Raw genomic sequence first — 46,740 nt, forward strand, 5'->3', positions numbered from 1 at the left:
GGGCTGGCGGAGACCATCACCGACGGCGAGACCGGCTTCCTGTTCTCGCAGCCCTCATATGAGTCCTTCCTCGGCGGCGTCCGCCGGGCATTCTCGACGTTCATGACGCAGGACCGCCTCGACTCCATGCGCCGCAGCGCGATGGCGCGGTCGTTCTCCTGGAGCATCTCGGCCGGCAGCTACAGCGCGCTGTATCGGAAGCTGGCGTCGGCGTGAGGCGCGCGAGGCGCTTCCACATTTTCCGTCATTGCGAGCGCCGCGAAGCAATCCAGACTGTCTCCGCGGAAAGATTCTGGATTGCTTCGCGGCGCTCGCAATGACGGTGTTTGTGGCACCGACGGAGGACCTCACCCCCTGCCGCGCTCATCCATTTGCGGTCGGCCGATCCAGGCGCGATTGAGACAGCGGGTCATCCAATCGGGCTCCGTCCTGCCATTCAGCCGCGCCTGCGCTTCCTGATAGGGACCGACATAGCGCAGCCGATCGGGCAATCTCGGGTAGACGCGCCGTATCCACCGCAGCGCGTTGTCTGCGGCTCTGGCGTCCCGCTCGTCGAGCGCAAAGCCGAAGCCCGCGCGCAATCGCTCCGGCAGCATGCCCGCAGTGAGCGCGCGATACCATCGCGGCGGCCGCAGCCACGGACGCGCGCCGCCGAGAATCTGCGTCGCGACCTCGCGCGCCGCCGCGCTGACAGTCAGCGTGTCCGACTGCGCCATCGCTTCGCAATACGCTGCGAAGCCGGACCAGTCCGCCGGGAGATCATCCGGCGTCAGCCCAAACAGAGCGCCGTACATCCTGCTCTCGGTCCAGTAACGCTCGCGCTCCTCCATCGAGAGCGGCGGCAGAACCAGATCGTGCGCCATCAGCGCGGTCTCGGTAAGCGTCGCATGAACCCAGCGCAGCGCTGGAACGTCGTTGGCGCAGTACTTCGAGCCCGCCGCGAATGGACCGACCGCATCGGGCATGTGTCCAACGATCATGGTATGGCGCCGATGCAGTTGCCGCGCCGACAGAAGCGCCCTGTCGAGCGAGCCGAACACCATGGCGAACATGATGTCGAACGTGCGATGGAAGCGGCCGATCGGATCGACTAGGGTCCGGGAGTGCTCGGCGATGGCGGCCGCGACCCAGGGATGCGCCAGCTGAAGCAGCAGTGCGCGGCCGGCGCCGAGAAAAATCACGGCTTCCCGATCGATCCGCCAGCTTACCGAGGCTGGACCAAAAACGCCCGCGATCGGTCCCGCGGCATCAGCCCGGACGAGATTGAGCGCAGCCTCCAGATCTTTTTCACCGACCAATCGCAAAACCCTTCAACGCAGACGCCCCATAATAGCCGAGACCCGTGGACTCGCGAAATCGTCATTACGTGAAGCGGCGAATGATCCGGCGATCACTCCGCGGCGATCGGCATTTCCTCCATGTGCTCGTGCAGTACCACGCCTGACAGCGGGTCGAATTCTCCAACCCAGGGCGCGCGCGCAAGCACTGAGCTCGTGTGCGCATAACCGGCATCCCAGCGCCGCATGATGCCTGACGGGCTGAAGTCGATATCCTTGGTATGCGTCTCGTGATCGAGCTGCGGCGTCAGTAGGCGCACCACGTGCATGCGCGTCGGACAGCCATAGCTCACCAGCTCACGCACGGCCGGATCGTTGCGCTCGCTCTCCGGCAGTCGCGCTGCGAGCTGGTTGATGACGTGGCGCAGACGATGTGCCTGCTGCTGGCGGGCAATCTGGCTGGCGATCCGGCTGGAGTACTGTACGTCCTTGTGCCGGTTCAGCACCTCCGCCATCGTCGTCGGCTCGGCGCCGACGGGATTCCACAGATGGACGGCGAAGATCAGCGAGTCCTTGCGCGGGTTGTCGTCGAACACGGCCTCGGTCGGCGTGTTCGAGAGAATACCGCCGTCCCAATAGAGCTCGCCGTCGATGCGTATCGCCGGAAAGGCGGGCGGCAACGCGCCTGAGGCCATGACATGCTTCACCGTCAGTTCGCCGTCGCGGCTGTCGAAATAACGCATCCGGCTGGTCCGGACGTGAGCTGCGCCGACCGTGAGACGCGGTGCGCAGCCATTGACCCGGCTGAAATCGACGAGCTCGAGAAGCGTCTTTTCCAGCGGCGCGGTCGAATAGAAGCCGGCGTGATCCGCCCCGAGCGGAAAGGAGTCACCCGCATGCGCCAGCGGATTGGGCCGGAAGAAGCCAGGAATGCCGTTGGTGATCGTCGACCAATAGGCAAGTTTCTCGTTGAAACCGGGGAACGCCGTCCGCAGATTCCAGATCGGATTCTGCTCCATCCGCTTCCAGAACTCCTTCAGCCGCGCCAGCCGGTCCTGCGGCTCGTTGCCGGCGATCAGGCTGGCGTTGATCGCTCCGATCGAGGTGCCGATGATCCAGTCCGGCTCGATGCCGGCCTCGTGCAGCGCCTGGTAGACGCCAGCCTGATAGGAGCCGAGTGCACCGCCGCCCTGGAGCACAAGCACGACCTGGCCCGGCAGGGCCTTTGACCCTATGCGCTGAATGGTGCTCTGCATATATCGCCTCCGTCAGGCTCGACGCCGCTTGAAATACGCCGGAGCAGCGCCATTGTTACGCCTGCCATTCTGCAGAACGCACGGGCACTCAGCAAATGCCCGTTGGCTTCCGAAACCATGCGCGGACGCTATTGCCGCGAGGGTGTCATTCCCTACCCCAATCGGTTAGATTCCGGGTCGGTTTTGCTGGGAGCCGATCCATGGAAATGCATCAGGTCCGCTATTTCCTCGCGGTGGCGCAGCTATTGAATTTCACGCGCGCGGCCGAAGAATGCAACGTGACGCAGCCTTCGCTGACGCGCGCGATCAAGCAGCTCGAGGCCGAGCTTGGCGGCGACCTGTTCCGCCGCGAACGGCCGGCAGCACAACTCACCGAGCTCGGCCAGCGAATGCACCCGCTTCTGAAGCAGTGCTTTGATGCCGCCGTTGGCGCACGCTCGCTCGCCTCCTCGTTCAAGAGCGGGGAGATCGGCGCGCTGCGCATCGCGCTGACGCATTCGGTCGATCTCGCTTTGCTCATTCCGCATCTCAGAGAGATCAAGCGGCAGTTCAACCGGCTCGAACTCCGCTTCCTGCGGGGCTCGAGCCGCGAGGTCGGCGAATTCCTGAAGAAGGGCGAAGCCGAGCTCGGCATCGCCGCCGATATCGACGAGGCCTGGGAGCGGCTCGACGTCTGGCCATTGTTCACCGAGACATTCGAGCTCGTCGTCAGCAGGGAGCATCGACTGGCCGATCGCAGCATGATCGAACTGGATGACCTGCGCTCGGAGCAATTGCTGAGCCGAACCTTCTGCGAGCACTCCCGGCGCATCTTGGCCAGCCTGCGCGAGCACGGGATCGACGTCGATCATGGCCACGAGATTGCGAGCGAGCACGATCTGATCGAGCTGGTGGAAGCCGATATCGGCATCGCCATGGTGCCGCGCACGTCGCTTGTGCCGGAGACGTTGAAGCGGACCGCGATTGCAGGACTGGACGCCCGCCGCACTGTCAGCCTCTATGGGGTCGCCGGCCGTCAGCGCACGGCGGTGGCCAACGCCGTCATGCGCATGTTGCGCGGCGCGGACTGGCGGGAGATTGCGGGGTAGCTCTCCCGACGCAAAGTCGGTGTCTACGCTCCCTCGCCCCGCTTTCGGGAAGAGGTGAAGTTCAGTGTTCCCGGCTCGCACCTTCCAGCGCCTTGAGCAAATCATCGATCTCCATGCGCTTGCGGAAATCAGGATCGACGAAGCGAGCCCTCACAATTCCGTCGCGGCCGACGACGAACACCGCCGGAATCGGCAGCATCCAGCCATCGTTGCCGTGGAACTTCGCCATGTCCTGATAGGACAACAGCTCCTGAATCTCGGCCCCGAGCCAGATCGCGAGGTTGAGCGACAGCGCATAGCCGTTGTCCAGATCAGTCAGCACCGGAAACGGCGCCCCGGACTCGGCCTTGAACTTTCCGGTGAACTCCTGGGTCTCCGGCATGATTGCGATGGTCTGCGCCCCCAACGCCTTGATGCGGTCCTGCGCCTGGGTCACTGCGCCGACATTGAGCCGGCAAAAGGGACACCAATGGCCGCGAAAGAACATCACCGCGACCGGACCGCTCACGAGCAGCGCGGGCAGCGTGACGAGACGTCCGCTCTCGTCAGGCAGCATGAACGGCGGCATCGCATCACCCGGACGTGGCGCGCTCTCTCCGCCGCCGTTCCCGTTCAATCTTACCACCAGGCGATCGACCGCGTCGCCATAGGCCGGGAACACTTCGCGGCTGGCGTCGGCATAGGCGCGGAGCTGTTCGCTCAGCGTGCCCTCCATATCGCGGCACCGCTGGAAGGCAAGCCTGAGCCGCTCGGCATCGGCTGGTGAGAGAGACGTCATCTTCCGCTCCGGCGTTCCCTGAGGCGAATATTAGTTTCGTGGTCCGGCCGCCCGCAAGGGCGGCCGTTACGCGAGTGGCGGCTCAATTCACGTAGAAATTGCCGGTCGGATCGAGCCGACCCGGCGTGTAGTACAGCGTGCCGTTGTCCATGAAGAAGACGGTGTTTTCGGGCACTTGCTTCGCGTTCTTCATCATCGCGTCGTGGTTCTTCTCGGCCGGCGCCATGGCCATCGCCGACATCTTGCCCGGCCCGCCATAGACATAGGCCATTCCGGCCTTGAGATCCCAGGCGGCCTCCGAGAAGGCCGATGTGGCGATCACCGCGAAGGCGGCGGTGGCGATCAGGGTCTTGGATACTTTCGTCATAGAATGCTCCTCCGGATTGACGTGAACGCCCGCCAATCGGGCGCCCTGCCATGGAACGCTGGAAGCCGCGCAAGCGAAAATGCCGATCGCCGATCGGTTCGATAGCCACCGCGTATCAAGATAGCGCCGGGCTATCGCAGCGAGAGCGAGACGGCATTTCCGCAGAGGCGCGACTTTGACGAAGCTGATGCCATTGCCGGCGACCGATGAACCCCGGCGAGCAACAAGGGAGACTATCCATGTTCACGCATCTCACATCGTCGCGCGCGGTCTGGGCAGGTCTTGCTATCGCCGGCGCACTCGCGGTCTTGGCGCAGCCAGCTCTCGCCGGCGAATGCCCGGCCGACAAGATCAAGCCGAATGCACGCCAGATGGTCGACTACAAGCCCGTCGGCGTCACCGACGTGACGCTCGGCTCGATTGACCTCGGCAAGCAGCCCGCCAACATCAGGGATCGCGAGCTGCGCTTCCGCAAGCTGACCATCGAGCCCGGCGGCATCGTGCCCTGGCACAGCCATGACGACCGCCCTGCCCTGATCTTCGTGCAGCAGGGCGAGATCGTCGAATACGCCTCCAACTGCGTCGATCCGATCGTGCACAAGGCCGGCGATCTCCGTCCCGAGGTCTACGGCACCTCGCACTGGTGGAAGAACCTCGGCAAGGAGACCGTCGTCCTCTACGTGGGCGACGTCCACAAGGATCCGCACGACCACAACATGTGACGAGCCACTGCTGTCCCGTCATACCGGGGCGCGGAGCGAACTATGGTGCGCAATTGCGCACCTGAGAATCCTTGGATTCCGGGTCTGGTGCTTGCGCACCAGCCCGGAATGACAACAGCCGTTTCAGGGATGTCGCATCATGACCGATCTGTCTGCACGCATAAGCCCCGCTGCAATGGGGATGGGCGAGCACTCGCGCGGTGTCGTCCTCCGCTCTCTCGTGATCGGCCTCACCGCATTCCTCACCGTGGTCGACCTGTTCGCCACGCAGGCGATCCTCCCCTCCCTGACGCGGCACTACGGCGTAACGCCGGCGGCAATGGGCTTTGCCGTCAATGCCAGCACCTCTGGCATGGCCGTCGCCAGCCTCGTGGTCGGCGTCTTCAGCCCGCGCATCGACCGAAGGCGCGGCATCCTCCTGAGCCTGACCTTGCTCGCCATTCCCACCAGCCTGCTCGCGTGGGCACCGAATCTCGCTGTCTTCACCGCTTTGCGCGTCATCCAGGGCCTCTGCATGGCCTCCGCCTTCGCGCTGACGCTCGCCTATCTCGGCGAGCAGTGCAGCGCAATGGACGCCGGCGGCGCGTTCGCCGCCTACATCACCGGCAATGTCGCCAGCAACCTCGTCGGCCGGCTGATCTCCGCCGCAGTCGCCGACAGCCTTGGCCTCGCCTGGAACTTCTACCTCTTCGCCGCGCTCAACCTCGCCGGCGCGGTTCTGGTCTACTTCACCATCGCGCGCGTTGAGCCGATGCAGGCCATGACGCTGACGGCATCCCCTCTCGAGGCCGTATCAGCGCATTGGCGCAATCCGCGGCTGCGCGCGGCCTATGGGCTCGGCTTCTGCATCCTGTTCGCCTTTATCGGCACCTTCACCTTCGTCAATTTCGTGCTGGTGCGGCCGCCATTGTCGCTGGGCGTGATGGATTTGGGCCTGGTCTATCTGGTGTTCCTGCCATCGATCGTCACCACCCTATTTTCCGGCCGCGCCGTCGCACGGATCGGAACGCGCCCGACCATCTGGGTTGCGCTCGGCGTTGCCGCGATCGGCCTGCCCCTGATGCTGACGGCGCATCTTGCCGCTGTCCTCGCGGGCATGGTGCTAATTGGTGTCGGCACTTTCTTTGCGCAGGCCGCCGCAACTGGTTTCGTTGGACAGGCAGCCACTGACAACCGCGGCGTCGCCAGCGGGACCTATCTCGCCTGCTACTTTTGCGGCGGGCTCGCCGGCACCGCCGTGCTCGGCCGGCTGTTCGATTCCTTGGGATGGCCGGCCTGCGTTGCCGGTGTCGGGGCGGCACTCGCGATTGCAGCGTTCCTGACGTCTGCGCTCAGGAGCGACTCCTAGCGCTTCGCCTGCGCCTCCTGCGGTGGATCATCATCGGCAACCGCGCGCCAGGCAGCGCCGTCGAGATCGTCGTACTGGCCGCTCTTCAGCGACCAGAGGAAGGCGGCGAGGCCTGCAAGTCCGAGGGACAACGCCAGCGGGACCAGGATGACGAGAACCTCCATCACGCGATCTCCCGCGAGGCGCTGCGGGCCCGCAGCGAATTCAGCATGACCAGGATTGATGATCCGCTCATCGCGGCGGCGGCGATCAGGGGCGTTACGACGCCGCTGATTGCGATGGGCACCGCCAGGACATTGTAGCCGATTGCAAGCCAGAGATTTTGCCGCATCAGATGCAGCGCCTTGCGCGAAAAATCAAACGCGGCGACCACGGGCGCCAGCGGCTTGCCGAGGAAGACGAGATCGGCGGTCGACTGGCTGAGATGGGCGGCCGAGATCGGCGACATCGAAACATGGGCTGCCGCCAGCGAGGGCGCATCGTTCATGCCGTCGCCGACCATCAGCCCCTTCGCACCGCGCCGCTTCAATTCCTCGATCCGCGCGATCTTGTCGGCCGGCGTGACGCCGGCGCGCCATTCAGCGATGCCCAGCGCTTGAGCCGCTGCTATCACCGCCGGCTCGCGGTCGCCGGAGAGGATCTCGATGCCGACATTGCGCGCCTTCAGCGCCGCAATGACACCTTGCGCGTCTGGACGCAGGCCCTGACGCACCGCGAGGATGAACTTCTCGCGGCCCTTGCCGAACGCCACCACGGACGCCTCGGCTTCGAGATTGCCGCCAGCCCCAAGCAGCGCCTCAGCGCCGCAGAACGACGGACGGCCCAGCCGGAGTTCGATGCCGTCCACGATCGCGCGCACGCCCTGCCCGGCCTCCTCGACAGCGCCGATGATCGGCGACCTGGCGCCGGCCGCCTGCGCGACCGCAGCGGCGACCGGATGATGGCTCGAGAGCGCGAGCCGGCCGGCGAGCTCGAAGATATCAGCAGGAATATCGGCTGCATTGGTGACTTCAAGATCGGGCAGCGTCAGCGTTCCGGTCTTGTCGAAGATGACATGATCGGCTTCGGCCATGCGCTCGATGGCATCGCCCGAATTGAGCAGCACGCCGGATTTGAACATCGCGCCCGAGGCCACCGTCTGCACGGTCGGGATCGCCAGGCCCAGCGCGCAGGGACAGGTGATGATCAGCACGGCGACACCGGTGACGATCGCATCATGCCAACCAGCGCCGGCAATGACCCAGCCGATGATGGTGAGGAGCGCGGTCGCATGCACCACCGGCGCGTAGAGCCGCGAGGCGCGGTCAGCGAGCCGCATGTAGCGCGAGCGCGCCTGCAGCGCGTTGTCGAGCAGCCGCGTGATCTCCGCGAGCAGCGTCGCCTCGGACGCCGCCGAGACCCGCACCCGCAGCGTGCCGGAGATGTTCATCGAGCCGGCATAGACCGGCGTGCCGTGCTCTGCCGTGACGTAGAGCGTCTCGCCGGTGATCAGGCTCTGGTCGATCTCGGAACGTCCCTCGATCACGGTGCCGTCGACCGCGCAGCGCTCGCCGGGCCGCAGCAGCACGATGTCGCCGGGATGGATCGCCGCCACCGGCACCTGCGAGATCTCGTCGGGACCGACGAACTTCGCGGCGGTTTCCGCCTTCAGCGCGGCGAGATTGCCGGCGACCGCGCGAGTCCGCCGCCGCATGTTCTGGTCGAGGAAGCGGCCGACCAGCAGGAAGGTGAGCAGCATGATCGCCGCGTCGAAATAGGCGTGCTCGGCGTGATGGACGGTCTCGACCACGGACATGCCGAGCGCGAGGATCACGCCGATCGAGATCGGCACGTCCATATTGGTGGTCTTCGCCGCCAGCGCGCGCCAGGCCGAGCGGAAGAACGGCTGCCCGGCATAGGCCGCTGCCGGCAGCGCGATCAGCGCCGACAGCCAGTGGAAGAAATCGCGCTGCTCGGGCAGCATGTCCGAGACGCTGCCGGACCACACCGGGATCGACAGCATCATCACGTTCATGGTGGCAAACGCCGCGACGCCGAGGCAGCGCAGCAGGAAGCGCGATTCCGCGACTTCCGTCGCCTCCGCGCTCTCGGTCTCATAGGGGTAAGCCTTGTAGCCGAGCTCCTCGAGACGATCGATGAAGCGTCCCGGATCGAGCGTACCCTCTTTCCATTCCAGCGCGACGCGGCGGTCGGTGAGGTTCACCCGCGCCAGCGTGACGTCCGGAATGGCCGACAGTCCGCGTTCGATCTTGGCCATGCATCCGGCGCAGTGCACGCCCTCGACCGCGAGATCGATGTGATGGAGCCCCTGCCCCGCGGCCCGGACATAGTGCGAAAAATCTCGCGTCACCTGCATGGCGCGCCCCTTCAGTTCAGGATCACACGGTTGCGCGAGAGAAACACGCGCTCGCCGCGGGCCTCGCCTTCGATCACGAGATCCCACTGACCCGGCGCAACGGACGCGGCAGTGCCGCGATAGATGCCGATGCCTGCCTCGGAGAGCTCGACCGCGAGGTCGGCACGTTTGTCGGTCGGCCGCTCCAGACGGCCGCCGAATTTCAATCCGCTCATCAGCTGACCTGCGGCATCGCGGGCCTCGACCTGAAGAACGGCGCCCCCATCAGTGCGGCGTTCGATATGCGCGTTGACCTGCCATTTGCGCGCCGCCTGGTGCTGCGCCGCGGAGATCTCCTTGTCGTAGGCGAGCCCCGCCGCATAGGGACTGTCGACGTCGGTGCCGGGCAACGTCGCGATGGCGAGCTTCATCATGGTGACGTTGACCCCGATCACGATGCCGAAGAAGGCGACCAGCATCAGGAAGACCTTGGTTCCGGTCAGTGGCTTGGATGCCATGGCAGTCTCCTGGCCCTAAGGCGAGACGAAATTGTCGGTGGTCGAGGCGACCTCGCCGAGCCCGATATCGGTGACGTGGAAGCGGACTGGAATCGACTTCTCCGGATTGCTCTCGGCCGGCGCGGTGACGAGCAGCCGCAACTCGCTGGTGGAGTCGCGCGGGATCACGACCATCGGTCGGTCCGGCGTCACCGAATCGACGCCGACGACATGGATCGTCAAATTGGCCGGGCCGTCCGCATCGATCGCGACGACGCGGTCGTAGCCGCTCTTGTTCAGAAGCCGGACCGTATAGGCGTTGCGGATCGAGCCGTCGCTGAGCTTGACCGCGATCGGATTGCGGTCGTGCAGCACGTTGACATCGAGCAGGCTGCGGGTCGCCAGCGTATAGAGCATGATGCCACCGACGACCGCGATGATCGCGCTGTAGACGACGGTGCGAGCCCGGACGATGCGATAGACCGGCGCCTTGCCTTCCTGGCGGCGCTGGATGTTGATGTCGTTGTCGTAGCCGATCAGGCGGGTCGGCCGGCCAATCTTTTTCATCACGTTGTCGCAGGCGTCGATGCAGAGCCCGCACTGGATGCATTCGAGCTGCGGCCCGTTGCGGATGTCGATTCCGGTCGGGCAGACGGCGACGCATTGAAAGCAGTCGACGCAGTCGCCGACCTGTTCGCCCAGCGCGCGCAGCTCGATGGCCTTCTTGACCGAGGTCCGCTTCTCGCCGCGATCGTAGCGGTAGGTGACGTTGAGCGCCCATTCGTCGGTGAGCGCTGCCTGGATACGCGGCCACGGGCACATGTAGGTGCAGACCTGCTCGCGCATGAAGCCGGCCAGCACATAGGTCGTCGCGGTGAGAATGCCGATCCAGATATAGGCGATCATCGGCGCCTGGAAGGTGACGAGCTCCTTCACCAGCGTCGGCGCGTCGTTGAAATAGAGCACCCAGGCGCCGCCGGTCCACCAGGCAATCAGCAGCCAGATCGAATGCTTGAGCACGATCTCGGAGATGCGCTCGAGCTTCATCGGATCGGACGACTTGTCCTTCTTCATGCGCTCGCGCCGGTCGCCTTCGATCAGGCGCTCGACGGCATAGAACAGGTCGGTCCAGACCGTCTGCGGGCAGAGATAACCGCACCAGATGCGGCCGCCGATCGAATTCATGAGGAACAGCGCCACTGCGGCAACGATCAACAGGCCGGTGAAGTAGTAGACCTCCTGCGGCCACAGCTCGATGAAGAAGAAATAGAAGCGGCTGTTCGGAAGATCGATCAGCACCGCCTGGCTCGGCGCACCGAGGCCGCGATTCCAGCGCACGAATGGCAGAAAGTAATAGACGCCGAGGCAGAACGCCATCAGGCCCCATTTGATCCGGCGGAAGGTGCCGGAGACGCTCTGGGGATAGACCTTCTTGCGGGCGGCGTAGAGTGGCCCGTAATCGTCGTCCGATGTGAGCTCGTTCGGGTTCACGGTCTTGTTCATCGCTGAGAGCTTCTAATGAGGTGCGATCGAACCTAGACCGTGGGCCGGCGCGTCAATTGATTCAGCGCAAAACGGGAGCGATTTTCTTCGCCCCCGTCCGCCGCTGGCCTGCTATTTTCCACCGCCCAGCGAATGGACATAGACCGCCATCGCCTTGATAGTGGCGGGATCGAGCCGCCCGTCCCATGCCGGCATCACGCCGGCGCGGCCCTGGCTGATGGTCTCGATCAGCGTCGCCTCGTCCGAGCCGTAGAGCCAGATCTTGTCGGTCAGGTTCGGCGCGCCGAGCTCCTGGTTGCCCTTGCCGCCATCGCCATGGCACGCGACGCAATTCTCGGCGAATATCTTCTCGCCCTTGGCGGCGTCATATTCCTTGCGGGTCGAAAGGCCCGACAGCGAACGCACGTAATTCGCCACCGTGACGATCTCGTCCGGCTTCAGCACGCCGTCCTTGCCGAAGGCGAGCATCTGGCCCTCATGCGTCTTGGCGTGCCCCGAGCGCGCGCCGTACTGGATGGTCTGCATGATCTGCTCGAGCGTGCCGCCCCACAGCCAGTCGTCGTCGTTCAGGTTCGGGAATCCCTTCGCGCCGGAGGCGCCGCTGCCGTGGCACGGTGCGCAATTGTCGCCGAACACGGTCCTGCCCTTGGCCCGCGCCAGGGCAAGCAACGCCGGATCCTTCTCGATATCGGCGAGCGGGGCGGCGGCCAGCGCCGCCATCTTCTCGCCGCGGGCCACCTCGAGATTGGCGAGCTCCACCGCGAGGTTGGCGCGCGTCGAATAGCCGAGCAGGCCGGTGGTATGGCTCGAGATCAGCGGCCAGGCCGGATAGACGATCCAGTAGCCGATCGCCCAGATGATGGTGAGATAGAAGGAGATCACCCACCAGCGCGGCAGCGGCGTGTTGAGCTCCTTGATGCCATCCCATTCATGCCCCGTGGTTGACTTGCCGGAGACGGCATCGATGTCGCCATGATGATCGGTCATGATCTCTCACTCCTCCCGCAACGGCAGCCGTGCCGCTTCGTCGAAGACGGCCTTGTTGCGAGGCCAGAACGCGTAGGCGATGATCGCGAGAAAGATCGCGACGAAGGCCGGTGTCCAGATCGTCGTCACGAGCTCGGACGCAAGGTTATGGACTGTCAGAATCGCTTTCATCGGTGGTGCCTTCTCAGCGAAGATTGGCTTTCTCGTTGTAGAGCTTGAAGTCGACCAGCGTGCCGAGCATCTGCAGATAGGCGATCAGCGCGTCCATCTCGGTCGGCGTGCCGGCCTTGCCGTCGAAATTACGCACCACGGCCTTGGCGTAGCGCTTGCCGAAGGCATCGCTGCCGGCATTGTCCGGATCAGCCTGGGCTTTGAGGTCGGCTGCGGCATTCGCGATCTGGTCGTCGGTGTAGGGCACGCCGACCGTTCTCAAGGTGCGCATGTGGTCGGCGATCGATTCGGGATCGACCTCGGTCTGCGCCAGGAACGGATAGCCCGGCATCACCGACTGCGGCACGATCGCGCGCGGATTGGTCAGATGGGTGACGTGCCAGTCGTCGGAATATTTGGCGCCGACGCGGGCGAGATCAGGACCGGTGCGCTTCGAGCCCCACTGGAACGGGTGATCGAACATGCTCTCGGCGGCGAGCGAGAAGTGGCCGTAGCGCTCGACCTCGTCGCGCAGGGGCCGGATCATCTGCGAGTGGCAGAGATAGCAGCCTTCGCGGACATAGATGTTGCGGCCGGCAAGCTCGAGCGGCGTATAGGGCCTGACCCCGTCGACCACCTCGATCGTGCTCTTGAGGTAGAACAGCGGCGTGATCTCGACGAGACCGCCGATCGCGATCACGACGAGGATGCCGACGACCAGGATGATCGAGTTCTTTTCGAAGATTTGGTGGCGTGTCCAGAACGACATGGTCAGCTCCTCATTCCGCCGGCTGAAGAGCGACGGGCATCTGGACTTCCGCTTCACCGACGCGGACCGTCATCCAGAGATTGTAGGCCATGATCAGCGAGCCGATCAGGAACAGCGCGCCGCCGGCTGCACGGATGATGTAGAAGGGATGCATGGCCTCGACGGTCTCGATGAAGGAGTATTCGAGGAAGCCGAGCGAGGTGTAGGCGCGCCACATCAGGCCCTGCAGGATGCCGGACACCCACATCGCCGAGATGTAGAGAACGATGCCGAGCGTGGCGATCCAGAAGTGCCAGTTGACGAGCTTGAGGCTGTACAGCCCCTTGCGGTTCCAGGCCCACGGCACCATGCAGTAGAGCGCGCCGAAGGAGACGAAGCCGACCCAGCCGAGTGCGCCGGAATGCACGTGGCCGATGGTCCAGTCGGTGTAGTGGCTGAGCGAGTTGACGACCTTGATCGACATCATCGGGCCTTCGAAGGTGGACATGCCGTAGAAGGCGACGGAGACGACGAGCATGCGCAGCACGGGATCGGTGCGCAGCTTGTCCCAGGCGCCTGACAGCGTCATCAGGCCGTTGATCATGCCGCCCCAGGAGGGCATCCACAGCATCACCGAGAAGGTCATGCCCAGCGTCTGCGTCCAGTCGGGCAGCGCCGTATAGTGCAGATGGTGCGGGCCGGCCCAGATGTAGAGGAAGATCAGCGCCCAGAAATGGATGATCGACAGCCGGTAGGAATAGATCGGCCGCTCGGCGCGCTTGGGGATGAAGTAGTACATAATGGCGAGGAAGCCCGCGGTCAGGAAGAAGCCGACCGCGTTGTGGCCGTACCACCACTGGAACATGGCGTCCTGGATGCCGCCCCAGGCCACATAGGATTTCGAGCCGAGCACCGAGACCGGAAGCGCGGGATTATTGCCGAGATGCAGGACCGCGATCGTCACGATGAAGGCGAGGTAGAACCAGTTCGCGACGAAGATGTGCGGCTCCTTGCGCTTGATGATGGTGGCTAGGAAGACGAGCAGATAGACCACCCAGACGATGGTCAGCCAGAGATCGGCGTACCATTCCGGCTCGGCATATTCCTTCGACTGGGTGACGCCGAGCAGATAGCCGGTGCCGGCAACCAGGATAAAGAAGTTGTACCCGACGACGACGAACCAGGGCGCGAGGTCACCGGCGAGGCGCGCGCGGCACGACTTCTGCACCACGTAGAAGGAGGACGCGATCAGCACGTTGCCGCCGAAGGCGAAGATCACCGCGGAGGTGTGCAGCGGCCTCAGGCGGCCGAAGCTGGTCCAGGGCAGGTCGAAGTTCAGCCATGGCCACGCCAGCTGGGAGGCGATGATGAGACCGACGAGAAATCCGGCAACGCCCCAGAACATCGCCATGAAGGAGGAGAACTTGATCGGGCCCATGTTGTAGTTGGGGCGGCCGTTGATCTCCGCCGGCGGCAGCGCCGCTGGGCGGTCGAAATAGCGGTTGATGATGCAGAATGCCGCGGCGAGGCTCGCGGCCGCGCTGAGTCCGGCATGGAAGGCGAACGCAGTATCGAGCGCCTTGGCCGAAGCGATCACGCAGAGAAAGGCGGTGACCGCGAACAATGCCGCCAGGCCACTTTCGCCGATGGTCATGGATTTCAACGTGGAGGGCTGGCTCATCGCGGATTCTCTCTGAAAGAACACGGAAGCCAGAAACCACATTCGTGCTCGCGGCGAATTGATTGAAATCAAGAGGGTTGATTTCTGCTCGACGCTCGCTGATCGGACAGCGCTATCAATCGCCGTCGCCCGGCGCTGCGACCGCGGCAAGCAGCATCTTCCGTGAAACTACGGAGGTGAAAGTCGCGGGGATTGCGGGCGTGTCTTTAGTCGCGCGCGGTCGCCTTGAGGGCCGCGATGACGTCCTCGCGGGCGATGATGCCGACGAGCTTCTGCGTGCTGTCGAGCACGATGATGCTCCTGATCCGGTGCTCGACCATGATCTGGAGGACACGTGTCAGCCTCGTGTCGGGACTGACATAGATGAATTCCGGCGTCATGACATCGCCGACCTTGCGGTTCATCAGGTCGAGATAGCGCGGCACCATCTGGGTCGGGGTGAAGGCGAAGCACTTCAGGATATCGAACTTGGTAACGATACCCACGACCTGCCCGTCATCCTCGACCGGGTAGCTGTTGAAATCGTCGCGCTCGAACATCTCGCTGAGCGCGAGCATGTCGAGATCGCGCTTGACCGTCCTGACGTTGCGCGTCATGTAGCCGTCGACGGTCGCTTCAAGGAATTTATACATGGCGCGTCCTCATCGATTCGTCGCGTGCTCAGTGCGACAGCAGCACGCAGCGGGCGGATTGCGTGACCAGATATTCGGTGACGCCGCCGAGGATCAGCTCGCTGAACCGCGAATGACCGTAGGCGCCCGCAACAATCAGGCCGGCTCCGACATCGCCGGCCACGATTCCCAATTGATCGGCCGCGCTTTGGTTCCCGGTCGCTTCGCAGACGCGCGCCGTGGCAGTGACACCGTGCCGGGCGAGCCAGGCGGTGACATCGGTGACGCGCGCCATCGCCGCCGAACGGTCGTCGTCGCCTTCAGGGATCTCGACGACGGCGACATCCCTGGCCTTGCGCAGCATCGGCAGCGCGTCGGCGACGGCCCGCCGGGCTTCCGGCGTGTCCTTCCACGCCACGAGCACGCTGCGCAGGTCGAGCCAGTCGACCTTGTCGGGCACGACCAGAAGCGGACGGCCGGCCTGCAGCACGAGGTCCCTGGGGCTCGCGAGCGAGAAGGCGTCGGAAAAGGCCGGGCTCTGCCCGCCGCTGACGATGATGTCGGCGCAACGCGCCTGCGCCAGGACAAAGCGTGCCGGAAAATCCATGGCGCTGCGCCACTCCACATGACCACCGCGGTTTCTGACCGCGGCGCGGAATTGCGCTTCGAGCTTGGTCAGGCGCCGCTCGACCGACGCGCGGCCTTGATCGATCACGCCCTGGGCCGCGGCGCCATCGGTGAAGTAGAGGGGCGGAAGAAACTGCGCCGCCGCGACGCCGACGATCGCCGCCTCGAATCGTTCGGCGATCTCGCCGGCGACCTGAAGACGCGCGTCGTTGGGCTGATCGAGCGCCAGGCTGACCATCACGGTCGCGTATGTCATCAGGAATCTCCAGGGCACTGAGCTTCCGGAGAGTTTAGGCCTCCGCACAGTCGGCAGGATGAGATAGATCAAACTGCCATGCGTCGCGCGGCAGGAAATCCTCCAATAGAATCAGACCTCCGAACTTGCCTCCGGCGCGGCCTTGGGCGAAATTGCCGCGAGGTGGCGCCATCCGGGCCGGCCACCGCAAGGATTGGAGCAGTTGCTTGTCGCCGACCCGCGTAACGCATCCGCAAGCCGACGATCGCGGCGAGCACTTCCGGGTCCGGATCGAGGGGTTCGGCGTCGGCACCTGGGATCTCGATCTCAGGACACGCGATCTGGAGTGGTCGGACACCGCCAGAGCGCTGCTCGGCATCGCGCGGGATCAGACGGCGAGCTTTGAGCTGTTCATGTCGCGCCTCGCGCCCGACGACCGTGAGCGTGTCGAGAGCGCGATCAAGCGCGTGTCCGAACAGGGCGGCGGCCTGGACGTATCGTTCAGGCTCGCCCATGCCTCCGACCGCGGACACTGGATCCGCGCCAGGGCAGGTCTCATTCGCGATGACGCCGGCGTGGCGCGCCATCTCAGCGGTATCCTGCTCGACATCGACGAGGAGAAGCAGGTCGAGGAGGCCTTGCGCACGCGCGAGACCCACCTCCGCTCGATCCTCGAGACCATTCCCGATGCCATGATCGTCATCGACGGCCACGGCATCATCCAGCTGTTCAGCACCGCCGCCGAGCGCCTGTTCGGCTGGTCCGGGCACGAGGCAATCGGCCAGAACGTCAGCATCCTGATGCCGGAGCCGGACCGGACCCGCCACGACAGCTACATCGCGCGCTACCGCACCACGCACGATCCGCACATCATCGGCATCGGCCGGATCGTGACCGGCAAGCGCCGTGACGGCACCACCTTCCCGATGCACCTGTCGATCGGCGAGATGCAATCCGGCGGCGAGCCCTATTTCACCGGCTTCGTCCGCGATCTCACCGAGCATCAGCAGACCCAGGCGCGGCTCCAGGAGCTGCAATCCGAGCTGGTCCACGTCTCGCGGCTGACCGCCATGGGCGAGATGGCGTCCGCGCTCGCGCACGAGCTCAACCAGCCGCTGGCCGCGATCAGCAACTACATGAAGGGCTCGCGGCGGCTGCTTGCTGGCAGCAGCGATCCGAACACGCCGAAAATCGAGAGCGCGCTGGACCGCGCCGCCGAGCAGGCGCTGCGCGCCGGCCAGATCATCCGGCGGCTGCGCGACTTCGTCTCCCGCGGCGAGTCCGAGAAGCGGGTCGAGAGCCTGTCCAAGCTGATCGAGGAGGCCGGCGCGCTCGGTCTCGCCGGCGCGCGGGAGCAGAACGTGCAGCTCCGCTTCACGCTCGATCCGGACGCCGATCTCGTGCTCGCCGACCGCGTCCAGATCCAGCAGGTGCTGGTCAATCTGTTCCGGAACGCGCTGGAGGCGATGGCCCAATCGCCGCGCCGCGAGCTGGTCGTCATCAACAACCGCATCGCCGACGACATGATCGAGGTTGAGGTGTCCGACACCGGCTCCGGCTTCCAGGATGACGTCGTTCCAAACCTCTTTCAGACCTTCTTCACGACCAAAGAGACCGGCATGGGCGTGGGACTGTCGATCAGCCGCTCGATCATCGAGGCTCACGGCGGCCGCATGTGGGCCGAGAGCAATGCATCGGGCGGCGCGACGTTCCGCTTCACCTTGCCGGCAGCCGATGAGACCTGATCCATGACGACCAAGGGAATTGTCTACGTTATCGACGACGACGAGGCGATGCGGGACTCGCTGAACTTCCTGCTGGATTCCTCCGGCTTCAGCGTCACGCTGTTCGACAGCGCGCAAGTCTTCCTCGATGCCCTGCCCGGCCTCGCTTTCGGCTGTGTCGTCTCCGACGTGCGCATGCCCGGGCTCGACGGCATCGAGCTGTTGAAGCGGATGAAGGCGCAGCAATGCGCGTTTCCGATCCTGATCATGACCGGTCACGGAGACGTGCCGCTCGCGGTCGAGGCTATGAAGCTGGGGGCTGTCGACTTCCTGGAGAAGCCGTTCGAGGACGACCGCCTGACCACCATGATCGAATCGGCGATCCGCCGGGCGGAGCCGACCGCCAAGAACGAGGCGATCGTGCACGACATCGCCGCCCGCGTCGCTTCTTTGAGCCCGCGCGAGCGCCAGGTCATGGAAGGGCTGATCGCGGGCCTCTCCAACAAGCTGATCGCCCGCGAATACGACATCAGCCCGCGCACGATCGAGGTGTACCGGGCCAATGTGATGACCAAGATGCAGGCCAACAGCCTCTCGGAGCTGGTGCGGCTCGCGATGCGCGCCGGCCTGATCAAGGATTGAGGCAGGTCAAAACGACGTCTTCCGTCTGTGCTAGCCAAGCGGCATGATCGAGATCGGCTCATCTGAGCGGCTCTCGTCCACCGCAAAGCCTACCATCATTGTGGTCGACGACGATGCCGCCGTCCTGGGATCCCTGCGGTTTCTGCTGGAAACCGACGGCTTTGCCGTGCGGACCTTCCGGAACGGCACCGCGCTGCTCAATGCCGCCGGCACGTCGGGCGCCGACTGCTACGTGATCGACTACAAGATGCCCGACATCAACGGCATCGAGCTCGCCGGACGCCTGCGCCGGTCGGATAGTGAGACGCCCGTGATCCTGATCACCGGCTATCCGGACGAGAACATCTCGGCGCGGGCCGCGGCCGCCGGGGTGAAAGACGTGGTTTTGAAGCCGCTTCTCGATGAAAATCTGGTCAAACACATCCGCCGGGCCATCCAGGACAGGCGCGGAAACTGACCTACGGGTTTCTACGTAGGTGAATGTCCCTAAGGTATCGCTCGAATTTTCCACTGCCCCGATACCGCGTAAGCATAAGCCATCACAACGGAGATGGCACAGATGCTCACCCAGTCGCTCAACGCCCCGGCGATCAGCACCCAAATCACCCGCGGCAAGGTTGCGCCCGCCCCCCATCCCGTTTCCGACCAGTTCGGCGCCATCACCGGCCATGTCGGCCTTGTCGCCAGCGAATTCTCCTACCGCAAGGACGAGGAGATCTACGGCGAGGACGAGCCGGCCGAGTATGTCTACCAGGTCGTCTCCGGCGCGGTGCGCAGCTACAAGCTGCTCTCCGACGGCCGCCGCCAGATCGGCGCCTTCCATCTTCCCGGCGACGTGTTCGGTCTGGAGTCCGGCGCCACGCATCGGCTCGCCGCCGAGGCCATCATCGACACCACCGTGCGCCTGGTGAAGCGCGCCAGCCTCGAGAAGGCCGCCGGCACCGACGTCCAGGTCGCCCGCAAGCTCTGGGCCATGACAGCCTCCGAGCTGCGCCACGCCGAAGATCACATGCTGCTGCTCGGACGCAAGACCGCGATGGAGCGCGTCGCGACCTTCCTGCTCGAGATGGACCGCCGCCTCGCCGTCGCCGGCATGATGGCGCTGCCGATGTGCCGCCGCGACATCGGCGACTATCTCGGCCTCACGCTCGAGACCGTGTCGCGCGCGCTGTCGCAGCTTCACGCCCAGGGCATCCTCGGTTTCTCCGGCGCCCGCCAGATCGTGCTGCGCAACCGCCAGCGCCTGCACAATCTCGACGCCTGATCTCTTGCTCCCCCACTATACGGCCGGTCGAACGCGTTTCGGCCGGCCGTTTTTTCTTGTCGCGATCACACCGCGCTGCGCCGGGTCTCCGGCATTATCAGCAGAATCAGCACGAAGCCTGTCGCAGCAACGCTGGAAAGTCCGATGAAGGCGGTGGCATTGCCGAACTTGTCGCTGATAAAGCCGCCGAGGGCCGTGCTCAACGACGCGCCGATCCCGGTCGCGGTGCCGACGATGCCCTGCGCGAAATTGAAATGGCCGCTGCCGAACGCGACGTCGGCGACGATCAGCGGAATCATCACCGCGAACACCGCCGCGGTGACGCCGTCGAACACCTGCACCAGCACGACCAGATAGGGATCGCGCACGGTTGCGAACAACAGCCCGCGAATCGTCAGCGCGCCGAATCCGATCAGGAGCAGCGGCCGCCGGCCCCAGACCTGGGCCTTGCGGCCGACCGAGGGCGACAATAGCGCCACGATCGCCTGCGGCACGATGATGCAGGCGGCGACGAGGATCGTCGCCCACTGACTCGATCTCGCCGTCACCGCGCTCGCCATCAGCGGCAGCATCGCGGCGTTGGCGAGCTGCAACAGCGTGACGCTGAGCGCGAACACCAGGAGCGGCCGTTGCCGCACCAGATGCCACACATTGGTGTCGCCGCGGTCGGCCGCCTCGCGCGGCATCTCGCCGTGACAGCGCGCGATGTCGACCTCCTCCTCGCGGATGCGCGACAGCGCGATCAGGGTCGGGATTGCGAGCAGGAAGGTGACCAGGAACACCGAGCGGCTCGACAGCAGATAGCCGGCGGTGCCCATCACCGCGGCGGCGACGCCATTGCCGAGGGATGCGAAACGGGCGTTGCGGCCGAGCCGCTCACCGATGGCGAGCGGGCCGACCAGGCCGAGGCTGATCGCCGCGATCGCCGGCCCCAGCACACAGCTCGCCGCGGCGTGCAGCGTTGCAGCCGTCACCACCACCGGAAAGATCGGCATCGCCGCATAGGCCAGCGCGCAGAAGCCGATCGTCGTGATCGCAAGCGCTGCGACCAGCCGCTCGGATTTGGCGGCATCGATGATCGCGCCGCCCGGCATCTGCCCGATCAGCCCGACAATGCCGCCGATCGACAGCACGAGGCCGATCTCGACCTGGGTCCATTTCTGCGTCGTCAGGTAGACCGCGATGAAGGGACCGAACCCGGTCTGCACGTCGGCAAGGAAGAAGATGAACCAGTCGAGGCCGCGCAGGCTCTGGCGCGACGGCGCTGGAATAGCGGCCGGCACCAGGGCGGCGCCGACTCGTCCGACGCGGCGTTCGCGATCATCGTCTGCTTCGTTCGGCTTCCTCGACAAGAGCACCAGTGGTCAGCCCTCCCCGCACCTCACGGAATGGTTTGCAGCGGTTGCAGGCTGCCGGACGCGCCGAGCACGACGATCGGCGTGTCCTCCTTGTATTCCGGCGCGGCTGCGACCTGCGCCTTGGTCAGCTCCAGCGTGATGCTGCCCTTCTTGTTGACGATCTTGCCGAAACGCAGCGCGTTCCAGTCCACCACGATCTTGCGGCTGCCGACGCCGAGGAAGCCGCCGAAATCGATCACGGCGGCGCGGACATGGCCGTCGCGATCGACCACGACGTCGACGATACGGCCCATGTCCTCGTCCGCCGCGCTGCGGACGTCGCGGCCGAGCACGCCATGGGCGTCGCTCGCGCCGATGATCGTCACCGACGGCGGCGGCGCGGCGTCCTTCGGCGTAACGGGGACCGCCGAGGCCGGCGGCGCTGGCGGCGTCATCGGCTCAGTCTGGACCGCAGCAGGCTCCTGCTCCGCGGCACGCGAAGTGGCCACCGCCGAGCCCACAACGATCGTCACACACAGGATCAATCGTCCGACGGCACACATAACAACCTCCTTGCGGCGCGCCCTCAGCGCGCCAGCACGATCGACACCTGAATCTGCCCGCGCGTGCGCAGCACCTCCAGCGCAACGTCGTCGCCATGGCGGCTGACGCGCAAGTCGACGCTGGAATCGCCGAGCCGCAGATCGTGCAGGATCACTTCGTTCAAAAATGCCGGCAGATGCGGATTGAGCAGCCGGATCTCACGGCGGGCGACGTCGAATTCGATGCCAAGCGCCGCCTCAAGCAGCGTGAACGGCGTCGCACTCGCCCAGGCCTGCGGCGCGCAGGCGACCGGATACAGCGTCGGGCCGCGCCGCTTCTCGCGCCGGAAGCCGCAGAACAGCTCCGGCAGCCGGCGCAGGTCCATATAGGTCGCGGCCTCGAACAGCCCCTTGAAGACATGCGCCACCGAATGCTTGAGCCCGTACTGCGCGAGCCCGAGCGCGATCAGCGCATTGTCATGCGGCCAGACCGAGCCGTCATGATAGGACATCGGATTGTAGCGCACCTCGCCGCGCGCGACCGTGCGGATACCCCAGCCGGAGAAGAAATGCGGCTGCATCAGGTCAGCGGCGACCCGCCGGGCGCGGTCCTCACGGATCATGCCGCTGAACAGGAGCTGCCCGGCATTGGAGGTCCGCACCTTGCACGGACGCTTCTTGCCGTCGAGCGCGAGCGCATAGGTGCCGAGCTCCTCGCACCAGAACGCGCTCTCGAACTGCTCGGCCAGCGCATTGGCTTCCTTCTCGAGCTGCCGCACGCGCTCCGGCTTGCCGAGCCGCAGCGCGCAGCGCGCAGCGAGCTGCTTTGCAGCGTAGACATAGCCCTGCACCTCGGCCAAGGCGATGTTGCCTTCCGCGAGCTGGCCGTCGGCATGGAAGATCGCGTCGTAGGAATCCTTCCAGCCCTGGTTGGCGAGTCCCTTTTCGGTGGCGCGCTGGTATTCGACAAAACCGTCCTGATCGGGATCGCCGGGACCATCGATCCAGGCCAGCGCCGCCTCGATCGCGGGCCATAGCTCGATCAATGTCTCCTCATCGCCGGTGCGCTCGAAATAGCGCCCGGCCAGCAGGACGAACAACGCGGTCGAGTCCACGCTGCCGTAATATTGCGCGAACGGCACCTCGCGCAGCGCGGCCATCTCGCCGCCGCGCATCTCGTGCAGGATCTTTCCAGGTGCAGCGTCGGCCAACGGGTCAACCGACTTCGCCTGGAAATGTGCAAGCCGTCGCAGCACGCCCTTCGCGACGCGCGGATCGACCCACAGCATCTGAAGCGCGGTGATCAGACCGTCACGGCCGAAGGTCGTCGAGTACCAGGGAATGCCGGCATAGGGATAGCGCCCCTGCGGCGTCTCCGTCATCAGCATGTTGAGGTCGGCCATGGCCTGGCACAGCACCTCGTTGAAGATATTGTTGGAGGTCTCGATGCTGGCCGCGCCCACCGTCGATTGGCGCATCTCGCGGCGATGGGCAAGCAGGCCCCTGAAGAAGCGCGCCGGCTTCTGCGCTCTCGGCCGGTTGCAGGACACGGCAACGAACAGCGATTTTGCCTCATGTGGATCCAGCTCGAGCTGCCAGGTGGCGGCATTCACCGACAGCCGTGTCGGACGCGGATCGAAATGAAGGCCGGTGGTGCGCTCGGCGTCATCGAGGCCGCGATATTCGAACAGAACGTCGGTGGGCCCGAGCAGCCGGCTGGAGCCGGTCCCGCGGCGCGCGCGCCGCTCGCCGCGGACCTCGAACAGGTCGGCGAAATCATTGTCGAACAGAAGCGTCAGCTCGAAGCTGGCGCGCTGCTCGCCGTGGTTCTGCACACCGACGCGCTGATAGGCTGCGCCGCGCCACAGAAAGATCGTGCGCACGATGTGCAGCAGGTCCTTTTGCAGCACAAGGTGTCCCTGCCGATAGATGTCGGGATTGGTGAGATCGACCGTCAGCCCGGAATTGTCGTCGCGCAGGTTCGAGCCCAGCAGCAGCGGCTGAAGATCGTCGAGCACGAGCTCGAGCCGGGCAAGATACCGCGTGTCGCAATGAAACAGACCATCGGGGCCGCCGGCGGAGGCCCCGATGTCACCGTGACTGTCGAGCACGATGAAGGTGTCGTCGTGCTTGAGCGAGCGCCGCGGCCGCGCCGCAGGCCCCGTCATCGGAATGTAGAATGCCTGCTCGGCGACGGCCTCCACAGTCCGTGACACGGAGACGATATGGGTTACGGCTTCGGCTGCCATCAACTGCTTCCCTGCCTTATTTTCGAAACGCAACCGGCTCGAACGCGGCTCTCGATTTACGCGGCGATTTTCCCGAGCCGGCTCATCTCCTGCGTCACCAGCTCACGGTAGGGCCCGTGACCCTGCATCAGGCGGTCGGGCGCGCCGTCCTCGATGATCTTGCCGGACTTCAGCACGACGACGCGATCGAAGTTGCGCAGTGTCGCGAGGCGATGCGCGATCGCAATTACGGTGCGGCCGCGCATCAGGCGCGTCAGCGCCTCGCGGATCGCCTCTTCCGATTCACTGTCGAGCGCCGCGGTCGCTTCGTCCAGCAGCAGGATCGGCGCGTCCTTGAGGAAAGCGCGCGCTATCGCGATGCGCTGCCGCTGGCCGCCGGACATCTTGACCCCGCGGTCGCCGACCATGGTGTCGAGCCCTTCCGGCAGGCTCTCGACGAAATCGCAGCGCGCCGCGATCGCCGCGCGCAGCACCTCGTCATCGGTTGCACTGGGCCGGCCATAGCGGATGTTCTCGCGAATGGACCGGTGGAACAGCGAGATGTCCTGCGGCACCACGGAGATCGCTTCGCGCAGGCTCAGTTGCGTCACCATGGAGATATCCTGGCCGTCGACGGTCACGTTGCCCTCGTCGACATCATAGAAGCGCTGAAGCAGCGTGAACAGGGTCGACTTGCCGCCCCCGGACTGGCCGACGAGACCGACGCGCTGCCCAGGCTGCAGGCGCAGGCTGAACCGCTCAAATATCTTCTCGCCGCCGGGATAGCCGAAGGTGACGTTGTTGAATGCAATCGCGGCGCCGCTCTTGACCAGCGGCTCGGCCTCGGGATGATCACGCAATTCATGCGGGATCAAAAGCGTCGCGATCGCCTCGGTCAGCCGCGCGACGTGCTGGGTGACGTCGACCAGCGCCACCGCGAGATCACGTGTCGCATTCAGGATGGACAGGCCCAGCGTGCAGACCAGCACGACATCGCCGGTGGTCGCCTCGCCCTTCTGCCAGAGCGTGATTGCCCAGGCCATCAGCGCCACCGTCAGTGCGACGGTCACGCCGGCGTGAGTGAGCCGGAGCTTCTCCAGATAGCGCAAGCTGCGGCCGCGCGCGGTGAGTTCCCGATTGACGGTGGCATCGAAGCGCTCGTGCTCGTGACTGATGCCGCAGAAGGCCCGCACCAACGGCATGTTGCTGATGACATCGATCATCTCGCCGTCGACGACGGCGGCCTTGTCGGCGAAATCGTCGTGCAAGGGCTTGCCGGCCGCCGCCAGGCGGAACATCGCGATCACCATTCCGCCGGCGATCACGATCAGTCCCGCGGCCATATAAGGGCTCACGGTTCCAATCAGCAGAATTGCCGCAACCGTAGCGATGCAGGGCGGCAACACGTTCCAGACGAACATGTTCTCGACGGTGAACACGGCGTTCGATGTTGCCGTGATGCGACTTGTGAGCATGCCCGGCATGCGATCGGAGAAGTAGCTCGGCGCATGTCCGGTCAGGTGACGAAAGATGTCACGTCGCAGATCCCCAGTGACGCGGACAAAGGTAAAGCTGGCTGTCCAGCTCGCGATCCGCCAGAGAAAGTTGTCCGCCGCGATCAGCGACATGAGTAAAATGAATGCCAGCCATACACCACCGCCGTGCGACGGGCCCGCAGACAAGCTGTCGACCAACGATTTGACGCCATATTGCGTGCCTACAGAGCAGGCAACGGCGGCAACGACAGCGGTCAGGATCACCAGATGCGACGCAAGCCGGCGGCGAAGATAGCGCAAGACAAAGGCAAACGGCCTGCGCGCGTATCCAGAAAGGTGATCCATGTGACTGCAACCCCGTCGTGTTTTCGATTTTTCTACTGGTCGACTGAACTTCGGCCGGGCGGCCTCAGTTCCCTCGCATGGCCATCACGACATGCGGATAAGGACGATCTGAGAAGAGGTCGTGGCAGCATCGAGACAACCAAGACGAACGCGCGACGTGTCCAATATGTAACGTTTGTTGAGGGGAACTTCGCAACTGCGGGAACGTTCCCTTGGCTGGCATTGCCGGTGCCGAAAATGCTGGGGGCTTTCTACGTCCATGATCGCATAAAGGAGATGGTGAGATGCGCATCGCGCAGGTAGCTCCGTTGACGGAGGCTGTTCCACCCAAGCTGTATGGCGGCACCGAGCGGGTGGTGCATTGGTTGACGGAGGAGTTGGTGGCCCTCGGGCACGACGTGACGCTGTTCGCCAGCGGCGACTCGCAGACGTCGGGCAAGCTCGATGCGCTCTGGCCGAGGGCGCTTCGCCTCGACGGTTCCGTGCGCGATCCCAATGCTCTTCATATGGTGATGCTTGAGCGCGTGCGGCAGAAATGTGACGACGAGGAGTTCGACTTCCTCCACTTCCATCTCGATTACTATCCGTGGTCGCTGTTCTATCGCCAACCGACGCCCTTCGTCACCACGCTGCACGGCCGGCTCGATCTCCCCGAGCATCAGCCGGTCTTCAACACCTTCTCCAAGGTGCCCGTCATCTCGATCTCCAACGCACAGCGGCGTCCGGTGCCGCAGGCGAACTGGGTAACGACGATTCACCATGGCCTGCCCGAGAACCTGCTGACGCCGACGCCGGCGAAGCAGGAATATCTCGCCGTGCTCGGCCGCATCGCGCCGGAAAAGGGCGTCGATCGCGCCATCAAGATCGCGACCCATTGCGGTATCCCGCTGAAGATCGCCGCCAAGGTCGATCGCGCTGATCAGGACTATTATGACGAGCTGATCCGCCCGATGATCGAGAACAATCCGCTGGTGGAGTTCATCGGCGAGATCAGCGATCACGAAAAGTCCGAGTTTCTAAGCGGCGCGCTCGGGCTGCTGCTGCCGATCGACTGGCCGGAGCCGTTCGGCCTCGTGATGATCGAAGCCATGGCCTGCGGAACGCCGATCGTCGCCTTCAATCGCGGCTCGGTGCCGGAGATCATCGACGAAGGCCTGACCGGATTTGTCGTCGAGGACGTCATCAGCGCGGCCGGCGTCGTCAAACGTCTTCCGCAGCTCGACCGCGCGGCAATCCGCAAGCGGTTCGAAACGCGCTTCACCGCGCGGCGGATGGCACTGGACTATCTTGCGGCGTATCGCAGCCTGGCTGAGACACAGGCGCCGCGGATCAAGCTGGTGAGCAGCGCGGAGTAGCGGGGCCGATCTGTCGCGCGCCGTCATGCCCCGCGAAGGCGGGGCATCGAGTACGCCGCAGCCCGTCCGTATGCGTTACTGCCTCTGGAATACTGGATCGCCCGACTCAAGCCGGGCGATGACGGCGAGAGCATGGCGACGACCGTACCTAGGTCACCACCGCCCGCTTCGGCTCGACGATCTCGAACATACGCGGGAATTCATCCATCAATCCCATCAGTTCGGCGAGCCGCATCGGGTTGCCGGCGAGCTTGACCTTGCCGGCGGCCACCGCCTCCGGAAAGCTGGTCAGCTTGGCGATGACTTCGTCGAGGGTCGACCGTGCCAGCGTGAAGCTGGCATCCGCGTCTTCGGCCTGCACGCCTTCCGTATAGGTGAGCGCTGAGTTTTCCAGATTGAGCGCGAAGGTCTCGCCGGTGTCGGAGAAGCTCCAGTTCAACACGATGCGCTTGCCTTCCGCCTTCGGGCCGTTGAGACGGATGCCGAGGACGTCCCAGAGCTGCTCGGTGCGCAGCGCTGCGAGCGTCTCGCGCGGCATCGGCGGACGGGGCGGCACCTTCGGCATGCCCTGACGCAGTTCCTGGGCGCCGAACAGATAGGCATTGCGCCAGGTCGAACTCTCGGCGGCGTAGCCAAGCTGCTCGAGCGTATCAGCCAGCAGCGCGCGCGCCGCCGCGTTGTCCGGCTCGGCGAAGACGAGATGGCCGAGCGCCTGCGCCACGAAGCGGAACTCGCCCTTGTCAAAATCCTTGCGCGCCCGCGCGAGGATTGCATCGGCGCCGCCCATGTATTCGACGTATTTCCTGCCCTGCTCCACCGGCGGCAGCGGATCGAGATTGACCGGGTTGGCGTCGTACCAGCCGAGATATTTTTGATAGATCGCCTTCACGTTGTGGCGGATGTGGCCGTAATAGCCGCGGCCGTGCCAGGCTCCTTCCAGGCTCTTCGGAAGCTGGATCGTCTCGGCGATCTCGGCCGCCGTCAGGCCGTGGTTCATCAGGCGGATGGTCTGGTCGTGCGCGAATTTGTAGAGATCGCGCTGCTCGCGGATCATGGTGTCGATGCGCTCGCGCCCCCACACCGGCCAATGATGCTGGCCGCACATTGCCTCCGCCTTGCCGCCCCACAGTCGCAGCGCTTCGTTCAGATACTTTGACCACGCCAGCGCGTCGCGCACATCGGCGCCGCGGAACGGCAGGAGATTGTGGAAGTTGTGGGTACAGTTCTCGGCGAGGTTCAGGACCTTGTAGCGCGGGATGAAGAAATGCATCTCGGCCGGCGCTTCGCTGTTCGGCGCCATCTGGAATTCGAACTCGACGCCGTCGATGACGCGCGTGTCGCCGGTCGCCATGATCAAATCGGTCGGGCGGAGTAGCGCGACCGCGCCCGCCGCGATCGACTTGCCGAGACCGCAATCGACCTGCCCGCGCGCCCCCTTGGCGAGGAGCGGGCCGAACTGGTACTGCGCCCGGCGCAGCATCGCGGGACCCGCGATGATGTTCTCGGAGACGGCGTGCTCCATGAACAGGTTCGGCGCGATGATCGGCACGCGCCCCGTGGCAAGCGCGTCCTCCTCCAGCACGCCGCGCGCGCCGCCCCAGTGGTCGGTGTGAGTATGGGTGAAGATGACGGCTGCGACCGGCCGCGCGCCGCGATGCCTGAAGTACAGCTCGAGCGCGGCGCGCGCGCCCTCGATCGCGGTCAGCGTGTCGACCACGATGACGCCGCTGTCGCCTTCGATCAGCGTCATGTTGGCGATGTCGAGCCCGCGCACCTGGTAGACGCCGGGCACGACCTCGAACAGGCCGTGCTGCATGTTGAGGCGCGATTGCCGCCACAGGCTCGGATTGACGGTCGGCGGCGCCTGTTCGGCGGAGAGGAAGCCATAGGGCTCGAGGCTCCAGACCGTCCGCCCTTGCGGATTGGTGATCGTCGCGTTCTCGATCGTGCCGAGGAAGCCCCGCGCGGCATCATCGAAATCCCGCGTGTCGGAAAACGGCAACGTAGCGAGCATAGTCTCGTTCTGCGCAACGACCGACGGCGACGCCTCCTTCGGCATGTCGGTTGCTTCGATGCTGCTCATAGGACTCCTCCCCGGCTCGTCTTGTTTGGGGCGTCATCTAACCGCATCTTGACTGCGGTTCCAACGGCCCCTCGTCTTCGCCGCTGCGAAAGCTGAAGGGCTCCATCGCAGATGAGGTCGGCTATAGGAAGCTGGGCCGGCCGCTGATTGCGGCTTAGGCAGCCAGCCCTTCGGCAACCGGTCGACCCGAGGCAGCGGTCGCATCCGGCATGCGTAGTTTCCGAGCTAGCACGTAGCTGCCACGGTTCTGCTTGGCCCGGTAGAGCGCCTTGTCGGAGCGGGACAACAGCGCTTCCGCGGTGCGGCCGTCCTCTGGCGCGACGGCAACGCCGACGCTCACGCCAAGCTCGACCGCTTGCCCGTCAACGTCATACGGCGCGCCGATCGACTGCGCGATGCGCTGTGCCATCGTCTCCGCATCTGCCGCGGCGGCGACCGCGCGCTGCACCAGGACGAATTCATCGCCGCCCATCCGGATCACGAGATCCTCTTGCGCGGCCAGCGCCTTCAGCCGCCCAGCGACCTGCTTCAGCAAGGCGTCGCCGACAGGATGGCCGAACCTGTCGTTCGCCTCCTTGAAGCGATCGAGATCGAGCGCATGGACGGCAACCGCGCCGCCGGACGCAAGCATGTTGGGTAAATCCGCCGCCAGCGCCGAGCGGTTGAACACGCCGGTCATCGGGTCAAGGCGCGCAAGCTGCTCGAATTGCCGTTTCAGCGTGATTTGACCGACGGAGGCGTTGAAGCTGAGGCGCACCATCTCAAAACTCGCGACCACATACATCACGATCAGAAGCCCGAGGCCGACATGACGGAGGTCGGGCTGCATGAAAGTCACGACAACGGCAGGCATGGCAATCGCGACGAGATCGAGGAACGCCGCCACCGGGCGCAACGACAACCGCGCCACCACGCCGGCACCGAACCCGAAGCCGATGCCGATTGCCATTACGGAGCAGACCGCATCGCCCAGCACGATGCTGCGCGCGGCGAACGCGCCGAGGACGAGGGCCGTCACGATGGTGCCGGCCACGTAGCGCCTTTCCCAGATCGCGGCCTCGGCACGCCGAAGCTGCGGTGGACGGGCGAGGCGTCGCCGGAACGCGAAAATCCCGAGCAGGCGCACGATGGCGACCGTGACGCCGGCCGCAGTCAGGACAGCCGTCGCCATGTCGCCGGTCTCGAACGTCGTGATCGCGCCGACCATGGCCTGGCAGACACCGACGAGAATCGTTGGCGTCGTCGTGCCATGGAGGCCCGTGATCACCTCCATGTAGACGTCGTCGGAAATCGACGCCCGCCCGGATTCCATTCTGTTGAACAACATGCCAGCCCCCATCCGCCGGCATGTTCCTACAGCGGCCCCGTAAAAACGCAGCCCCGCGCAACGACGGCATTTGAACGTGCAAATTTACCGCGCGTTAGCCATATCGCGCGACTCCGCGCCCTACATCATGCCGAGCACGCGCGGCAGCCACAGTGTCAGCTCGGGCCAGTAGGTCACGACGATGAGGAAGCCGAGCATGGTGATCAGCCATGGCATCACGGCCCCCGCCAGATCGGTGATCCGCATTCGCGCGATCATCGATGCGACGTAGAGGTTCAACCCGACAGGGGGATGGCAGAGGCCGACCTCCATGTTGACGTCGATGACGATGCCGAAATGCACGAGGTCGATGCCGAGCTTCTTCGCCGCCGGAGCCAGGATCGGCGCCATGATCAGGATGATCGAGTTGGGCTCCATGAAGTTCCCAGCGAGCAGCAGCAGCACGTTGACCAGCGCCAGGAAGCCGACCCAGCCGAGGTTCTGCGCCGTGATCCAGTCGGCGAGCGTCGCCGGCAGGTTCTCGTTGGAGAGTACGAAGGAGAACAGCACCGCGTTGGTGACGATGTAGAGCAGCATCGCGCTGGTGTTGGCGGCGCGCAGCAGCACCCGCGGCACGTCCTTCATCCCGATCGCCTTGTAGACGAACACCGAGATGAAGAATGAGTAGACCGCGGCCATCGCCGCGGCCTCGGTCGCGGTGAACAGGCCGCTATAGATGCCGCCGATGATGATGACGACCAGCATCAATCCCCAGATGCTCTCGCGGAAGGTGCGCACCGTCTCGCCCCAGCTCGCCTTGGGCAAGCGCGGATAGTCGCGCTTGCGCGCCAGCCACCAGGTCACGATGCACAGCATCGTGGTGAGCAGCATGCCGGGCAGAAGGCCCGCGACGAACAGCGCGCCGATCGAGGTGTTGGTGGAGACCGCGTAAACGATCTTCGGGATCGAGGGCAGCATCAGGATGCCGAGCGAGCCGGCGACGGTGATGATGCCGGCACCGAAGCGCATGGGGTAGCCGTGCCGGACCATTTCCGGCAGCACGATCGCGCCGATCGCGGCGACCGTCGCAACGCTCGAGCCGCAAACCAGCGCGAACATGGCGCAGGCGACGATGCCGGCAAGGCCGAGGCCGCCATGCCAGTGGCCGATCAGCGAGGTCGCGAAGTTGATCATGCGCCGCGCGACGCCGCCATGGGTCAGGAAATTGCCCGCCAGGATGAAGAACGGGATCGCCATGATCTCGAAGCTCTCGATGCCCGTGAAGAGCTTCATCGAGACCGCCTCGATCGGCACCGTCGTCAGCGTGAACAGGAACGTCATCACGGTGAGGCCGAGCGCGATCGAGACAGGGATGCCGGTCAGCATCAGGGCGATCAGCAGCGCGAAGACGGTCGCAGCGCGCATCCAGTGCGGCAGCACGATCACGCCGGACTTTTCGGCGAGGCACAGCATGAAGATCAGGATCGGCGCGAGAATCAGGATCACGCCGAGCGGCGAGACCTTTCGTGCCGCAGCCCTTGTCGCGGCGCCGGCGGGCTGCGGATGCAGCGCGGGCGAGCCGTCGGCCTCCACGCCCTCGACATGGGTCTCGTCGTGATGCGGCAGCTCGCCGGTCCGGAAGTAGGACCAGGCGACCTGGAGGAAGCGGTAGCACATCAGGCCGGAGCCGAGCGGGATCGCTAGATAGACGATCCACATCGGTGCTTCCAGGTCGTTCGACTGCTGTCCGGTGTGGAACATCTCGCCGACGAAGGAGGCGCCGAAGGCGGCGATCATGCCGGTGAAGATCGCGCCGCAGAGCAGTGCGAACAGGATCACCTGCTTGCGGGAATATTCGGGGAGACGGTTGACGAGCAGATCGACGCCGACATGGATGCCGGTGCGCACGCCATAGGCCGCGCCGAACTTCGCCATCCAGATGAACATGTAGATGCAGAGTTCCTGCGCCCAGGACAGGTCGAGCTCGGACAGGAAGGTGAACACGGCTTTCGACAACGCCGCGAGCCAGGTCAGCCCGTGCGCAGTGGCCCATCTCGAAAGCGCGATTGACTCGCCGGCGCCGTAGCGGTGCACCACCGCAACGAAGATCAGGCCCGTTGCAGCCGCAATGAGCGTCGCGATCAACCACTCCTCGAGGTGATCGAGCGCACGATTTAGCACGCGAAGCAAATGAAGTCCCCCCTGTCAGAGCGAAACGGCCGGGAGTGCGCTCACTCCCGACCGTTCTTGTTGTTCTACGCCAGGCCGCGTCAGTTCATCTTGACGTCGAGTTCCTTGGCGACGAGATCGAGCACCTCCTGCCCGACCCGGCCCTTGGCCCACTTGTAAGTCGGCTGCATCGCGTCCTGCCACGCCTTGCGGTCGGCGTCAGTCAGATAATGCAGCGTGGTCTTGCCCGACTTCTTGATCTCGGCCAGCGCGTCCTCGTTCTCCTTGCGCGCGATCGAGTTGGTGTAGTCGGTCGCCTCCGCCATCGCCTTGTCGAGCTGGGCGCGAATGTCCGGCGGCAGGCCGGCCCAGAATTTCGAGTTGACGATGACCGCATATTGCAGGTGCGCATGGTAGGACACGGTGATGTCCTTCTGCACCTCGTAGAACTTTTGCGTCAGATAGTTGGACGCGGTGTTCTCACAGCCGTCGACCACGCCGGTCTGCAAGGCCTGGTAGACTTCGGAGAACGCCATGATCTGCGGGATCGAACCCATCAGGCGGAAATACTGGTCGGCGATCTTCGAGCCGGAGATGCGGAACTTCAGGCCCTGGAAATCGGAAGGCTTCGTCAGCGGACGATTCGAGGAGACCATGTGGAAGCCGTTGTCCCAGTAAGCGAGGCCCGTGATGCCCTTGGCCTCGAGCTTCTGAAACAGCCACTTGCCGACCGTGCCCTTCATTGCACTGGCGTAGGTCTCGTCGTCCTTGAACAGCCAGGGCAGGTCGAGCGCCTCGAATTCCTTGACGCCGAGGGGCGCGAATTTCGCGGTCGAGGGCGCGAGCATCTGCACCGAGCCGAGCTGCAGCGCCTCGATCTCCTCCTTGTCCTTGTAGAGCGAGGAGTTCGGATAGACCTCGATCTTGACCTTGCCGTCGGTGTACTTCTCGGCGAGCTCCTTGAACTTCAGAGCGCCCTTCCCCTTCGGGGTGTCATTGGCAACGACGTGGCTGAACTTGATGACGATGGGGCTCTGCGCCAGGACGGCGGCAGGAGCCAAGGCGAGCGCGGCCGCCGCGACCGCGAGAAGCAGTTTGCGCATAGTTCCTCCCAACAACCTCAAAACCGGTTCTTTTTTTGTTTTCCGGCTTCAGTAGTGGCAGCAATCCGCCACCCGAACAACTAGACCTAAGCCCAATTTGCCGCAGCGATGCCATCTTGACGGAAGTTGTATACGCAACGAAGCGCCTGCTCCAGCCCTGTGGAGCGAGCGCTTATGTCGCATCGCGGCAGCGCAATTAACCCTTGCGCTGGGCCACCATGAAGAGGCGCCGGAACGGAAACAGCGTCTGCCCCGCCGCATTCTTCGGATAGGCCTTCGCTACCCGCTCGCCATAGGCCGCCTCGAAGGCGGCGTTCTCTTCGCCCTGCAACACGTCGAGGTAACGCGTCAGCCAGGTCCCCTTGGTCCACTCCTTCACGGGATTGTCGCCTTCGAGCACCTGGAGATACTCGGTCTCCCAGATGTCGATATTGGCCGACAGCGGAGCGAGAAGATCGTGATAGAAGGCCGGTCCTTCGACCGGCGGCGGGGTCACGAGATGCTCGACCTTGGACCGCCAGGGACCATTCAGAGCGGTCTCGCCGATTAGCACATGCGAGGGCGCGGTAAAGTTGCGCGGCATCTGGACCGCAAGCATGCCGCCCGGCGTGACCTTCTCCATCACCGATGGAAAGAGTGCGGCATGATTGGGCAGCCAGTGCAGTGCGGCATTGGAATAGATCAGGTCGTACTGCCTGCTCGGATGCCAGTGTCCGAGATCCTCATGGGACCAAAGCACATCCGGGGCCGCCTTGCGGCCGGCGGCGACCATCTCGGCCGAGCCCTCGACGCCGGTGACGGTTGCGCCCGGCCAGCGCTCCTTGATCAGCTTGGTCACATTGCCGGCCCCGGCGCCGAGGTCGGCGATCTCGCGCACGGCAAAATCCGGAATCCGCATCAACAGGTCGACCGCGGGCCGCAAGCGGTGACCGGAGAACTTCAGATATTGCTGCGGATCCCAGACCATCGTTTCACGAGCCTTTTCTTTTTCGTGTTTCCTTCACTGTCGCTCTTCGTTACCACTGCTCGTCCCGATCGGGCAAATCGCACGTCGGGCCAGGGCTGGAAACGAACGACAACAAGACAAGCAAGAATCAAATCAGAGAGCGTTGACCATGGATCTCGGGCTCAAGTCGAAAACCGCCGTCGTGACCGGCGCAAGCATCGGCATCGGACGCGCCATCGCCAAGGGATTGGCTGCAGAAGGCGTCCGCATCGTGGCAGTGGCGCGGCGCACCGACCTGCTCGCCCAGCTGGTGCAGGAGGTCGGTGGCGGGCTCATCACCCCGTTCGAGCAGGACGTGATGGCGAAGGACGCGGCGGAGAGGATCGCGGCCTTCGCGGTGAAGGAGCTCGGCCATGTCGATATCCTCGTCAACAACGCCGGCGGCAGTCGCCCGCTGCCAGTCGACGCACCCGACAGCAAATGGGACGAGGCGATCGCGCTGAACTTCACCAGCTACCGCCGCATCGCGCATGCCCTTCTGCCGCAGATGGTCGAGCGTAAATGGGGCCGCATCATCAACATCACCGGCAAGTCCGAGCCGGAAGGGCTGAACGCCGCGTTCGCGGCCAAGGCCGCCGTGCACGCCTGGGCCAAGGGCCTGTCGCGCGAGATCGGCAAGGACGGCATCACCATCAACTGCATCCCGCCCGGCCGCATCATGAGCGAGCAGATTCGCCGCAACTATGCACCGGATTATCGCGAGCGCTTTGCCGAAGAGGAGATCCCGGTTGGCTATTGGGGCGAGCCGGAAGACCTCGCGGCGCTCGCAGTGTTTCTGGCCTCGCCGGTAGCGCGGTACATCACGGGCACGGTGATCCCGGTGGACGGCGGGTTGAAACGGTATCAGTTCTAGGGCGAGGATCCCTGAATTCGATCAGCCCGAAAAAGCATGTCACGTCCGCTCTGCTCGGAAGCGGACAGCGTCGGCCCGCCCCAACGAGTCGGCTGAGGGGCCAAGAGCCGACCTCTGCGCGTGCTTGTCTGGGTGCCGTCAGGTTATTGGATCACCCTGCGCGCGGAGAAGCCGCCTCGTCGGCGGCTTCCTTCATCCATCGCTTTATTGCCATTGCACGATGACTAGTCTTTTGGCGCACGATTGTGGCAACGCTGAAATCTGAGCACAGGGTTCGTGAGTTGGTCAGGCGATGACGCGAGCCGTAGCGGCCAGCGCTGGTCCAGTGAAATGCCGCGAATGTCGGCGCCTCAAGCAACGAATATAGCGGAGCCAAAACAGGTTGGCTCCAAGCGCATGGGCACCTACGGAGTACCCCATTAGATCCAGTGTTGGCGGTGGAGGCATCGAGTACGATTTATCGTGCCGCTATGCCCTGACCAATGAGCACTCTTGGTGCTGCTTCGGTCATTGGCGGACCGCGACCGCCAGCCTCAAAGATGGCTCCGGTACGCCCCCCGCTTGGCCGATGATGGAGTGCATATTCTTTTCTTGGGAGCAGTGTGATGCACCGAATGGTTTCCCAGGAAGACAAGCCTGCCCTGATTCTTCGCTGCGCCGTACTGGCAACGGGTGCAGTTTGCGCGCTGCTTGCAGCCAAGTCCGCGAGCTCGGCCGATGATCGCCCGGCCGTTCGTGCCGGGTTGTGGAAATTCGAGCGGACGCTTGAGACCGACGGCAAGGCGACGGATCGGGTGCTGACCAGCGGACTGCTATACGCCCGGCAAATCACCCGTTGCGTCAACCCAACGAGAGCGCTTCAAGCGGAAACCGCGCTGCCGCTTTGCAAGATCAGGGATCTTCGTAAGAGAGACGACAATTACGAGTTCCAGAAGGTCTGCGGAGGCGGCGCGCCGGTCAAAACCACCATCGATATAAAGAGCGATGGCGATTACACGATGATCAATGAGGGGCGGATTGGAGCCATAGCGAGCAGGGAAATCATCGAAGCGCGCAGGTTGGCCGATTGCAACCCAAAGGGCGAAGTTCTTCAATAGGTCACGCAAAGTCGTCGGGTGTCATTCAATCCCGCGGCGTGACGCTTCCCGATCTTTTGCAGCCTTCGCTCACTCTTCGAAGGCTCCGCCGCTTTCGAGCAGCGCACGTTTGAGGCCGGTTCGAGCGGCTCTTCGGCGCGACGACGGCGTCGAAGCGCTCGCAGCACGAACGCGTGGTCCGGCGAGCGAGATCACGACGCCAGGCGTGACCAGCATCTCGCCATTGCACCGCTCCATGTTGCGAAGCTCAACGCACCAAGCCTGCGGAGCTCGGGTCAACGCGGATGCTGTAACGATGCAGCTTCGCATAGACGGTGCTTTTGGCGAGACCGAGCGCTGCCGCCGTCGCCGTGACGTTGCCGTTACACGACCGCAGCGTGCGGGATATCAAGTCACGTTCGGCGGACTCGGCCAGGGACAGACCTGGCTCGCGCGAGTGTTCTGTCCGCAGGATGGTATCAGGCAGATCCGACGGCTCGATCGGGTCGCCGCTGCTGGTCAGCAGCAGGTTCTCGACCAGATTGCGCAGCTCGCGGACGTTGCCGGGCCAATCATAGTGGCGCAGACACTCGAGCACTTCCGGCGCAAAACGGCGACCGGCAAGACCGTAGCGCGATTTTGCCTGCGCGACGAATTGATCGACCAGCAGCGGAATGTCGTCGCGGCGCTCCCGCAGCGGCGGGATGATGACGGGCACGACGGCCAGCCGGTAGTACAGATCCTTGCGGAAGCGCTGCGCGTCCACCTCAGCTTGCAGATCGCGGTTGGTCGCGGCGACGAGGCGGAAGTCCACCTTGCGCGCGGCAGTCTCGCCGATCCTGCTGATCTCGCCATTCTCCAGAGCGCGCAACAACATGGGCTGGAGATCGAGCGGCAATTCGCCGATTTCGTCGAGGAACAGGGTGCCGCGGGACGCAGCCTCGATCTTTCCGGCCATGCCGCCGCGCCGCGCGCCGGTGAACGCGCCGTCGACATAGCCGAACAGCTCGCTCGCCAGCAGCTCGCGCGAGACGGAGCCACAGTTCACGACGACCAACGGGCCGCTCCGGCGCGGGGACGCAGAATGAATGGCTTGAGCGAAAACCTCCTTGCCGACACCGGTCTCACCAAGCAGCAGGACAGGAGCTGCGGTCGTGCCGACACGACGGCATTTTTCGACGACAGCGTGCATCTTGGGGTCACTATGGATGATGTTGGTAAAGGCCCTGGCATCACCTTGCGCCGGCGGCGAAACGGATCTGCTCGAAACCGCTGGCTTCGGCGCCACCATGACCGTTCCCAGATGTTCGCCCTGATACGCCACCGGCCTCAGCCATTCCTCCTTGATCCAGGCCGGCCGCAAGTTGTTCCAGGGCCGATCGTCGCTGCTCCCGAGGAGCGGAAAACTCGACTGGCTGTGCGGCGCGCCAAGGTCGCGCAAAATCTGCGCCATCTCGCCGTTGGCCTTGAAGGGCCGTCCGGCACTGTCGAACAGCACCGCGTGATGTCGATCCGAAGGAGGCAGCATCCAGAAGCATTGGTCGAGAAGCCGATAGCGGGCGTCCAGCTCCATCTGGAGCAACTGGGCCTCGATGCGCGCAGCCGCCGAAATCGCCAACGCGAGAGCCTGCCGTCCGTAGGAATCGGACAGCCCGGAAATATCGATGGCTCCGATCACGGCGCCATCGATGGGATCGCGGACGACCGAGGCCGAGCAGGTCCAGCGCTGGATCCCTGAGCAGAAATGTTCGGTGGCATGCACCTGGATGGCCTGGCCGGTTTCCAGCGCCGTGCCGATCGCGTTGGTGCCGCAGGTCGTCTCGCTCCAATTGCTGCCGGGCAACAGGTGTGTCTTCTCCACGGCATTACGCAGCGCGAGCTTGGTATCGCCTTCCAGGCGCAACACGATGCCGTCGACATCGGTCAGGACCATGACCGTGCCGGTCTCGCGCATGTAGTCGCGCGCCAGGGCCATGGTCGAGGCGCCGGCGTGGACCAGGCGGGTGCGCTTGTCGAGCAGGCAGTGCAGCCGTTCGTCGTTCATCGGCATCGGAGCCTGGCTGCGTCGGTAGTCCACGGCCGATTTCTGGCTCCGCAGCCAGGAATCGTTGATTGCGGGCCGAACGACCCGGCCGCCGGCGCCGGTCCCGGACAGGAAGTGCTCCCAGCTCGTCAGGACGTCGCGTTCAATACCTGGATTCGCAAAGGCTTCCTCTGGCGTCTGCCCCAACACGCTTCCTCCTTTGACGCGCTGAGCGGTCCAAGATCTTCTTGTTGTTGGGGGACCCCGAGCTTTATCGGCCGATTTTGAGATCATTCCATGCCAACGCGCAACTGACAATCGGATCGCGGCGCAACTTTGGCGCGCCTCCGGCCGCACTGCGAAAGCCGTGAAGCCGAAAGGCGCGACAAATGTCCTGACCTGCCTGGCCGCCTACGCTGCCTTGCGGCGGTGCAGGGTGTCATAGAAGGCCGTCTCGAAGCGCATATACCCGGTGAACGAAGCCGGATCGCCGAACGGCAGGATCTGGGTTGCCCAATAGCCGCCGAAGCCGTTCTGCCGGTCGATCCAGTAGAACAGGTTTGCGAGGCCAGCCCAGCCGAGCGCTCCGGCCGGCCGGCCCGTCGGGGCCTCCTCGTCATTGACCATGAACGTGAACGACCAGGATTTCGACTGGCCCGGGAAGAACTCGGCATCGTTGGAGAGCGACTTGATCACCCCCGGCAACGCCGTGACCTTGAGATCGCCGAGATGGTTCTTTTCCGCCATCCTCACCGTCTCTGCCTTGAGCACCCGGCCGTGCGGGCCGTTCCCGTCGTTCAACCACATCCGAATGAAGCGCATATAGTCGCCGACCGTGCTGTAGAGGCCATGTCCCCCCATATGGACCTCCGGATTTGACGGCAGTTCGAAGTCCATCGGCGTGAGGGAGCCGTCGGCGTTGCGGGCGTGCACGCCGGCGAGCTTGCTGCGCACCGTGTCGTTGATCTCGAAGGTCGTGCTCGCCATGCCGAGCGGCTTGAAGATGCGTTCGGCGAAGACCTCGCCGAGCCGTTTGCCGGTGATGCCCTCCACGACCTGCCCGACCCAATCGATGTTCGTGCCGTACTCCCATTTCGAACCGGGATCGAAAAGAAGCGGCGTCATGATCGCAGCCTTCGACGAGGTGATCACGCTCGGCTGTCCGTGGTCGGTCGCCAGGCGCAGATAGTTCTCGTTGAAGAAGTCGTAGCCGAAGCCGCCGGTGTGCAGCAGCAGCATGCGTGTCGTCACGTCGCGCTTCGGCGCGCGAAGCATCGGCTGGCCGTTGGCGTCGAAGCCGTCGATCACCTGCAGCTTGCCGATGTCGGGCGCATATCTCTTCGCGGGAGCGTCGAGGTCGAGCCGGCCCTCTTCGATCAGTTGAAGAGCGGCGGTGCCGGTGATCGCCTTGGTGGTCGAGAAGATCGCAAAGCTCGAATCCGTCGTCATCGCCTCCGGCTTGTCGGTCCGACGCTTGCCCGCGGCGCCTTCGTAGATATTGCCGTTGCGATCCGTCACCATGGCGACGACGCCCGGGACGCCCGGCCCCGTCGTGACGGTCTCGTTGAGGATTGCGTCGGCGTCTACAGCAAATTCACTGCACATGTGTTTCCTCCGTCGAATTTTGGGGATGCGAAAAACAAGGGCCGCGCTCCCGCGACCCTTGTGTCGTTCACTGCTTGGCAAAGCCGGGATAGGCCGAAGAAGCGACTTCATCGCACTTCTGGCGATAGGTGCCGACGCCGCCGATATAGGAGAGCAGACGGCGCGGCTTGCCCTCGACATTCGAGCCCATGTACCAGGAGTTCGTCTTGGTCACGAGCGTCGTGTTCGCGATCTCGTCGTGATGCGCGACCCAGGCGTCCTGTGTCTCCTTCGTGGGCTCGATGACGCTCAACTGGTTCTTCTTCAGATACGCGATACAATCGCTGATCCACTCGACCTGCTGCTGAAGGCATGTCGTCATGTTGCAGAGCGCCGTCGACGGTGCCAGCGGCGCGCCGGTCGTGAAGAGGTTCGGGTAGCCGTGGACCTGAAGCCCCATCGTGGTCCTGATGTCGCGGCTCCACTCGTCCTTCAGCGAGCGGCCGTCGCGGCCACGGATGTCGATGCGCGTCAATGCACCCGAGCCGGCGTCGAACCCGGTCGCGAGGATGATCACATCCAGCTCATACGATGTTCCATCGGTGAGCTCGATACCCTGGGGGGTGATCCGCTTGATCGGGTTGTTCTTGACGCTGACCAGTTCGACATTCGCCTGGTGAAAAGCCTCCAGAAAGTTGGTCTCGAGCGGGACCCGATGCGTGCCGAAGCCGTAATCGGTCGGGATCAGCGCCTCGCAGAGCTTGGGGTCCTTCAGGCGCGCGCGCATCTTCTTGCGGACGAACTCGGATATCTCCTCGCTGACATCCTCCTCGAAGAACATCTCGACGAATGAGGCGAGCCACAGCCGCAGCGAGCCTTCGTCCCAGATCTTCTCCAGAACGGCGTGACGCTGGTCCGCCGTGAGATCCTTCCAATTGCCGTTGGTGAAGTCGTATTCGAAGCCGGTGAACGAGTGGGGCAGCGTTTTGCGGAATTCCTCGAACCGCACCTTGTAGGCCTCGACCTCCTTCGGACCGTATTTCGGGTTCTTCATCGGAATGATGTATTGCGGCGTGCGCACGAACACCTTCAGGCTGCCGACCTCGCCGGCGATGGTCTGGATCACCTGAATGCCCGTGGCGCCATTGCCGACCACGGCGACGCGCTTGCCGGCGAGATCGAGCTTCTCCTTCGGATAGCGGCCGGTATGGACGAGGATGCCCTTGAACGTGTCTTGTCCGGGAAACACCGACGTCAGCGGCGCGGACAGCATCCCGCAGCAGGTGATCAGGAACTGCGCGTCGATGGTGTCGCCCTTGTCGGTCGTGATCGTCCAGCGCTGCGTCGCCTCGTTGAAGACGGCACTCGTGATCGTCGTAGAGAACCGGATATCCTTGCGCAGATCGAGCTTGTCGGCGACGTAGTTGAGCCACCTTTCGATCTCCGGCTGACCGGGGAAACGCTCGCTCCAGCTCCAGCCTTTGTAGAGCTGCTCCGAGAACAGGTACTGGTAGATATAGGCCTCGGAGTCGAAGCGCGCTCCCGGATAGCGATTCCAGTACCAGGTGCCGCCGACGCCCGTGGCGGTATCCACGGCCTTGACCTTGAGGCCCTGCTCGTCGCGCAGCTTGTAGAGCTGGTAGAGGCCCGCAACTCCCGTGCCGATCACCACTGCGTCCAGGCTTTCGTGCTTGCGCGCGCCGTTGCCGTTGTACTCACTCATGCATTCCCTCCCAATGTCAGAGACTTTGTTCTGCTCCCCGCCGTGAGGCGCGCGAGAGCAAGGGGAGAAACGCAGATTGCGTGCCAGATCGGATTCCTGGAATTAAGCGCTTGCAGTCATTGAAGTGTTGGCCACGGGAGCCCATTTCCGTCCGTTCGAAATCCGAACGGGACACGTGCGGCCAGACCGAATTTCGATCGCCAAGCGCCGAAAGGGGGAACGCTACGAACTCGATGTCGCCCCGCGATCAATCCTGGATCTTGCGGTGCAACAGCTCCGCCGGCTCTCTCTCGGGTGGCGAACAGCAGACGTTAGCGATCACGCGCGGGCGGATGGGCGATCCAGCGCCATTTTCATCATCGGCGCCCGGACTGTCGCCAGTGCTTACCTGTCAGCTCTTCATGACGTTGAAGAAACTGAAGCTGGCGGGATTGACCATTCTTCTGGTCGAGGAGAACGTCGGCAAGCTCAACAGCCGCCGGTACACTTGCCGTCTGCGTCGAACTCCATGGTCTTCCCGCTTAACGGCAGATAGACCGGTACATGGACCGCAGCCTTGAAGGCCGCCGTCTTCGTATTGGGCAGCAATTTACCGTCTTTGGTCGCCGCTTCATTCGCATGAGAGGCAATGACCGCAGTCGGCTGCACCAGTTCATTGATCACGAAGGCCGCCTGCGCCGGTCCGGTCGTGAACACGTCGCCTATATTCAAGACGGCCAGCTTGGCCTGAAATCCACGCCGCACAACGAGGTCTTGATCCGCTATCACGCCGGTATCCCCTGAGAGATAGACGGTGAGTCCGTTGGAAAAGCGAAGCACGTAGCCGCCCGGAGGTCCAACGTAGGCGGTCAAGCCGTTTGTCTGCATCTCCTTGGCGAGATCGCCGGTGAGAAAGGCCGGACTGACACCGTTGCTGTGCGCCGCCGGCACGCTCCAAATGGAGACGCCGCCAAGCTTGTTCATGGCGCCAAAGCGGAGCGTGACAACTTGCGCCTTATCGCCACCGGCTGCCGGAATCCTCGTCCCGAACCAGCTGTTCATCTCGCCGCCCACAAAGAACTTCGCCTTCTTCGCGACGACGATCTTCTCCGTGTTCGAGCCTGGCGTATCCTTGACGTCGAATTCCGGTTGACCACATTCGCCCGCATTTGCTGTTGCCGAATGGATGTCGCCCAGATGATCGCCATGGACGTGGCTCAGCAACACACCGTCGATCTTTCCCAGCCGCGGGTCGTCAGGCCCGCGTACAGTGCGCCCTGCATCGTAGAGAATTCGCGTGCCGTCGGGGTCTTCGAAGATCAGGGCGCGGTCGAGCGCGCAGAACTCTCCGTCGTGGCTCCCAAGCGGCGTGACCTTCACGCCGGCCGACAGGGCGGACTGAGCGGTTGAGCCGATCAAGGCGACTATGGCAGCTAGAAGCAAGGCTGTGCGTGTCATGATTGTCCCTCCAGATTTTGATCGGAGGCAATCACTGCCCGTTGTTCCGGTTCCAACGAGAGGTACGAATTCAACCATAAGCCACCATGAGGCACTGAACCAAAGACCATGTGAAGTTCGCACATCCGCGCGCACGTCGGCGTTGTATTTACGAGTTGCTATCGACGCCCGCCAGCAAAATGTCCGCATTGGGGTAAAAAGGCGAAATACGGAAGTTGCCTGCGAAAGTCGGCCTCCTCCCTGGAAGCGGACATCGCGCATTGGCCCGCCCCTGACGAGTTGGCTGAGGCCAGATGCGGACTTCGCGCCAACCGCGGCAACCTTTATCGTAAGCGGCAGGTTGGCGGTCGCCAGCGACAGGCGCATGCGATGTTATCGGGAACACGCATCAGGCCGCCGCAACTCGATGAGTTCTTTCCAATTGAAGAAGCGCCATTGAGGGCGTCTGAGTTTACCGATCTGGGTTGGTCAGAGGAAACCGTGTGAGGGCGGCCCGGCACTTAGTCGAGATCGCCTAAGGGTCACTCTCGCCTAAGGGTCACTCGCTGACGAGAGAAGAGTGGGGCAAGGCCCGCTTTGGGCGAACGTCGGCAGTAAAACCGCAGCCCTCGTCCAGTATGGCGAAAGTGTAGGAGAGCCCTTGCGGCGACCTCAGGGGATCAAGGCTTGCCGGTTCTTCGAATTTCGACCTTCTCTCCGACCTCGATTACCATCAGATCCTCGCCCAGCTCCAAAGGACCGGAATAGGTCTTACGCGTTGGCGGTATCAGGTCTTGGTCAGTGGCATTTGGCAAGACGATGTGTGAATACACCGCGAGCTTAGGCTTCGCACGTGCGAACACCTGCCCCGCCTGCTCTGCAGTAACGTGGTGGGCGACAACACTCTTCATTCGGTCAGCGGGAACTCCCAATCGCTCGAACGTTTCGGGCGAGGCTACCTCGTGAATCAATAGATCAACGTTCTCGGCGTGCCGAATGAGATTTTCAGAAATGCGAGTGTCTCCCGAGAGCACCACCGACCGACCAGAATAATCGATACGATAGCCAAACGCCGGGTTCACGGGTGTGTGGTCGACTTCGAACGCAGTGATCTTCACGCCACCGCTTTCGTGCACGAAACCCTCGGCGATGTCCTCGGCGAGGATGACAACACCGTCTGGCGACGCGCGATCGTCGTACAGGCGAATCCGAATGTCATACTCGAAGGCCTGTTCGAGCAGCGACATCATGCGCTTCGTACCCCTTGGCCCCCACACCGGCAGCGGCCGATCCCGGCCGGGCGTAAGCCAACCGGTGAGCCACAAGTCCGGAAAGCCTACCACGTGATCCGAGTGCAGATGCGTGAGAAAGACGCCGTTCACTTCCCGCCATGGCACCTTGATTTGATTGAGGCGTTGAAGAGCGCCGCGCCCAGCGTCAAAAATGAATTTCTGTCCACCCGCCTCGACGAAGATGCTGGGCCCGAACCTGTTCATGACGGCCGGAGGGCACCCCGTGCCCAACAGCGTTACCTTGATTTCCTGTCCTTGGGCTTCGACAGCGGGAGCAAGGGCGATGGCAGCCAATGCGATTCCGGCCAATTTGCTAAGAAACCTCGGCGAGGTCATGTGCTATCCTTTTCATAGAACTGGTGGTGAATGTCTCCAGCTATCCTCACATTTTCTGGTGCCTGGCGTAGCACATCTCGCTGCTCCACCCTGCCGTAGCCGACTTCCGCAAGGGGTCGATTCCGTTGAAAAAGGCGGCTGTTGCGACGCAGAGGGATCAGTGATTCAGTCTGTCTAGGTGGCAGGACTGAAGATCATGATGGGACATCGGCAAGTCGAACAGGCTGCGTTGTTCTACGAATTCTCGCTCGAGAAGCATATTCCCGCCGACCATCTGCTGCGGTCGATCGATAGATTTGTCGACCTTGAACAGATTAGGAAGGACCTGGCGCCTTTCTATAGCAGTATTGGCCGACCTTCGATCGATCCCGAGCTGATGATCCGGATGCTCTTAGTCGGTTACTGCTTCGGGATCCGATCGGAGCGGCGGCTGTGCGATGAGGTCCACCTCAATTTGGCTTACCGGTGGTTCTGCCGGCTGGGTCTGGAAGGGGCGGTGCCGGACCATTCGACATTCTCCAAAAACAGGCATGGCCGCTTCCGGGAGAGCGATCTCTTCCGTCGCGTTTTCGAGAGCGTTTTACACCGCTGTATTGAGGAGCGGCTGGTCGGCGGTGAAGGATTTGCAGTCGATGCGAGCCTGATCAAGGCCGACGCCAATCGGCAGAAGGGAATCGAAGGCGACAAGGGACTTCCACCGGAGGCCGCCGGCCGAGCGATCAATGAGTATCTGGCTGTCCTCGATGATGCCGCTTTCGGCGCAGCGACCGAGGTCACGCCGAAGTTCGTGTCGCCTGCCGACCCGGCGGCGCGCTGGACGGGGGCGCACGGCGGCCAAGCCTTCTTCGCCTACTCGACGAACTACCTGGTCGACGTCGAGAACGCGATCATCGTCGATGTCGAGGCGACCACGGCCATCCGGCAGGCGGAGGTGTTGGCCGCCAAGCGCATGATTGAGCGCTCGCTGGAGCGGTTCGATCTCTATCCGAACCGGCTTCTCGGCGACAGCGGCTATGGCTCAGCCGAGATGCTCGGCTGGTTGGTTTACGAGCATGGCATCGAGCCACACGTTACAGTGTTCGACAAGTCGGCACGCACAGATGGGATCTTCTCGCGCGAAGACTTCACCTATGATCATGCAAGGGACGTCTACCGCTGTCCTGACGGCAAGATCCTCACCACGACCGGAGCGCTGGTGAACGATGGAGCCACGATGCTTTACCTCGCTATCAAGCGCGATTGCGATCGATGCGTATTGAAGTCCCAGTGCTGCCCCAAGCAGGCTTCACGGAGGGTGCCGCGCTCGATCTACGAGGGCGCTCGCGACATGGCGCGCCAGATCGCAAGATCGTGGGAGGGGCGCACTTCGCGTCGGCTCCGCAAAAAGATCGAGATGCTGTTCGCGCACCTCAAGCGCATTCTCAAGCTCGACCGTTTACGGTTACGAGGCCCAAACGGTGCGCGCGACGAGTTCACCCTCGCAGCCACCGCTCAGAACCTTCGCAAGCTGGCCAAGCTGATCCCGATGCAAACCCTCAAGCCCGCATAAGGGTCAGCAAAGCCGTTCGGCTACATCGGCGCGGGCGCCAATACATCGGATTACTGCCGCCTTTTTCAACGGAATCGG

The 46,740-nt window shown here is 63.9% G+C and carries 39 protein-coding genes and 3 pseudogenes; 13 read left to right on the forward strand and 29 right to left on the reverse strand.

Translation table 11 applies throughout. The features are described 5' to 3' along the window. A pseudogene (locus tag AXW67_RS44470) lies at positions 1 to 216 on the forward strand (glycogen synthase GlgA); the annotation flags it as partial. A 131-nt stretch (positions 217 to 347) separates the two neighbouring features. On the opposite strand, the gene AXW67_RS30830 reads toward AXW67_RS44470, so the two are convergent. Further along, entirely contained in the window at positions 348 to 1,298 is a 951-nt protein-coding gene (locus AXW67_RS30830; protein ID WP_063680926.1) for an oxygenase MpaB family protein, read from the reverse strand. A 92-nt stretch (positions 1,299 to 1,390) separates the two neighbouring features. Further along, positions 1,391 to 2,533, reverse strand: coding sequence for a patatin-like phospholipase family protein (locus AXW67_RS30835; protein ID WP_063680927.1), 1,143 nt, complete (start codon positions 2,531 to 2,533; stop codon positions 1,391 to 1,393). 200 nt (positions 2,534 to 2,733) lie between these two features. Between AXW67_RS30835 and AXW67_RS30840 the strand changes: the two genes are divergently transcribed. After that, positions 2,734 to 3,621, forward strand: a complete 888-nt coding sequence (locus tag AXW67_RS30840; protein ID WP_063680928.1) for a LysR family transcriptional regulator — start codon at positions 2,734 to 2,736, stop codon at positions 3,619 to 3,621. A gap of 61 nt (positions 3,622 to 3,682) precedes the next feature. Here the strand turns inward: AXW67_RS30840 and AXW67_RS30845 are convergent, their stop codons facing one another. Both AXW67_RS30845 and AXW67_RS30850 read right to left on the reverse strand, forming a co-directional pair. Further along, entirely contained in the window at positions 3,683 to 4,399 is a 717-nt protein-coding gene (locus tag AXW67_RS30845) for a peroxiredoxin-like family protein (protein WP_063680929.1), read from the reverse strand. Positions 4,400 to 4,481: 82 nt separating this feature from the next. Further along, positions 4,482 to 4,766: a hypothetical protein gene (locus tag AXW67_RS30850; protein ID WP_063680930.1), complete on the reverse strand. Its 285-nt coding sequence runs from the start codon at positions 4,764 to 4,766 to the stop codon at positions 4,482 to 4,484. Between the two features lie 239 nt (positions 4,767 to 5,005). On the opposite strand from AXW67_RS30850, the gene AXW67_RS30855 reads away from it, so the two are divergent. Both AXW67_RS30855 and AXW67_RS30860 read left to right on the forward strand, forming a co-directional pair. Continuing rightward, entirely contained in the window at positions 5,006 to 5,488 is a 483-nt protein-coding gene (locus AXW67_RS30855; RefSeq protein WP_063680931.1) for a cupin domain-containing protein, read from the forward strand. A gap of 139 nt (positions 5,489 to 5,627) precedes the next feature. Then, positions 5,628 to 6,836, forward strand: a complete 1,209-nt coding sequence (locus AXW67_RS30860; protein WP_063680932.1) for an MFS transporter — start codon at positions 5,628 to 5,630, stop codon at positions 6,834 to 6,836. On the opposite strand, the gene ccoS is transcribed toward AXW67_RS30860, so the two are convergent. The 10 genes from ccoS to AXW67_RS30910 all read right to left on the reverse strand — a co-directional run bounded on the left by ccoS (position 6,833) and on the right by AXW67_RS30910 (position 16,231). Beyond that, positions 6,833 to 7,000: a cbb3-type cytochrome oxidase assembly protein CcoS gene (ccoS, locus tag AXW67_RS30865; RefSeq protein ID WP_063680933.1), complete on the reverse strand. Its 168-nt coding sequence runs from the start codon at positions 6,998 to 7,000 to the stop codon at positions 6,833 to 6,835. The genes AXW67_RS30860 and ccoS overlap by 4 nt on opposite strands. Beyond that, on the reverse strand, positions 7,000 to 9,192 hold the full coding sequence (locus AXW67_RS30870) for a cation-translocating P-type ATPase (protein ID WP_063680934.1): 2,193 nt from the start codon (positions 9,190 to 9,192) through the stop codon (positions 7,000 to 7,002). Before AXW67_RS30870 ends, ccoS begins: the two co-directional genes overlap by 1 nt. An 11-nt stretch (positions 9,193 to 9,203) precedes the next feature. Further along, positions 9,204 to 9,689 carry a FixH family protein gene (locus AXW67_RS30875; protein ID WP_063680935.1) on the reverse strand — a complete coding sequence of 162 codons (486 nt, stop codon included), beginning with the start codon at positions 9,687 to 9,689 and terminating at the stop codon, positions 9,204 to 9,206. 15 nt (positions 9,690 to 9,704) lie between these two features. Beyond that, positions 9,705 to 11,171 (reverse strand): cytochrome c oxidase accessory protein CcoG, encoded by a 1,467-nt coding sequence (ccoG, locus tag AXW67_RS30880; RefSeq protein WP_063680936.1) that lies wholly within the window; start codon positions 11,169 to 11,171, stop codon positions 9,705 to 9,707. Positions 11,172 to 11,282: 111 nt separating this feature from the next. Next, positions 11,283 to 12,158 carry a cytochrome-c oxidase, cbb3-type subunit III gene (ccoP, locus tag AXW67_RS30885; RefSeq protein WP_063680937.1) on the reverse strand — a complete coding sequence of 292 codons (876 nt, stop codon included), beginning with the start codon at positions 12,156 to 12,158 and terminating at the stop codon, positions 11,283 to 11,285. 6 nt (positions 12,159 to 12,164) lie between these two features. Further along, a complete protein-coding gene (locus AXW67_RS30890) occupies positions 12,165 to 12,329 on the reverse strand; it encodes a cbb3-type cytochrome oxidase subunit 3 (protein WP_027550199.1) in 165 nt (54 codons plus the stop codon). A gap of 13 nt (positions 12,330 to 12,342) precedes the next feature. Continuing rightward, the gene (gene ccoO, locus AXW67_RS30895) at positions 12,343 to 13,077 is read right to left on the reverse strand and encodes a cytochrome-c oxidase, cbb3-type subunit II (RefSeq protein ID WP_063680938.1); all 735 of its coding nucleotides are present in this window, start codon (positions 13,075 to 13,077) and stop codon (positions 12,343 to 12,345) included. A 10-nt stretch (positions 13,078 to 13,087) separates the two neighbouring features. Beyond that, on the reverse strand, positions 13,088 to 14,737 hold the full coding sequence (ccoN, locus tag AXW67_RS30900; RefSeq protein WP_063680978.1) for a cytochrome-c oxidase, cbb3-type subunit I: 1,650 nt from the start codon (positions 14,735 to 14,737) through the stop codon (positions 13,088 to 13,090). 206 nt (positions 14,738 to 14,943) lie between these two features. Further along, entirely contained in the window at positions 14,944 to 15,369 is a 426-nt protein-coding gene (locus AXW67_RS30905) for a CBS domain-containing protein (RefSeq protein ID WP_063680939.1), read from the reverse strand. 28 nt (positions 15,370 to 15,397) lie between these two features. Then, on the reverse strand, positions 15,398 to 16,231 hold the full coding sequence (locus AXW67_RS30910) for a universal stress protein (RefSeq protein ID WP_063680940.1): 834 nt from the start codon (positions 16,229 to 16,231) through the stop codon (positions 15,398 to 15,400). A gap of 206 nt (positions 16,232 to 16,437) precedes the next feature. Between AXW67_RS30910 and fixL the strand changes: the two genes are divergently transcribed. The 4 genes from fixL (at position 16,438) to AXW67_RS30930 (ending at position 19,840) form a co-directional block, all read left to right on the forward strand. Next, the gene (gene fixL, locus AXW67_RS30915) at positions 16,438 to 17,955 is read left to right on the forward strand and encodes a sensor protein FixL (protein ID WP_063680941.1); all 1,518 of its coding nucleotides are present in this window, start codon (positions 16,438 to 16,440) and stop codon (positions 17,953 to 17,955) included. 3 nt (positions 17,956 to 17,958) lie between these two features. Then, a complete protein-coding gene (gene fixJ, locus AXW67_RS30920) occupies positions 17,959 to 18,576 on the forward strand; it encodes a response regulator FixJ (RefSeq protein WP_063680942.1) in 618 nt (205 codons plus the stop codon). A 43-nt stretch (positions 18,577 to 18,619) separates the two neighbouring features. Continuing rightward, complete coding sequence (locus AXW67_RS30925) at positions 18,620 to 19,033, forward strand: response regulator (RefSeq protein WP_027550192.1); 414 nt, start codon at positions 18,620 to 18,622, stop codon at positions 19,031 to 19,033. 102 nt (positions 19,034 to 19,135) lie between these two features. Further along, a complete protein-coding gene (locus AXW67_RS30930; RefSeq protein ID WP_063680979.1) occupies positions 19,136 to 19,840 on the forward strand; it encodes a helix-turn-helix domain-containing protein in 705 nt (234 codons plus the stop codon). Between the two features lie 65 nt (positions 19,841 to 19,905). Here AXW67_RS30930 and AXW67_RS30935 read toward each other — a convergent pair whose 3' ends face one another. From AXW67_RS30935 to AXW67_RS30950, 4 genes are read right to left on the reverse strand one after another with little or no spacing between them, the layout of a single operon-like run. Next, a complete protein-coding gene (locus tag AXW67_RS30935) occupies positions 19,906 to 21,198 on the reverse strand; it encodes an MFS transporter (RefSeq protein ID WP_063680943.1) in 1,293 nt (430 codons plus the stop codon). A 23-nt stretch (positions 21,199 to 21,221) separates the two neighbouring features. After that, positions 21,222 to 21,740 (reverse strand): PRC-barrel domain-containing protein, encoded by a 519-nt coding sequence (locus AXW67_RS30940; RefSeq protein WP_063680944.1) that lies wholly within the window; start codon positions 21,738 to 21,740, stop codon positions 21,222 to 21,224. 23 nt (positions 21,741 to 21,763) lie between these two features. Further along, the gene (locus tag AXW67_RS30945; RefSeq protein ID WP_063680945.1) at positions 21,764 to 23,968 is read right to left on the reverse strand and encodes an amylo-alpha-1,6-glucosidase; all 2,205 of its coding nucleotides are present in this window, start codon (positions 23,966 to 23,968) and stop codon (positions 21,764 to 21,766) included. 56 nt (positions 23,969 to 24,024) lie between these two features. Further along, positions 24,025 to 25,788 (reverse strand): ABC transporter ATP-binding protein, encoded by a 1,764-nt coding sequence (locus AXW67_RS30950; RefSeq protein WP_063680946.1) that lies wholly within the window; start codon positions 25,786 to 25,788, stop codon positions 24,025 to 24,027. 284 nt (positions 25,789 to 26,072) lie between these two features. Here AXW67_RS30950 and AXW67_RS30955 point away from each other — a divergent pair, with 284 nt between their 5' ends. Continuing rightward, on the forward strand, positions 26,073 to 27,143 hold the full coding sequence (locus AXW67_RS30955) for a glycosyltransferase family 4 protein (RefSeq protein ID WP_063680947.1): 1,071 nt from the start codon (positions 26,073 to 26,075) through the stop codon (positions 27,141 to 27,143). 148 nt (positions 27,144 to 27,291) lie between these two features. Here the strand turns inward: AXW67_RS30955 and AXW67_RS30960 are convergent, their stop codons facing one another. The 6 genes and pseudogenes from AXW67_RS30960 to AXW67_RS30980 form a co-directional block, all read right to left on the reverse strand. After that, positions 27,292 to 29,226, reverse strand: a complete 1,935-nt coding sequence (locus AXW67_RS30960; protein WP_063680948.1) for an alkyl/aryl-sulfatase — start codon at positions 29,224 to 29,226, stop codon at positions 27,292 to 27,294. A gap of 154 nt (positions 29,227 to 29,380) precedes the next feature. Beyond that, on the reverse strand, positions 29,381 to 30,553 hold the full coding sequence (locus tag AXW67_RS30965; RefSeq protein ID WP_063680949.1) for a GGDEF domain-containing protein: 1,173 nt from the start codon (positions 30,551 to 30,553) through the stop codon (positions 29,381 to 29,383). 120 nt (positions 30,554 to 30,673) lie between these two features. Further along, a complete protein-coding gene (locus tag AXW67_RS44890) occupies positions 30,674 to 31,957 on the reverse strand; it encodes a TRAP transporter large permease (RefSeq protein ID WP_063680980.1) in 1,284 nt (427 codons plus the stop codon). 222 nt (positions 31,958 to 32,179) lie between these two features. Next, positions 32,180 to 32,713: pseudogene (locus AXW67_RS44895) on the reverse strand (TRAP transporter small permease); the annotation flags it as partial. 89 nt (positions 32,714 to 32,802) lie between these two features. Further along, positions 32,803 to 33,804 carry a DctP family TRAP transporter solute-binding subunit gene (locus tag AXW67_RS30975; protein WP_027550183.1) on the reverse strand — a complete coding sequence of 334 codons (1,002 nt, stop codon included), beginning with the start codon at positions 33,802 to 33,804 and terminating at the stop codon, positions 32,803 to 32,805. A gap of 196 nt (positions 33,805 to 34,000) precedes the next feature. Then, positions 34,001 to 34,771: a methyltransferase domain-containing protein gene (locus tag AXW67_RS30980; RefSeq protein WP_063680950.1), complete on the reverse strand. Its 771-nt coding sequence runs from the start codon at positions 34,769 to 34,771 to the stop codon at positions 34,001 to 34,003. Between the two features lie 148 nt (positions 34,772 to 34,919). Here AXW67_RS30980 and AXW67_RS30985 point away from each other — a divergent pair, with 148 nt between their 5' ends. Beyond that, a complete protein-coding gene (locus tag AXW67_RS30985) occupies positions 34,920 to 35,663 on the forward strand; it encodes an SDR family NAD(P)-dependent oxidoreductase (RefSeq protein WP_063680951.1) in 744 nt (247 codons plus the stop codon). 605 nt (positions 35,664 to 36,268) lie between these two features. Then, a complete protein-coding gene (locus AXW67_RS30990) occupies positions 36,269 to 36,760 on the forward strand; it encodes a DUF3617 domain-containing protein (protein ID WP_082908104.1) in 492 nt (163 codons plus the stop codon). A gap of 247 nt (positions 36,761 to 37,007) precedes the next feature. Here the strand turns inward: AXW67_RS30990 and AXW67_RS30995 are convergent, their stop codons facing one another. The 4 genes from AXW67_RS30995 to AXW67_RS31010 all read right to left on the reverse strand — a co-directional run bounded on the left by AXW67_RS30995 (position 37,008) and on the right by AXW67_RS31010 (position 43,506). Continuing rightward, positions 37,008 to 38,972, reverse strand: a complete 1,965-nt coding sequence (locus AXW67_RS30995; RefSeq protein WP_245315777.1) for a sigma-54-dependent Fis family transcriptional regulator — start codon at positions 38,970 to 38,972, stop codon at positions 37,008 to 37,010. Positions 38,973 to 39,173: 201 nt separating this feature from the next. Then, a complete protein-coding gene (gene acmB / locus AXW67_RS31000; RefSeq protein ID WP_063680953.1) occupies positions 39,174 to 40,367 on the reverse strand; it encodes a methyl acetate hydrolase AcmB in 1,194 nt (397 codons plus the stop codon). Between the two features lie 67 nt (positions 40,368 to 40,434). After that, entirely contained in the window at positions 40,435 to 42,069 is a 1,635-nt protein-coding gene (locus AXW67_RS31005; RefSeq protein ID WP_063680954.1) for a flavin-containing monooxygenase, read from the reverse strand. 468 nt (positions 42,070 to 42,537) lie between these two features. Beyond that, positions 42,538 to 43,506 (reverse strand): MBL fold metallo-hydrolase, encoded by a 969-nt coding sequence (locus tag AXW67_RS31010; RefSeq protein WP_063680955.1) that lies wholly within the window; start codon positions 43,504 to 43,506, stop codon positions 42,538 to 42,540. Positions 43,507 to 43,863: 357 nt separating this feature from the next. On the opposite strand from AXW67_RS31010, the pseudogene AXW67_RS44475 reads away from it, so the two are divergent. Beyond that, positions 43,864 to 43,992, forward strand: a pseudogene (locus AXW67_RS44475) (DinB family protein); the annotation flags it as partial. 173 nt (positions 43,993 to 44,165) lie between these two features. Here the strand turns inward: AXW67_RS44475 and AXW67_RS31015 are convergent. Further along, complete coding sequence (locus tag AXW67_RS31015) at positions 44,166 to 45,113, reverse strand: MBL fold metallo-hydrolase (protein ID WP_063680956.1); 948 nt, start codon at positions 45,111 to 45,113, stop codon at positions 44,166 to 44,168. 196 nt (positions 45,114 to 45,309) lie between these two features. Here AXW67_RS31015 and AXW67_RS31020 point away from each other — a divergent pair, with 196 nt between their 5' ends. Continuing rightward, on the forward strand, positions 45,310 to 46,662 hold the full coding sequence (locus tag AXW67_RS31020; RefSeq protein ID WP_063678360.1) for an IS1182 family transposase: 1,353 nt from the start codon (positions 45,310 to 45,312) through the stop codon (positions 46,660 to 46,662). Positions 46,663 to 46,740: the final 78 nt, after the last annotated feature.

It is taken from the genome of Bradyrhizobium neotropicale, from assembly GCF_001641695.1.
GTDB lineage: Bacteria > Pseudomonadota > Alphaproteobacteria > Rhizobiales > Xanthobacteraceae > Bradyrhizobium > Bradyrhizobium neotropicale.

Coding starts and splice junctions, on each gene's coding strand:
- AXW67_RS30835 (WP_063680927.1), bottom strand. CDS start 2,533: ATGCAGAGCACCATTCAGCGCATAGGGTCAAAGGCCCTGCCGGGCCAG.
- AXW67_RS30840 (WP_063680928.1), top strand. CDS start 2,734: ATGGAAATGCATCAGGTCCGCTATTTCCTCGCGGTGGCGCAGCTATTG.
- AXW67_RS30845 (WP_063680929.1), bottom strand. CDS start 4,399: ATGACGTCTCTCTCACCAGCCGATGCCGAGCGGCTCAGGCTTGCCTTC.
- AXW67_RS30850 (WP_063680930.1), bottom strand. CDS start 4,766: ATGACGAAAGTATCCAAGACCCTGATCGCCACCGCCGCCTTCGCGGTG.
- AXW67_RS30855 (WP_063680931.1), top strand. CDS start 5,006: ATGTTCACGCATCTCACATCGTCGCGCGCGGTCTGGGCAGGTCTTGCT.
- AXW67_RS30860 (WP_063680932.1), top strand. CDS start 5,628: ATGACCGATCTGTCTGCACGCATAAGCCCCGCTGCAATGGGGATGGGC.
- ccoS (WP_063680933.1), bottom strand. CDS start 7,000: ATGGAGGTTCTCGTCATCCTGGTCCCGCTGGCGTTGTCCCTCGGACTT.
- AXW67_RS30870 (WP_063680934.1), bottom strand. CDS start 9,192: ATGCAGGTGACGCGAGATTTTTCGCACTATGTCCGGGCCGCGGGGCAG.
- AXW67_RS30875 (WP_063680935.1), bottom strand. CDS start 9,689: ATGGCATCCAAGCCACTGACCGGAACCAAGGTCTTCCTGATGCTGGTC.
- ccoG (WP_063680936.1), bottom strand. CDS start 11,171: ATGAACAAGACCGTGAACCCGAACGAGCTCACATCGGACGACGATTAC.
- ccoP (WP_063680937.1), bottom strand. CDS start 12,158: ATGACCGATCATCATGGCGACATCGATGCCGTCTCCGGCAAGTCAACC.
- AXW67_RS30890 (WP_027550199.1), bottom strand. CDS start 12,329: ATGAAAGCGATTCTGACAGTCCATAACCTTGCGTCCGAGCTCGTGACG.
- ccoO (WP_063680938.1), bottom strand. CDS start 13,077: ATGTCGTTCTGGACACGCCACCAAATCTTCGAAAAGAACTCGATCATC.
- ccoN (WP_063680978.1), bottom strand. CDS start 14,737: ATGAGCCAGCCCTCCACGTTGAAATCCATGACCATCGGCGAAAGTGGC.
- AXW67_RS30905 (WP_063680939.1), bottom strand. CDS start 15,369: ATGTATAAATTCCTTGAAGCGACCGTCGACGGCTACATGACGCGCAAC.
- AXW67_RS30910 (WP_063680940.1), bottom strand. CDS start 16,231: ATGACATACGCGACCGTGATGGTCAGCCTGGCGCTCGATCAGCCCAAC.
- fixJ (WP_063680942.1), top strand. CDS start 17,959: ATGACGACCAAGGGAATTGTCTACGTTATCGACGACGACGAGGCGATG.
- AXW67_RS30925 (WP_027550192.1), top strand. CDS start 18,620: ATGATCGAGATCGGCTCATCTGAGCGGCTCTCGTCCACCGCAAAGCCT.
- AXW67_RS30930 (WP_063680979.1), top strand. CDS start 19,136: ATGCTCACCCAGTCGCTCAACGCCCCGGCGATCAGCACCCAAATCACC.
- AXW67_RS30940 (WP_063680944.1), bottom strand. CDS start 21,740: ATGTGTGCCGTCGGACGATTGATCCTGTGTGTGACGATCGTTGTGGGC.
- AXW67_RS30945 (WP_063680945.1), bottom strand. CDS start 23,968: ATGGCAGCCGAAGCCGTAACCCATATCGTCTCCGTGTCACGGACTGTG.
- AXW67_RS30950 (WP_063680946.1), bottom strand. CDS start 25,788: ATGGATCACCTTTCTGGATACGCGCGCAGGCCGTTTGCCTTTGTCTTG.
- AXW67_RS30955 (WP_063680947.1), top strand. CDS start 26,073: ATGCGCATCGCGCAGGTAGCTCCGTTGACGGAGGCTGTTCCACCCAAG.
- AXW67_RS30960 (WP_063680948.1), bottom strand. CDS start 29,226: ATGAGCAGCATCGAAGCAACCGACATGCCGAAGGAGGCGTCGCCGTCG.
- AXW67_RS30965 (WP_063680949.1), bottom strand. CDS start 30,553: ATGTTGTTCAACAGAATGGAATCCGGGCGGGCGTCGATTTCCGACGAC.
- AXW67_RS44890 (WP_063680980.1), bottom strand. CDS start 31,957: ATGCGCGCTGCGACCGTCTTCGCGCTGCTGATCGCCCTGATGCTGACC.
- AXW67_RS30975 (WP_027550183.1), bottom strand. CDS start 33,804: ATGCGCAAACTGCTTCTCGCGGTCGCGGCGGCCGCGCTCGCCTTGGCT.
- AXW67_RS30980 (WP_063680950.1), bottom strand. CDS start 34,771: ATGGTCTGGGATCCGCAGCAATATCTGAAGTTCTCCGGTCACCGCTTG.
- AXW67_RS30985 (WP_063680951.1), top strand. CDS start 34,920: ATGGATCTCGGGCTCAAGTCGAAAACCGCCGTCGTGACCGGCGCAAGC.
- AXW67_RS30990 (WP_082908104.1), top strand. CDS start 36,269: ATGCACCGAATGGTTTCCCAGGAAGACAAGCCTGCCCTGATTCTTCGC.
- acmB (WP_063680953.1), bottom strand. CDS start 40,367: ATGTGCAGTGAATTTGCTGTAGACGCCGACGCAATCCTCAACGAGACC.
- AXW67_RS31005 (WP_063680954.1), bottom strand. CDS start 42,069: ATGAGTGAGTACAACGGCAACGGCGCGCGCAAGCACGAAAGCCTGGAC.
- AXW67_RS31010 (WP_063680955.1), bottom strand. CDS start 43,506: ATGACACGCACAGCCTTGCTTCTAGCTGCCATAGTCGCCTTGATCGGC.
- AXW67_RS31015 (WP_063680956.1), bottom strand. CDS start 45,113: ATGACCTCGCCGAGGTTTCTTAGCAAATTGGCCGGAATCGCATTGGCT.
- AXW67_RS31020 (WP_063678360.1), top strand. CDS start 45,310: ATGATGGGACATCGGCAAGTCGAACAGGCTGCGTTGTTCTACGAATTC.